This is a genomic window from Streptomyces sp. NPDC001530, assembly GCF_042894545.1.
Taxonomy (GTDB): Bacteria; Actinomycetota; Actinomycetes; order Streptomycetales; family Streptomycetaceae; genus Streptomyces.
In genome coordinates this window covers 171,069-216,845 of record NZ_JBIAVS010000021.1, presented here as the reverse complement: position 1 = coordinate 216,845, position 45,777 = coordinate 171,069, and the positions used below count along the sequence as shown (strand labels likewise).

General features: G+C 70.1%; 31 protein-coding genes (1 of these 31 cut by a window edge). 16 read left to right on the top strand and 15 right to left on the bottom strand.

Going from position 1 to position 45,777, the window contains the following annotated elements; all coding sequences use genetic code 11:
• The 3 genes from fxsT to ACFY0T_RS37240 form a co-directional block, all read left to right on the top strand.
• On the top strand, positions 1-2,043 hold a 2,043-nt coding region (gene fxsT, locus ACFY0T_RS37250; RefSeq protein WP_388881145.1), incomplete at its 5' end, for an FxSxx-COOH system tetratricopeptide repeat protein.
• A 131-nt stretch (positions 2,044-2,174) separates the two neighbouring features.
• Complete coding sequence (locus ACFY0T_RS37245) at positions 2,175-2,621, top strand: nuclear transport factor 2 family protein (protein WP_388881142.1); 447 nt, start codon at positions 2,175-2,177, stop codon at positions 2,619-2,621.
• Positions 2,622-2,689: 68 nt separating this feature from the next.
• Positions 2,690-3,322 (top strand): nuclear transport factor 2 family protein, encoded by a 633-nt coding sequence (locus ACFY0T_RS37240; protein WP_388881140.1) that lies wholly within the window; start codon positions 2,690-2,692, stop codon positions 3,320-3,322.
• 112 nt (positions 3,323-3,434) lie between these two features.
• Here the strand turns inward: ACFY0T_RS37240 and ACFY0T_RS37235 are convergent, their stop codons facing one another.
• The gene (locus ACFY0T_RS37235; protein ID WP_388881137.1) at positions 3,435-4,460 is read right to left on the bottom strand and encodes an aldo/keto reductase; all 1,026 of its coding nucleotides are present in this window, start codon (positions 4,458-4,460) and stop codon (positions 3,435-3,437) included.
• A 320-nt stretch (positions 4,461-4,780) separates the two neighbouring features.
• On the opposite strand from ACFY0T_RS37235, the gene ACFY0T_RS37230 reads away from it, so the two are divergent.
• Both ACFY0T_RS37230 and ACFY0T_RS37225 read left to right on the top strand, forming a co-directional pair.
• Positions 4,781-5,470 (top strand): NADPH-dependent F420 reductase, encoded by a 690-nt coding sequence (locus tag ACFY0T_RS37230; RefSeq protein WP_388881134.1) that lies wholly within the window; start codon positions 4,781-4,783, stop codon positions 5,468-5,470.
• A gap of 58 nt (positions 5,471-5,528) precedes the next feature.
• Positions 5,529-6,995 (top strand): MFS transporter, encoded by a 1,467-nt coding sequence (locus ACFY0T_RS37225; RefSeq protein WP_388881131.1) that lies wholly within the window; start codon positions 5,529-5,531, stop codon positions 6,993-6,995.
• 361 nt (positions 6,996-7,356) lie between these two features.
• On the opposite strand, the gene ACFY0T_RS37220 is transcribed toward ACFY0T_RS37225, so the two are convergent.
• The gene (locus ACFY0T_RS37220) at positions 7,357-7,818 is read right to left on the bottom strand and encodes a nuclear transport factor 2 family protein (RefSeq protein WP_388881128.1); all 462 of its coding nucleotides are present in this window, start codon (positions 7,816-7,818) and stop codon (positions 7,357-7,359) included.
• A 311-nt stretch (positions 7,819-8,129) separates the two neighbouring features.
• Between ACFY0T_RS37220 and ACFY0T_RS37215 the strand changes: the two genes are divergently transcribed.
• The 6 genes from ACFY0T_RS37215 to glgB all read left to right on the top strand — a co-directional run bounded on the left by ACFY0T_RS37215 (position 8,130) and on the right by glgB (position 17,314).
• The gene (locus ACFY0T_RS37215) at positions 8,130-8,969 is read left to right on the top strand and encodes a type 1 glutamine amidotransferase domain-containing protein (protein ID WP_388881126.1); all 840 of its coding nucleotides are present in this window, start codon (positions 8,130-8,132) and stop codon (positions 8,967-8,969) included.
• 41 nt (positions 8,970-9,010) lie between these two features.
• The gene (locus ACFY0T_RS37210; RefSeq protein ID WP_388881123.1) at positions 9,011-10,687 is read left to right on the top strand and encodes a thiamine pyrophosphate-binding protein; all 1,677 of its coding nucleotides are present in this window, start codon (positions 9,011-9,013) and stop codon (positions 10,685-10,687) included.
• Between the two features lie 2 nt (positions 10,688-10,689).
• Positions 10,690-11,307: a DJ-1/PfpI family protein gene (locus tag ACFY0T_RS37205; RefSeq protein WP_388881119.1), complete on the top strand. Its 618-nt coding sequence runs from the start codon at positions 10,690-10,692 to the stop codon at positions 11,305-11,307.
• Positions 11,304-13,334: a maltotransferase domain-containing protein gene (locus tag ACFY0T_RS37200; protein ID WP_388881116.1), complete on the top strand. Its 2,031-nt coding sequence runs from the start codon at positions 11,304-11,306 to the stop codon at positions 13,332-13,334. The genes ACFY0T_RS37205 and ACFY0T_RS37200 overlap by 4 nt, the downstream gene beginning before the upstream one ends.
• Positions 13,331-14,785, top strand: a complete 1,455-nt coding sequence (locus tag ACFY0T_RS37195) for a hypothetical protein (RefSeq protein ID WP_388881113.1) — start codon at positions 13,331-13,333, stop codon at positions 14,783-14,785. Before ACFY0T_RS37200 ends, ACFY0T_RS37195 begins: the two co-directional genes overlap by 4 nt.
• Before the next feature lie 246 nt (positions 14,786-15,031).
• Positions 15,032-17,314 carry a 1,4-alpha-glucan branching protein GlgB gene (gene glgB / locus ACFY0T_RS37190; protein WP_388881110.1) on the top strand — a complete coding sequence of 761 codons (2,283 nt, stop codon included), beginning with the start codon at positions 15,032-15,034 and terminating at the stop codon, positions 17,312-17,314.
• Positions 17,315-17,349: 35 nt separating this feature from the next.
• Here the strand turns inward: glgB and ACFY0T_RS37185 are convergent, their stop codons facing one another.
• Positions 17,350-18,705, bottom strand: a complete 1,356-nt coding sequence (locus ACFY0T_RS37185) for a helix-turn-helix domain-containing protein (RefSeq protein WP_388881107.1) — start codon at positions 18,703-18,705, stop codon at positions 17,350-17,352.
• Between the two features lie 436 nt (positions 18,706-19,141).
• Between ACFY0T_RS37185 and glgA the strand changes: the two genes are divergently transcribed.
• The gene (gene glgA / locus ACFY0T_RS37180) at positions 19,142-20,344 is read left to right on the top strand and encodes a glycogen synthase (protein WP_388881104.1); all 1,203 of its coding nucleotides are present in this window, start codon (positions 19,142-19,144) and stop codon (positions 20,342-20,344) included.
• A 17-nt stretch (positions 20,345-20,361) separates the two neighbouring features.
• Here the strand turns inward: glgA and ACFY0T_RS37175 are convergent, their stop codons facing one another.
• The 3 genes from ACFY0T_RS37175 to ACFY0T_RS37165 are packed head-to-tail and all read right to left on the bottom strand — an operon-like array spanning position 20,362 to position 24,508.
• A complete protein-coding gene (locus tag ACFY0T_RS37175; RefSeq protein WP_388881101.1) occupies positions 20,362-22,683 on the bottom strand; it encodes a dipeptide ABC transporter ATP-binding protein in 2,322 nt (773 codons plus the stop codon).
• On the bottom strand, positions 22,680-23,528 hold the full coding sequence (locus ACFY0T_RS37170) for an ABC transporter permease (RefSeq protein WP_388881098.1): 849 nt from the start codon (positions 23,526-23,528) through the stop codon (positions 22,680-22,682). Before ACFY0T_RS37170 ends, ACFY0T_RS37175 begins: the two co-directional genes overlap by 4 nt.
• Entirely contained in the window at positions 23,525-24,508 is a 984-nt protein-coding gene (locus ACFY0T_RS37165) for an ABC transporter permease (protein ID WP_388881095.1), read from the bottom strand. The genes ACFY0T_RS37170 and ACFY0T_RS37165 overlap by 4 nt, the downstream gene beginning before the upstream one ends.
• A gap of 167 nt (positions 24,509-24,675) precedes the next feature.
• On the opposite strand from ACFY0T_RS37165, the gene ACFY0T_RS37160 reads away from it, so the two are divergent.
• Positions 24,676-26,340, top strand: a complete 1,665-nt coding sequence (locus ACFY0T_RS37160) for an ABC transporter family substrate-binding protein (RefSeq protein ID WP_388881092.1) — start codon at positions 24,676-24,678, stop codon at positions 26,338-26,340.
• Between the two features lie 21 nt (positions 26,341-26,361).
• Here ACFY0T_RS37160 and glgX read toward each other — a convergent pair whose 3' ends face one another.
• The 7 genes from glgX to ACFY0T_RS37125 form a co-directional block, all read right to left on the bottom strand.
• On the bottom strand, positions 26,362-28,467 hold the full coding sequence (gene glgX, locus ACFY0T_RS37155; RefSeq protein WP_388881089.1) for a glycogen debranching protein GlgX: 2,106 nt from the start codon (positions 28,465-28,467) through the stop codon (positions 26,362-26,364).
• A gap of 148 nt (positions 28,468-28,615) precedes the next feature.
• Complete coding sequence (locus ACFY0T_RS37150; RefSeq protein ID WP_388881086.1) at positions 28,616-29,104, bottom strand: SDR family oxidoreductase; 489 nt, start codon at positions 29,102-29,104, stop codon at positions 28,616-28,618.
• Positions 29,105-29,130: 26 nt separating this feature from the next.
• Complete coding sequence (locus ACFY0T_RS37145; protein ID WP_388881083.1) at positions 29,131-30,471, bottom strand: sugar phosphate nucleotidyltransferase; 1,341 nt, start codon at positions 30,469-30,471, stop codon at positions 29,131-29,133.
• 257 nt (positions 30,472-30,728) lie between these two features.
• Positions 30,729-34,535, bottom strand: a complete 3,807-nt coding sequence (locus ACFY0T_RS37140) for a multifunctional oxoglutarate decarboxylase/oxoglutarate dehydrogenase thiamine pyrophosphate-binding subunit/dihydrolipoyllysine-residue succinyltransferase subunit (protein ID WP_388881080.1) — start codon at positions 34,533-34,535, stop codon at positions 30,729-30,731.
• A 291-nt stretch (positions 34,536-34,826) separates the two neighbouring features.
• On the bottom strand, positions 34,827-35,987 hold the full coding sequence (locus tag ACFY0T_RS37135; RefSeq protein WP_388881077.1) for an ATP-binding protein: 1,161 nt from the start codon (positions 35,985-35,987) through the stop codon (positions 34,827-34,829).
• Positions 35,988-36,027: 40 nt separating this feature from the next.
• On the bottom strand, positions 36,028-36,765 hold the full coding sequence (locus ACFY0T_RS37130; RefSeq protein ID WP_054236710.1) for a response regulator transcription factor: 738 nt from the start codon (positions 36,763-36,765) through the stop codon (positions 36,028-36,030).
• 113 nt (positions 36,766-36,878) lie between these two features.
• The gene (locus ACFY0T_RS37125; protein ID WP_388881074.1) at positions 36,879-37,556 is read right to left on the bottom strand and encodes a spermidine synthase; all 678 of its coding nucleotides are present in this window, start codon (positions 37,554-37,556) and stop codon (positions 36,879-36,881) included.
• A gap of 291 nt (positions 37,557-37,847) precedes the next feature.
• Here ACFY0T_RS37125 and ACFY0T_RS37120 point away from each other — a divergent pair, with 291 nt between their 5' ends.
• Positions 37,848-38,915 carry a rhomboid-like protein gene (locus ACFY0T_RS37120; protein WP_388881071.1) on the top strand — a complete coding sequence of 356 codons (1,068 nt, stop codon included), beginning with the start codon at positions 37,848-37,850 and terminating at the stop codon, positions 38,913-38,915.
• 33 nt (positions 38,916-38,948) lie between these two features.
• Here the strand turns inward: ACFY0T_RS37120 and ACFY0T_RS37115 are convergent, their stop codons facing one another.
• Positions 38,949-40,466: a sulfatase gene (locus tag ACFY0T_RS37115; RefSeq protein ID WP_388881067.1), complete on the bottom strand. Its 1,518-nt coding sequence runs from the start codon at positions 40,464-40,466 to the stop codon at positions 38,949-38,951.
• Positions 40,467-40,770: 304 nt separating this feature from the next.
• On the opposite strand from ACFY0T_RS37115, the gene ACFY0T_RS37110 reads away from it, so the two are divergent.
• Positions 40,771-43,788, top strand: a complete 3,018-nt coding sequence (locus ACFY0T_RS37110) for a SpoIIE family protein phosphatase (RefSeq protein WP_388881064.1) — start codon at positions 40,771-40,773, stop codon at positions 43,786-43,788.
• Positions 43,789-43,799: 11 nt separating this feature from the next.
• On the opposite strand, the gene ACFY0T_RS37105 is transcribed toward ACFY0T_RS37110, so the two are convergent.
• On the bottom strand, positions 43,800-44,705 hold the full coding sequence (locus tag ACFY0T_RS37105) for a hypothetical protein (RefSeq protein WP_388881061.1): 906 nt from the start codon (positions 44,703-44,705) through the stop codon (positions 43,800-43,802).
• Positions 44,706-44,993: 288 nt separating this feature from the next.
• On the opposite strand from ACFY0T_RS37105, the gene lon reads away from it, so the two are divergent.
• A protein-coding gene (gene lon, locus ACFY0T_RS37100; RefSeq protein WP_388881058.1) for an endopeptidase La crosses the window boundary here: on the top strand, positions 44,994-45,777 show its 5' end (the start). Its footprint extends 1,643 nt past the window's final position; 784 of the gene's 2,427 nt are visible here — the first part of the coding sequence; its start codon is at positions 44,994-44,996; its stop codon lies off the right edge, out of view.

The following is a 45,777-nucleotide window of genomic DNA, read 5'->3' as shown; positions in this document are numbered from 1 at the left end:
AAGCTGCTGGAAGTGCCGGTCTACGACCGCGACGAGTCGGTGGCCTTCATCCGCCGCCGGGCGCCCCGGCTCAGCGAGGCCGAGGCCGACCAGCTTGCCGAGGCCCTGGAGGACCTGCCGCTGCTGCTCGACCAGACGGTGGGGTGGCTGAATGACTCGGACCTCTCCGTCCGGGAGTACATCGCCCTCCTGGAGGGCGGCATCGACCAGGACGTCGTCAAGGTCTCCGCCGACTTTCCGCTTGCCTTCCAGACGGCGTGGTCAATACTGCTGAACAAGCTTCGCGACACCGTCCCGGAGTCCGTCGACCTGCTGCGCCTGTGCACCTTCTTCGCGCCCGGCTTCATCCCCGTACGCCTTCTGAAGGAGATGCCCCACGACGGATTGCCGCCCGCCCTGACAGAGCTGTTGAGGGACCCGCTGCTGTGGAACAAGGCGATCAACCAGCTCCGCCAGTACTCGGTCGTCCGCCTGGAGTTCTACGAGACGGCCACCGACGAGTCCGCGTCCTCCGGCGAGTCCCTCTACCTGCACCGCATGGTCCACCAGATCGTCCACAGAGACATGCCCGACGACGTCCGCCGCGAGTACGTCGACGTGGTCCGCCGGGCCCTCGCCGCGGCCGATCCAGGGCGTCCCACGGACACCAGGGAATGGCCCGGCTACGCGGAGATCGTTCCGCACCTGAAGTACGCGGACGTGCTGAAGAGCAAGGACCCGGCCGTGCAACGTCTGCTCTTCAACTGTCTTCGGTACATGTACTTCTCGGGCGAGTACGACGCGGGCATCAAGCTCGGCGGACGAGCGCTGGAGGCCTGGCGGACTCTGCTCGGCGAAAGCCACCCCCGTATCTGGGAGCTGACCCACCACTACGCCAACCTGCTGCGCGCAGTGGGCGATTACCAGCGCACCGAGGCCCTCACACGCGCGGCCGTCACGCACCTGCGGGCGGAACGCGGGCCCCAGGACCTGGGCCATCTGCGAGCGGTCGGCGGCCTCGCCGCCGATCTACGGGGCCTGGGCCGCTACGACGAGGCGCTGGCACTCTCCCAGCAACTGGTGGAGACATATCGCGGACTCCTCGGCGAACAGGACTCGCGGACCTTGAGCGCCCAGAACAACTGGGGAGTATCGCTCCGGCTGCTCGGCCGGTACCACGAGGCCCTGGACATCGACCGGCAGACGATGGAGGAACGCCGGATGCTGCTGCGGCAACGGCATCCGTGGACTCTGAGCTCGGAGCTCTCGTTCGCCACGGATCTGCGTCTCCTCGGCCGCTACACCGAGGCCGAGTCGATCCAGACGAAGAACGTGCGCGAGCACGGCCTGGTGATGGGAGCCAACAGCCCGCAGACGCTCCAGGCCCAGCACAGCCTGGCGGTGTGCCACTACCGCAGCGGCGACCGCGCCGCGGCGGGCGCGCTCCTCACCCGTGTGCTGGAACGCGGCGAGCGCGTGCTGGGCGAGACGCACCCGCTGGCACTGATCTTCGCGGGCAGCATGAGCTGCTTCGCGCGGGAGCACGGTGACATCGACCAGGCCCGGGAGCTCGGCGAGTCGGTGGTCGCCCGCTATGAAGTGATGCTTCCGGCCGGCCATCCGTTCGTCGCCGGTGTGCGCGCCAACCTTGCCCTGGTTCTGCGCAGTGTCGGCGAACGGGACCAGGCGCACGTGGTCATCGAACAGTCGCTGGCCGACATGACCGCCGCGGTGAGGGAGAACCATCCCTGGACGCTGGGTTGCGCCATCAACGCCGCCGCGCTGCGCAACCTCGTCGGCGATCCCGAGTCGGCCGCCGCGCTCAGCCAGGACGCGGTCACCCGGGCCACCGAGGTCCTCGGCCGCACGCATCCGCTGACGCTCTCGGCACGCATCGCCCTCGCCGCGGACCTGCGAGCCCTCCGGGACCGACAGCAGGCCGATGAGATCGAGCAGGGCGCGCTGACGGACCTCGCCGCGACGCTGGGCCCCCAGCACGTCCACACCATCTCGGCCCGCTCCCGCAACCGCCCCTACTGGGACTTCGAACCCCAGTCGACCTGAGAATTCGGCACCCGCGCGCTTTCGCGGACTCCCAGAAGTGTGGGGCAAGCACTTTCAAGTTGTCGCGGTACGGCTCGCTCCGGACGTTCACTGCTGAACGGCGGAACACCGCAGTGCCGAAGGGAGATGCTGTGCCGCACGACGATGAGCCGGCCAAGCGGAATGTGGCGCTGGTCGAGCGGATGTATGAGCTCTTCAACACCGGAGACCTGGGCCTTCTGAAGGAAGAAGTCTTCTCGGCGGACCTCGTGTGGACGCTGCCCGGACGCAATCCGGTCGGCGGGGTCAAACACGGGCCGGACGAGGTCATCGCCTTTTTCGGCGGCCTCGTGAACTCGGGAATCAAGGTGGACATCGTTCAGATCGATGCGTGGGGCGACGACACCGTGGTCGAGGTGCACCGCGGATACGGAGAGTCCCGGGGCGCCCGGCTGGACGCGCTGAACTGCACCCACTACCGCATTCGCGACGGGCGTATCGCGGAAGTCCAGGTCTATATGAGCGACCAGTACGCGGCCGACAACTTCTTCTGGGCCGCTTACGACCTGGCCCCCATTCCGGACAGGTGGGCCAAGTAACAGGTCCGGACAGGTGGGCCTATCAGCAGGCCCGCACCGATAGGTCGGAACGCAGACAGGAGAGACACATGCCCATCATCGAGCTGACCCTGGTCGAGGGATTCGCCGACAACGAGCAGAAGTCGGACGTCATCACCCGGCTCGCCGACGTAGTCGTCGATGTCTTCGGTGAGATCACCAAGCCGAACATCTTCTCCCTCATCCGGGAAGTGAAGCCCGGCTCCTGGTCCATCGGCGGCGTCGTCGCGGACGAAGAGATGGTGGCCGGTGGCAAGGCCATCTCCAACCAGCAGATAGCCAACCGCCTCGACGAGGCGCGCGTGATCGCCGCCTACGAGGCGCTGGCGAGCGGCGACCGTGCCGAGATCGACAAGTACTGGGATGCCGAGATGACGTGGCTGGTCCCGGGCGAGGCGCCGGTCTCGGGCCTCAAGCAGGGTCTCGACACCTTCCTCGCCTTCATGGGGGAGGTGGGCGCGCTCGCCGACAACTCCTTCGTCATGGAGCGTTCGCTCACCCTGGTCAAGGGCGACACCAGCGTCGACCTGACGCACAACACCGCCACGCGGGCCGGCGACTCGTCCCGCAAACTCGACATCGACGTGGTGCACGTCATGCGCTGGCGGGACGGCAAGATCGTCGAGGGCCGTGGATCCATCTTCGGTACCGGTACGACGGAGTACAACGAGTTCTTCGCCTGAGCGGTCCGGCCGCGCCCCGTCAGCGGGCGGCCGGACGGTGGGCCGGGAGGGAGACCTTCCGGCCCACCGCTGTGTGTGCGCACGGCCACGGCTGTCTGTGCTCCGCGGGTGCTCAACGGCTCCGCGGGACCACCCGGTGGCCCACCGTGCCGTAGACCCACTGGGCCGTCGATTCGATGAAGTCGAGCGGGAAGCCGCGGCTGAACCCGGTCGGCGCCTCCAGCCTGGCCAACTGCTCGGCGGAGAGCGAGACCCCGGTGGCACCCAGGTTGTCGGTGAGCTGGTCGACGGTACGGACGCCCACGATCGGATGCACGGCCCGGGAACGGGCCCGGGTCCAGGCGATCGCCACCTGGGAGGGCGTGGCGCCCACCTCGTCCGCCACGTCGGCCACCGCCTCCGCCACGGCACGATCGCGCGGACTGAGGTCCTGCGCGGACATCCGGGTCCGGCCCTGCGGCTGCCCGTTCGGCCGCGTGTACTTGCCGGAGAGGGCGCCGCTCGCCAGCGGGCCCCAGCCCGCGACCGACAGCCCCATCGCCTCGGCCATGGGCAGCGACTCGCGCTCGACATCGCGGTTGAGCAGGTTGTACGGCACCTGGATCGCCGAGAAGGGGGTCCAACCGTGCCGCTCCGCCAGCGTGTTGGCGCGCGCCACCACCCAGGCGGGGGTGTCGGAGATGCCGAGGTAGAGGACCTTGCCGGAGCGGACGACGTCGTCGAGGGCGCGCATCGTCTCCTCGATCGGCGTGTTCGGGTCCCAGATGTGCACCCAGTAGAGGTCGATGTAGTCGGTCCGCAGCCGGCGCAGACTGGTTTCCAGCGAGAGTTTCAGATTCTTCCGGTGATTTCCGGAGGCGTTGGGGTCGGACGCGTCGCGGTAGAGCGTGTACTTGGTGGACAGAACGAATCGGTCGCGGTCCTTCCCGAGTAACTCGCCGAGAATTTCCTCGCTCTCCCCCTCCCCGTAATTGACCGCGGTGTCGATGACATTTCCGCCGGCCTCCGCATAGGTTTCGACGATGCGTGCGTATTCCTTGTGCGCGGTGTCGTCGCGGTCCCGCCCGTGGAACGTCATCGCGCCGAGGAACAACTCGGACACTCGCAGCCCCGTCTGCCCCAGCAGCTGGTAGAGCATGTCTGTCCTCCTCTGTAGAACTCGGCCGCATGCTAGGCGGCTGAGCTGCCGCAACCCGCGTAGCGCCGCGCGAGGAGACCGCACTGCGTCAGGTCGCACGGTCCGCGTCAGGCCGCACCGTCCGATGGCCCGGACGGAGTACGCCGACGCGCGCCGCCCGCGACGGCCTCGCGGGCGGGCGTCCTCAGGAAGCACCGCCGACGACTTGACGCAGTTCCCGTCCGGCCGCCGTGACCGGCGATGACCTCGGATTTCCGGTGCTAGCAATAGGAGCGGGCGATATCGCCTTCGTATGCCGGACAACCGGAAGGATGCATAGCATGCGCATCGGCGTATTGGGCACGGGAATGGTCGGAAAGGCCATAGCTACTCGCCTGGTGGAAGTCGGACATGAAGTGCGTCTGGGATCGCGGACGTCGGACAACGAGAGCCTGCTGCAGTGGGTCGAGGAGAACGGTGAGGCGGCGAGCGGCGGTACGTTCGCGGACGCCGCCGCCTTCGGCTCCGTGGTCGTGAACGCCACGCGGGGCATCATCTCGCTCGACGTCCTGGAAGCCGCAGGTGACGAGAACCTGGACGGCAAGATCATTATGGACGTCGCCAACCCGCTGGTCATCACCAGCGAGGTGGAACCGCCCTCGCTCGGCATTCTCAACGACGACAGCCTCGGTGAGCGCATTCAGCGCCGCTTTCCGTCGGCGCGGGTGGTGAAGACGCTCAACACCATGAACTGCGACATCATGGTGAACCCGAAGCTGCTGTCCGGTCACCACAATGTCTTCCTGAGCGGCGACGACCAGTTGGCGAAGGACGAAGTCGCCGCGCTGCTGGGCCAGTTCGGCTGGGGCGAGGACACCATTTTCGACCTCGGCGACATCACGACGGCCCGTGGGCCCGAGATGTTCGTCGCTCTCTATTCCCGGATGTTCCTGAAGATCCGGCACCTGCACTTCAACATCTCGGTCGTCTGGGACCCGAACGTGGAGCCGTTGCTGCCCGAGGGGGTGTAACGGAAGGCGGCCCCGTCCCACCGGGCAGAGTTCAGAATTCGAGGAGCGTATGACAGCCGTGAAATCGGTAATCGACCGGCGCTGGGGTGTCTTCACCCTGCTGGCCATAGCGCAGTTCGTGGTAATCCTGGACATCAGCGTCGTCAACATCGCGCTACCGTCGATGCAAGCCCCGCTGGGGTTCACCCAGGACGGTCTCCAGTGGGTTGTCGACGCCTACATGCTGACATTCGGCGGCTTCCTGCTCCTGGGCGGGCGGGCGGCGGACCTGTTCGGCCGCAAGAGGATCTTCCTGCTCGGCCTGACCCTGTTCGGCCTCGCCTCCTTCGCCTGCGGAATGGCCGACACCAGCGGCCAACTGGTGGCGGCACGCGCGGCGCAGGGCCTGGGCGGTGCGCTGATGTCGCCCGCGGCCCTCTCCCTGGTCGTCGTGACCTTCCCGGAGGACCGGGAGCGCAACCGGGCGATGGGTCTGTGGGGCGCCGTCGCCGCCGCGGGTGGCGCGGCCGGCGTGGTGCTCGGCGGTGTGCTCACCGACGCCCTGGGCTGGGAGTGGGTCTTCTGGATCAACGTGCCCCTCACGCTGGGCGGCGCCCTGGTCGGCCTGCGCCTGCTCACCGAGGCCGAACGCAGCGGGAACGTACGTCACTTCGACGCGCTGGGCGCGATCAGCGTGACGGCCGGACTGTCCGCCCTGATCTACGGATTCGTCCGGATCGGGGAGCACGGCTGGGACGGGCGCGCCGGTATCGCGCTGGCCACCGCGGCGGTGCTGCTCGTCGCCTTCGTGTTCATCGAGCTCAATGTGCCCGAACCCGTGGTCGACTTCAGCATCTTCCGGGTGCGGGGGCTGACCGCCGCGAACGCCATCATGCTGATGTTCTCCGCGGGCGCCGTGGCGATGACCTTCTTCGTCACGATCTATGTGCAACGGGTGCTGAACTACGGTCCGATCGCCGCCGGTCTGTGCTTCCTGCCGATCGCGGTGGGGCAGGTGATCACCTCCCAGGTGGTCGTCGGCCGGCTCATGGGGCGGCTGCACATCTTCACCGTCCTGGTCATCGGACTCGGGCTGACCGCCGCCTCCTTCCTGTGGTTCGCGCAGTTGTCGACGGACGGGTCGTTCCTGAAGAGCATCCTCGGTCCGGGGCTCCTGCTCGCCGTCGGCAGCGGGTTCGCCTTCACGGCGCTCGTGGTGTCGTCCGTGTCGGGCGTCGAGCCGGAGCGTTCCGGCATCGCCGGCGGCATGATCAACATGTGCCAGCAGATCGGTGGCGCGCTGGGGCTGGCCATCCTCGCCTCGGTGGCGACCTGGCGGACGAACCGGATCGCGGACGGGCCGGTGGACGACTCCGCGCTCACCGCCGGATTCCGGCTGGGCTTCCTCGTGGCGGCCGGGCTGATCGTCCTGGGTGCGTTCGTCGGCTGGCTGGCGACGCGTACGCGTCCGGTGACGGCCGCGCAGAGCGCGCCCGCGCGTGAGGTGACGGTGGACGAGCCGCACGCCTCGGGGGCCACGTCGTAGGAAACGCGTGGTCACCTGACTGCCCCCGCCGTCCCGTCCTCCTGGCCGGCGGGGGCACTCCCTTGCCCGGGTGGGGGCTGGGGGGAGTTTTTCGCCCCCTCCGCCCCTGCCCGTCCCGTGCCAGCCTGTCGGCTGCGGGTGGCTGGGGGCTGGTCGCGCAGTTCCCCGCGCCCCTTCAGGGGCGCTGGGGACTGCGCAATCTTTTAGGGGGGTCTGGGGGGCGGAGCCCCCCAGGTACGGGACGGGCAGGGGCGGAGGGGGCGAAAACCCCGTAGGGCCCACCGGCGCATGCGTCCGCACCGGGCGGGACACCTTCGTGTCCGCCCGGTGCGGTGCGGTTCGGCTCGGTGGAGCCCGGGGGCTACTGGGCGTTCGCCCCCAGGGCGCTCACCACGTACTCCAGGGCGCCCATGGCCTTGGCCGTGCCGAGGCCGTCCATGTAGTCGCGCGCGTGGACGATCTGGCCGCCCCGGACGCGCAGGACGAGGATGCTCGGGACGAGGAAGGTCTGCCCGGTCGTGGAGATCGTGCCCTCGAAGAACCGCTCCGCGATGAGGAGTTCGGGATCCTTGCCCGCGTGGACGGCGACCTCGACGACCTTCTCCGTCCGCGCGGGGCTCTGCTCCCAGGCGGCCCGGTACCCGGCCCGGACCTCCTCGCGGCCGTGGTAGTCGGTGACACCGGGGAACAGGAACGGGAACTCGTGTACGGCGTCGACCGCGTACAGGTCGGCCACGGCGTCCGCGTCCGCCTCGACGATCGCTTGGTGGTAGGCCTCCAGGACCTGGCGGGGGCTCAGTTCCGCGCTCGGGGTGTCGGGCATGGCTGGGGATCCTTTCGGTCGGCACACAGTCGGGTTCATCCTTGGCCGGACGTGCCACCGGGAACGGGCTCCCGCACCACAGCGGGTGTACCTCGCCAAGTCGGCGCACACACAGACTGACCTCGGCACCGGCCTCCGGGGAACGCGCACGCGACGGCTCGGCACGAGGCAAATGGCCGATTTACGGAAGTGTTTCCGGCCACTTGCCGATATGGGGCCATCACCTTGCGCACTCCTGGCCCCTTCGAACTCGCGGAACGTAGACATGAGTTCGACGGTTCGCGGACCGAACCGAACGAGAGGACATCCCCATGAGCAAGCGAATCCTCGTCGTCCTGTCCGAATACGGGTACTGGGGCGAAGAGTTGATCGGCCCTCTGGAGACCTTCGACAAGGCCGGGTACCACATCAGCTTCGCCACGCCGACCGGAAAGCGTCCCGTGGCCCTGCCGCCGAGCATGGACCCCGACTACATCGACCCGCCCCTCGGCCGCTCGGTCACCACGCCCGAGATGGCCGACAAGGTCCGGGCGATCGACACCTCGGCCCGCCTCGACGACCCGCTCGACCTGTCGTCCTGGCTGCCCGACCGGCCCTACCGCAGCAAGCCGTACTTCCTCCGGGACTGGGAGGCGTACAACACCCGCCTGGAGCAGATCCGCGAGCAGATCGCGAGCCGCTACGACGCGCTGCTCATAGTCGGTGGCAGCGGCCCGATCGTGGACCTCGCCAACAACTGGCGGGTGCACGACCTGATCCTCGCCTTCTACGCGCTGGACCTGCCGATCGCCGCCGAGTGCTACGGGGTGACCGCGCTGGCCTTCGCCCGCGACCAGGAGGACCGCGTCTCCATCATCCGCGGCAAGCACGTCACCGGACACTGCATCGAGTACGACTACAAGGACGGCACCGGCTTCATGGGCACCGACTTCGTGATCGGCCCGCCGCCGTACCCGCTGGAGTACATCCTGCGCGACGCGACCGGCCCGGACGGTGCCTTCCACGGCAACTTCGGCAAGACGACGTCCGTCATCGTCGACTACCCGTTCATCACCGGCCGCTCGACCCCCGACTCCTACCTCACCGGCGAGAAGGTCGTCGAGGTGCTGGAGAACGGCCTGCGGCAGTGGGGCTTCAAGGCCACCAGCTGACGTATCGGGCACAGCAGTTCCGAACGAGAGGTGGACGCATCATGGTCAGCAGGCCCGCGCGGGTCGCGATCCTGGAACAGCTGCGGGCCGACGGGGTCCGGTACATGTTCGGCAACCCCGGCACGGTCGAGCAGGGTTTTCTCGACGAGTTGCGCAATTTCCCAGAGCTCGAATACGTCCTCGCGCTGCAGGAGGCCACCGCCGTGGGCATGGCGGACGGCTACGCGCGGGCCACCCGCACGCCCACCGTCTGCCAGCTGCACACCGGTGTCGGCCTCGGCAACGGCATCGGCATGCTCTACCAGGCCCTGCGCGGCCACGCCCCGCTGGTGGTGATCGCCGGTGAGGCGGGCCTGCGCTACGAGGCCATGGAAGCGCAGATGGCCGCCGACCTGGTCGGCATGGCGAAGCCGGTCACCAAGTGGGCCACCCGGGTGGTGGACCCCGAGTCCACGCTGCGGATCCTGCGCCGCGCGTTCAAGGTGGCGGCGACGCCCCCGTACGGCCCCGTCCTGGTGGTGCTGCCGGCCGACGTGATGGACCGGGACACCGCCGAGGCGGCCGTGCCGACGTCGTACCCCGTCACGCAGAGCACGCCCGACGCGGAGGCGCTCGACCGGGCGGCACGGCTCCTCGCCACCGCCGATCGCCCGCTCGTCATCGCCGGGGACGGCGTCCACTTCGCCCAAGCCGCGGAGGAGCTTGGGCGGCTGGCCGAGGTGTGGGGTGCCGAGGTGTGGGGCGCGGACTGGGCCGAGGTCAACCTTCCGGCCCAGCACCCGGCGTACGCGGGCCAGTTGGGCCATATGTTCGGCGAGTCCAGCCGGCGCGTCACCGGGGCGGCCGATGCCGTGCTCATCGTGGGCACGTACGCGCTGCCCGAGGTCTATCCGGTCCTCGACGGTGTCTTCGCCGAGGGCGCCCCGGTCGTCCACATCGACCTGGACACCGACGCCATCGCCAAGAACTTCCCCGTCGACCTGGGCCTCGTGGCCGACCCCCGACGGGCGCTCGCCGGACTCACCCGCGCACTCCAGGCGCGGATGAGCGAGGAGAGCCAGGTCCGCGCGGCCGAGTGGCTGCAGCGCAGGTCCGCCGAGCGGGCGGCGCAGATCGCGGCCGCCGGGCAGGTGGAGGAGTCGGAGCCGGCCCCCGACGCCCTGCCGACCACGGCCTTCCTGCGGGAGCTCGCGCGTCAACTCCCCGAGGACGCCGTGGTGTTCGACGAGGCGCTGACCGCTTCACCGGACGTCTCGCGGCATCTGCCGCCGAACCGTCCCGGCCACTGGTTCCAGACCCGCGGCGGCTCCCTGGGCGTGGGCATCCCCGGCGCGCTCGGCGTACAGCTCGCGTTCCCGGACCGTACGGTCGTGGGATTCACCGGCGACGGCGGGTCCATGTACACCATCCAGGCGCTGTGGACCGCGGCCCGCCACGGCATCGGCGCCAAGTTCGTCATCTGCAACAACAGCAGCTACAAGCTCCTCGAACTCAACATCGAGGAGTACTGGAAGACGCAGGACATCGCCGCCCACGAGCAGCCGGAGATCTTCGACCTGTCGACCCCCGCGATCGACTTCGTCGGCCTCGCCCGCTCACTCGGCGTACCGGCCGTGCGCGTCGAGAAGCCCGACCAGGCGGCCGCCGCGGTCGCCGAGGCGCTGAGCACCGAAGGTCCGTTCCTGATCGACCTGGTCACCGGTAGGGGGAGGGAATAGCCGTGCGGCTTTCCGGCCACAAGATCGCCGTCCTGATGGAGAGCGACTTCTACGAGCCCGAGATTCTCTACTACCAGTTCCGCTTCCCGGAGGAGGGCGCCGAGGTCCACTTCCTCTCCCGGCTCTGGGGGCAGGACACCATGACCTTCCAAGGACACGAGCACCGGATGCCCTTCGAAGTGTCCGAGTCCTTCGAGGACATCGACGAGTTCGCCCTCAAGGAGTTCTCCGCCGTGATCGTCCCCTCCGGGATGGTCTCCGACCGGCTCCGCTACACCGAGGACCCGGACAAGCTGCCGCCCGCGTCGGCGTTCCTGCGCCGCGCCTTCCAGGACCCGGCCATCGTCAAGGGCATCATCTGCCACGGCATGTGGCTGACCGCGCCGCTGCCCTCGCTGGTGCGCGGACGGCGCGCGGTCGTCCACAACAACCTGCTCGGCGATCTGCGCAACATGGGCGGCGAGTACGTCGACGAGGACGTCGTCGTCCACGACGACCTCGTCACCGCGCGCACCGGCCAGCACTGCCACCTGTTCGCCCGCACGATCATCGACCTCATCGCGAGCAAGGAGAGGCCGGCCGTCCCAGGACGCCGGGCACCGGTGAGGAGCGGCTCATGACCGCCGTCGTGCCGTCGCGGGCCCACCCGACGACGGAGGAGCGCATCCCCATCCGGGACATCCGCCCCCAGGTGCGCGGCGGCGAGGTGCCCGCCAAGGCGGTGCGCGGCGAGACCCTCACGATCAGCGCCACCGTCTTCCGCGAGGGCGCCGGAGAGGTCGGCGCCAATGTGGTCCTGTACGACCCGTCCGGCCGCCGGGGCCCCTGGACCCCGATGGCCCTCGTCGACGCCGACGCCGACCGCTGGGAGGCCACGGTCGTCGTCGGGCCGGGCCGTCCCGGTCTGTGGACGTTCACCGTCGAGGCCTGGGCCGACCCGGTCGCCACCTGGCGCCGCGACGCACACCTCAGGATTCCCGCCGGGGTCGATGTCGAGCTGACGCTCGCGGAGGGGGCCCTGCTGCACGACCGGGCCGCCCTCGGCATCCCGGACAAGGACCGCCGGGAGGCGGTGACGGCAGTGGCCGGGGCGCTCCGCGACGAAGCGAGCCCCTCCCCCCGCCGGCTCGAAGCGACCACCGGCCGTGCGGTGGTCGCCGCGCTGGAACGCCATCCACTGCGTGAACTGGTCACCGTCTCCCGGCCGTTGCCCCTGCTCGTCGAGCGGCGCCGCGCGCTCGTCGGCTCCTGGTACGAGATGTTCCCGCGCTCGGAGGGCGCGGTACTGCGGCCCGGTGAGCCGCCGGTGAGCGGCACCTTCGAGTCGGCCGCGCGGCGGCTGCCCGCCATCGCCGCGATGGGCTTCGACGTGGTGTACCTGCCACCGGTGCACCCCATCGGGCACACCCACCGCAAGGGCCCGGACAACACGCTCACCGCCGGGCCCCACGACGTGGGTTCCCCCTGGGCCATCGGCTCGGCGGACGGCGGGCACGACGCCGTGCACCCGGACCTCGGCACCCTGGACGACTTCCGCCGGTTCGTCACCAGGGCGGGGGAGCTGGGCCTGGAAATCGCCCTGGACTTCGCGCTCCAGTGCTCGCCCGACCATCCCTGGCTGACCGAGCACCCCGAGTGGTTCACCCAGCGCGCGGACGGCACCCTCGCCACCGCCGAGAACCCGCCGAAGAAGTACCAGGACATCCATCCCCTCTCCTTCGACACCGACTTCGAGGGGCTGGTCGAGGAGACCCTGCGGCTGCTGCGCCACTGGATGGACCTGGGCGTGCGCATCTTCCGCGTCGACAACCCGCACACCAAACCGGTCGCCTTCTGGGAACGGGTCATCGGCGACATCGGCCTCACCGACCCCGACGTGATCTTCCTGTCCGAGGCGTTCACCCGCCGGGCCATGGTGCACGCCCTCGCCCAGGCCGGCTTCCAGCAGTCGTACACCTACTTCACCTGGAAGAACGACAAGCGCGAGCTGACCGAGTACGCGAGCGAACTCGCCGTGAAGAGCGCCGACTTCCTGCGCCCCAACCTGTTCGTCAACACCCCGGACATCCTGCACGACTACCTCCAGCACGGCGGCCGGCCCGCCTTCGAGACACGGGCCGTGCTCGCCGCGACCCTCGCGCCCACCTGGGGGGTCTACGCCGGGTACGAGCTGTGCGAGAACGACGTCCTGGCGGCGGGCACCGAGGACTACCGCCACTCCGAGAAGTACGAGCTGCGGCCCCGCGACTGGTCGGCGGCCGAGGCCGAGGGCCGCACCATCGCCCCACTGATCACCCGCCTCAACCAGCTGCGCCGCGCCCACCCGGCCGTCCAGGAACTGCGCAACCTGCGCTTCCATCATGCCGACCACGACCACGTGCTCGCCTACTCCAAGCAGTTGGTACGTCCCGACGGGTCCGCCGACACCGTCCTCGCGGTCGTCAATCTGGACCCGCACCACACGAGCGAGGCGACGGTCTTCTTCGACCTGGCCGCGCTCGGCCTGCCCGAGGACGGCTCGCTGAAGGTGCGGGACGAACTCACGGGCGAGATCCACGCCTGGGGTCCCCAGACCTACGTACGACTGGAACCCGGGGTGGCGCCCGCGCACCTGCTGGTTCCGCTCGGCTCCGGGGAGGCGTCATGACTGTCAGCGTCAGCGCCGGCGTCGCCGTCGCGGAGCCCGTGCTCGAACCCCTGCTGCCGGTGCTGGCCCCCTGGCTGGAGACCCGGCGCTGGTTCAGCGCCGGGGGCGGCCCCCTGGACGACATCCGGCCGGTCGTGGTCTCGGTCGTCCACGACGACGCGCCCGTCCTGGTGCACGCCGTGCTCCGCACCCGGCACCGGGACGGCACCGAGCAGCTGTACCAGCTCTTCCTCGGCCTCTGCCCCGAGCTGCCGGCGCGGCTCGCGGGCGCGGCCATCGCCACCGTGCCCGAGGGGCGCCGGCAGGGCTGGACGGTGTACGAGGCGACGGAGGACCCCGCGCTGATGGGGGTGCTGCTGCGCTCGCTGGCCGCACGCGACCGGCGCGGCGGCCCGCGCCTGGAGCTCACGTCCGCGCATCCGCTGCCCGTCGGTCTGGTACCGCGGCTGCTGAGCGCCGACCAGAGCAACAGCGCGGTGGTGTACGGGGACCGGCTGCTGTTCAAGATCTACCGGCGCCCCGAGCCCGGACCGCACCTGGAGGTGGAGGCCCTGCGCGCCCTCACCGAGCGGCACTGCACCCGCACGCCAGAACTGCACGGGACGCTGTACACCGACGCCCCCGGCGGCGAGGGTCTGGTGCTGGGCCTCTTCGAGGAGTTCCTGCCCGTCGCGGCGGACGGCTGGGAGACCGCCGTACGGCAGGCGAGCGACAGCATCGACGGAACGGGCACCACGGTTCCCGCGACCGGCGGCTTCACCGCGCAGGCGCGTGCCCTCGGCGGCGCCGTCGCCGAGGTGCACACGCTGCTCGCCGACGCCTTCCCACGGATCCGGGTCACGCCCGAGGAAGTGGCCGAAGAGGCGCGGCTGATGAACCGCCGGCTCAAACTGGCCGCCGTCGAAGTGCCCGCCCTCGACCGCTACCGCGGCCGCATCGGCGCGCTCTACGACGACTACGCACGCCACGCCGGACGCGGCTGCCCCGTCTTCGCCCAACGCGTCCACGGCGACCTCCACCTGGGGCAGGCGCTGCCTACGCCGGACGGATGGCGCCTGATCGACTTCGAGGGTGAGCCGGACCGCTCCGCCGCCGAACGCGCCGGTCCCCAGTCCGTCCTGCGCGACGTCGCGGGCATGCTGCGCTCCTTCGACTACGCCGCGCGGACCGGGCTCGCCGCCGTGCGGAAACGGTCCGCCGGCCCGGCTCCCGGGCTCCGCCTGCGGCACCTCCGGCGCGCGGACGCCTGGACGGTCCGCAACCGCCGGGCGTTCATCGCCGGGTACGCCGAGGCCGGGGGCACCGATCCGCGCTGCCAACCCGTGCCCCTGCGGGCCTTCGAGGCGGACAAGGCGGTGTACGAGGCCGTGTACGAGTCCCGGCACCGCCCCGACTGGCTCGGCATCCCGCTGACGGCGGTGCATCGACTGGCGGGCGTACGGGGCGGCTGAGTGGTGCGCCCCGCCAGGGACGCGGGGAACGGCGCGACCAGCCCCCACCCACCCGCAGCCGAAGAACGACCCCGGGGTCTGGGGCGGAGCCCCAGGGACGATGGGGGTCCCCCCTGCTCGAGCGAAGCCGAGAGCTTGGGGGAGGGCAGGGGCGGAGGGGGCGAAAAGCCACCCCACCCGCACCGCCCCGTATAACCCCAGCCCCCAGCCCCAGCCCCCCACCCACACCCGAGAGGACCCCCACCCTTGCTGCAGACACGGCACGTCGACACGCTCGCCGCCGGGCCCGGGCCCGGACTCCCGGACCCCCGGCTGGCCGAAGCCGAGCTCGACCGGCTGGTCGCCGGCGCGCACCACGCCCCGCACGCGGTGCTCGGCGCCCACCGGGCGGAGGACGGCTCCGGAGTCGTCGTACGCGTGCTCCGTCCGCTCGCGCGCGCCGTCACCGTGGTGACGGACGAGGGCACCCGGGTCGAACTGGCCCACCAGGAGGCGGGGTTGTTCACCGGAGCGCTGCCGGTCGACGAGGTCCCCGGGTACCGCCTGCTCGTGACCTACGAGGAGCGGGAGGAGGTGCACGAGGACGGCTACCGGTTCCTGCCCACCCTCGGCGAACTCGACCTCCACCTGATCTCCGAGGGACGCCACGAGGAGCTGTGGCGGGTGCTCGGCGCACGCGTACTGACCCTCGACGGCGTCACGGGCACCGCCTTCGCCGTGTGGGCCCCGCACGCCCAAGGAGTGCGCGTCATCGGCGACTTCAACGGCTGGAACGGCGTCGCGCATCCCCTGCGCTCGCTCGGATCCAGCGGGATCTGGGAGCTGTTCGTGCCGGGGGTGGGCGCCGGCACCCGCTACAAGTACGAGATCCGCACCCGCGACGGCCGCCTCGTCCAGAAGGCCGACCCGCTGGCCCGCGCCGCCGAGTGCCCGCCTGCCACGGCGTCCGTCGTCCATACCTCGACGTACACGTGGACGGACGAGGAGTGGATGGCGAGCCGCGGCGGTCAGGACTGCCGGTCGACCCCGATGTCCGTGTACGAGGTGCACCTGCCGTCGTGGCGCCCCGGCCTCTCCTATCGGCAGCTCGCCGTGGAACTTCCCGATTATGTACGGGACTTGGGATTCACTCATGTCGAGTTCATGCCGGTGATGGAGCATCCTTTCGGTGGCTCCTGGGGATATCAGGTGTCCGGGTTCTATGCCCCCACCGCCCGATTGGGAGATCCCGACGACTTTCGGCATCTGGTGGATTCCCTGCACGCCGCCGGGATCGGTGTCATCGCCGACTGGGTTCCGGCGCATTTCCCCCGGGACGACTTCGCGCTCGCCCGCTTCGACGGGGAGAATCTCTACGAACCGGCCGACCCGCGGCGCGCCAACCATCCGGACTGGGGGACCCTCGAATTCGACTACGGCCGCAGAGAGGTTCGTAATTTCCTGGTGGCCAACGCGGTTCACTGGTGCACCGAGTTCCACATCGACGCGCTGCGCGTGGACGCGGTGGCCTCCATGCTCTACCTCGACTACTCGCGTCCGGAGGGGGGCTGGAGCCCGAACGAGCGAGGTGGGAGGGAGAACCTGGCCGCCGTCGCCTTCCTTCAGGAGCTGACCGACACCGTCCGCCGCAGGGTGCCGGGCGCCCTCACCATCGCCGAGGAGTCCACCGCATGGCCGGGTGTGACCCGGCCCACTTTCGAGGTCGGCCCGGATGGGTTCGGCGGACTCGGCTTCGACTTGAAGTGGAACCTCGGCTGGATGCACGACACGCTCGACTACTTTGAGCGCGACCCGGTGCATCGCGTCTATCACCACGACGACATGACGTTCGCCATGGTCTATGCCTATAGCGAGAAGTACCTGCTCCCTCTCTCCCATGACGAAGTCGTCCACGGCAAACGAGCCATGGTGGCCAAAATGCCAGGGGACTGGTGGCAGCGGCGGGCGAATCTGCGGGCCTGTCTGGCATTCATGTGGGCCCACCCCGGAAAGCAACTCCTCTTTATGGGACAGGAGTTCGGACAGGGCGCGGAGTTCGACCACGACGCGGGCCCGCAATGGTGGGTACTGGACGAGGGCTGGCCCGCGCACGAAGACCACCGGGGCATACGCTCCCTGGTCCGCGACCTCAACCGGATCTACACGGCGACCCCCGCCCTGTGGGAACTCGACACCTCACCGGCCGGCTTCGCCTGGATCGACGGCTCGCACGCCGAGGCCAACGTCCTGTCGTTCGTGCGCTACGACGCCGAAGGGCGCCCGCTGGTGGCCGTCTGCAACTTCTCGCCGGTCGTCCGCACCGGATACCGCGTCGGACTGCCGGCCGCGGGCGCCTGGCGGGAGGTCCTCAACAGCGACGCCGCCGCGTACGGCGGCAGCAACGTACGCAACGGCGGAGTGATCCGGCCGGAGCCGACGGCCTGGCACGGGCACGCGCAGAGCGCGGTGCTCACCCTGCCGCCGCTGGCGGTGTGCTGGCTCCGGCCCGCCTTCCCGGGAGAAGGCGGGGGAGCGGCTCGTGAGGAGTGACGTGAGAGATGTTCCGGACGTGGACGGGACCGCAGCTATCGCCGGTCGTCGGCGAGGGACACCTGAAGGTGGGGGGTGCGGGCCACACCGGCCGAGGAGAGTGCCATGTCGTAGGCCTTGAGGGCTTCCTTGACGTCTTCGCCGTGGCGCTGCCACAGGTCACCGATGTAGCGCCAGTTGAGGGTGCACTCCTGGGATGGGGGGAAGTGCTGCAGCTGGCGGGTTGCGGCCTTCAGGTACTGGAGCGCTCGTTCCGGTTCCTGTTTCAGGAAGTGGATTTCAGCGAGCGTCACTCGTGCGGCCACGGACTGGATCCGGGGCTCGGTGCCGAGCAGCCCCAGCGCGCGCTCCGCGTGCGCCACTGCCTCGTCCCAATGGCCGAGGGCCTTCTCGGCATCGGCGAGGGAGATCTCGCAACTGGCGAGTTCACCAGCGTTGCCGACCTCGGCCAGGGACTGCTGGGCGGATTCGAGCAGCTCCTTGGCGCGGTCGGGGTCGGGCAGGTCGCTCTGCAGCAGCAGGTAGCCAAAGTTCATCTTGAGCATGCCGACATGGCGCTGGTTGTCGCCCTCGGCCATCATGGCCAGGGCCCGTTCGACGAGGGCGAGTGCCTCGTTCAGCTTGCCCCGGGAGTTGGCGACGAGCCCCGCGTTCCAGTAGACGGCTCCTCGTGCGGCGTACGAGCCCTCCGCTTCGGCGGCCTGGAGGAGGCGCTCGCCGAGGAGATACGCCCGTGTGAGGTCGCCCCGCATGTGGTACGACTCCATGAGCGTGGAGCCCAACTGGATGTGATCCATCGTCACATCGAGGCCCAGCGAGTCCAGTTTGGCCAAGGCCTGCTCGCCGATCTCGATGCTGACCGTGATGTCACCGGAGTTCCGGTAGCAGCGACACAGGGCGACGGCGATCCGGCACCACTCGTCCGAGCCGGCGGCGAGCGCGGGGTCGTGGGTCAGGTCCTCAAGGATCGGGATCGCGGCCTCCAGGCGGCCCAGCTTCTCCAGCGCGGTGGCCTGCCCGACGAGTGCGCGGCGTGTCATCGAGGCGTCCAGGACCGAGCGGTGGGCCAGGACTTCGCTGAAGGTCTGGAGGGCTTCGCCGTTGGCGCCGTTGCGCAGTGCCATCTCGCCGAACGCCAGCTTGAGGTGCGTCTCGCCGAGCTCGTGCCCGTCCCGCCCTGTCCGGAGGTATTCCACGGAGCAGCCGAGTTTGTCGGCGATGGCGGAGAGCACCGCGTCCGACGGAGTGCGCTTCCCCGATTCGATCAGGGAGATATAGCTGATCGATATGTCTTGCGAGGCCAGGTCCTGCTGCTTCAGCCCGCTCCTCGTGCGGAGTGTCCTCATGCGTTCCCCAAGGCCTGTGGGGGTGTGCGCCTCGGTGTGGTTCACCTGGACTCCTTCCGGAGCTCATCACAGTCCAGATTACAAGGCCAAGTTACCAGCTTGACGATCTCCTGTCAAAAAGTCAACCGGGGCGTTCGGGCTTGAGGCGGCATAACTGACGCCGAGTTTAACTCGCCGGCCAGGAAGTTCGCCCTCAAGGCGGATGTCGATGTTCCGATTCCGGGGCAAGATCATCTTTTGCTAAAACAATACTTGACTGCGTGAGTAATATGAACTTGACTCATCGAGTCAATTCGCCGCGGAATTCGAAAGGTGAAGTAATGAAGGGACGGATCTTTCTGTTCGTCGCGGTCTTGGCTGTCATGATTGGGTTCCTCGCCGCGGGATTCACTCTGGCGTCATCGCCATCCGGGTCGAGCAGTCAGCCTGCATTCGTGACCCCGACTCCGTCTGAAAATGGCCCTGGGGGTTGCTGCTGACAATGACGACACGACCCCGCGTAGACATCCTCACCCGCGAATACCCGCCCGAAATCTACGGCGGAGCGGGTGTCCACGTCAGCGAACTGACCCGGAGCCTGCGCAGGCTCACGGACGTAAGGGTGCGATGCCTGGGGGGACCCAGGGCGGAGCGTGACGTCACGGCCTACCGGCCACCGGAGGAACTCGCCTACGCCGACGGGGCGTTGAAGTTCCTCGGTGCCGACCTGGCGATGGCGGATGACTGTGCCGGTACGGGAGTCGTGCACAGCCACACGTGGTACGCCAACATGGCCGGCCACCTCGCGGGAGTGCTCCACGGGGTGCCGCACGTCATGACGATGCACAGCCTGGAACCACTCCGCCCGTGGAAGGCCGAGCAGTTGGGAGGCGGCTATGCCCTGTCCTGCTGGATGGAGGGCACGGCCGTCCGGTCGGCCGACCGGGTCGTCGCGGTGTCTTCGGCGATGCGGGAGGACATCCTGCGGGTCTATCCGGAGGTCTCCCCGCAGCGGGTCCAGGTGATCCACAACGGCATCGACCCGGTGGTCTACCGAGCCGATCACGGTACCGACGTACTGCGTCGCTTCGGGATCGCCGAGGAGAAGCCGATCGTTCTGTTCGTGGGGCGGGTCACCCGCCAAAAGGGTCTGCCGCATCTGCTGCGCGCGGCGTTCGACCTGCGTCCGGACGCCCAGCTCGTGCTGTGCTGCGGTCAGCCGGACACACCGGAGATCGCCGCCGAAGTGGCGGGGCTCATCGAGGAACTGCGCCATGTGCGTGACGGAGTGTTCCGCATCGACGGGATGCTGGACACGACGTCCGTACGCCAACTGCTGACACACGCCGCCGTGTTCGTGTGCCCCTCGCTGTACGAACCGATGGGCATCGTGAACCTGGAGGCCATGGCGTGCGGTACGCCCGTCGTGGCGTCCGCCGTCGGTGGGATCCCGGAGGTCGTCGACGACGGGACGACCGGAACACTGGTCGCGTTCGAGGCACATTCCGATGCCTCGGGCGAGCCACGGGATCCGGAGAAGTTCGCGGCCGGTCTGGCCGCGGCGGTCAATGACCTGCTCGACGATCCCGTACGGGCCGCGGCCCTGGGAGCGGCGGGCCGTGACCGGGCGGTCGAGAACTTCTCGTGGGATCGTGCGGCCGAGCGGACGATGGAGGTCTACCGGGATGTGCTGTCCGCCCGGTGACTGAGTCCGCCCGGTGATCAGGACGCCGGATCGGTGAACTGATCGGCGAACCGGGGATGCCCCTTCGACGCCACACGGCGCCGGAGGGGCACTTCGTCGTCCAGGTACGGAAAATGGCACGCCGCCACATGCGGGTCGGCGGCGCCCTTGCCGACCGGCTCGGGCGTCTCCCGCTCGCACAGCATCCGCGCCTGCGGGGCCGCCGCCGCGTACACCGGGCAGCGCGTACGGAACCGGCAGCCGGTCGAGCGCCGTCCGGCGCGCGGCGGATCCCCGGGCAGGATGATCCGCTCCCGGGCGCGCTCCGCGCGGGGATCGGGCAGCGGAACCGCGGACAACAGGGCCTTGGTGTACGGGTGTCGTGGCCGGGTGAAGACCTCCGTGACGCCCCCGGACTCGACGGTACGGCCGCCGTACATCACCACCAGCCGGTCGGCGATCTGCCGGACGACCGCCAGATCGTGCGAGACGAAGAGGCAGGCCGGGCCGAGTTCCCGTTTGAGCCGGCGCAGCAGGTCGAGGATCCCCGCCTGTACGGAGACGTCGAGCGCGGAGACCGGCTCGTCCAGCAGGAGCAGCTCCGGCTGGACGGCCAGGGCGCGGGCGAAGGCGATGCGCTGCCGCTGGCCGCCGGAGAACTCGTGCGGGTAGCGCCCGGCGGCCGAGGGGTCGAGACCCACCTGACGGAGCAACTCCGGTATACGCGCGGCGATGTGCTCCTTGGCGGCCCGCTGGGCGCGCAGCGGCTCGGCGATGATGGCGTCCACCGTCATCCGGGGGTCCAAGCCGGCCATTGGATCTTGCAGCACGAGCTGTACGCGGCCCCGCAGATGCCGGACATCGGCCCGGCGCAGTGCGGCCGTGTCGTGGCCGAGTATCTCGATCCGGCCCGCCTGGGGTGTGGCGAGCGCGATCACCTCGGCGAGCGTCGTGGACTTCCCGGCGCCCGACTCGCCGACCAGACCGACCGTCTCGCCGCGCCGGATGTCGAGGTCCGCCCGCTCGACGGCGTGCAGCGCGTCCGCGTCCACGGAACGGCGCCCCCACAGGCGTACGGCCGCCCGACGGGGGAGCGGGTAGCTCTTCGCCAGCCGCGTGATCCGCAGCACCGGCTCCGCCCCGCCCTCCACACGCCCGTCCGGACCGGACGCCACAGACGCGGGAAACAGCTCGTCCACGGTGTGCCGCGCCACGGCGTCGCCCCGGAAACAGGCGACCAGGTGAGCGCCGCGGGGGTCGGGCCCTGACGTGTCGCCTTCGACCCCGCTCGCGGGCCCTGACGCGCCCCCCTCGACTCCCCCCACTTGCCTTGACGCATCCCCCTCCTCTCCGCCCGTCCGCTTCGAGACCTCCCGGGCGCCCGTGCCCCTCGCGGGCGAACCGTTCGCCACGGGCGCCTCGTTCACCTCCGTCAGCCGCGGCTCCGCGCGCTCGCAGTGTTCGTTTGCCAGGGGGCATCTCGGGGCGAAGGAGCAGCCGGGACCGGCGGCGCCGGGGGCGGGTGGGGTGCCCGGGACCGGGGTGAGCGGGGTGACGCCGTCGAGGCGGGGGACGGAGCCGATCAGGCCTCGTGTGTACGGCATCCGGGGGTGCGCGAACAGCTCGTCCACCGGGGCCGACTCCACGATGCGCCCGGCGTACATGACGGCGACCCGGTCGGCCGCCCCGGCGATGACCCCCAGGTCGTGGCTGACCAGGAGCAGTGCGGCGCCGGTCGCCTCGCGGGCGGTCGCCAGCGCGTTGAGGACCTGCGCCTGCACCGTGACGTCGAGCGCGCTGGTGGGCTCGTCGGCGACGATGACGTCGGGGCGGTTGGCGATGGCCATGGCGATCATGGCCCGCTGCCGCAGCCCCCCGGAGAGCTCGTGCGGGTACGCGCGCGCGGCCCGGCCCGGCTCGGGCACGCCGACGCTCTCCAGGAGTTCCACGGCGCGCAGCCGTGCCGACTCCCGTGTCGGACGGGGCCGTTGGTGAATGCGTACCGCCTCGCCGATCTGGTCGCCGATCCGCAGCACCGGGGTGAAGGCGGTCAGCGGATCCTGGAAGACCATGGCGATCCGGCGCCCGCGCTGTCGCGCGAGGTCCCGCACGGGCAGCCCCACCAGCTCGGTGCCGAGCAGCCGCACCGAGCCGCGGACCACCGCGCCGGGCGGCGGCAGACCCAGCACCGACAGCGCGGTGACGGACTTGCCCGCCCCCGACTCCCCGACGAGGCCGAGGACTTCGCCCGCGCGCAGGGTGAGGTCCACCCCGCGCACGACGGGCAGCGGCGCGGCCCGCCGACCGCCCTCGAAGGACACATGCAGATCCCGGACTTCGAGGATCGCGGTCCCGGTCATACACGCACCTCCGCTCGGACGGCCACCGGGTCGAGCGCGTCGCGCAGCGCCTCGCCCACGAGGTTCACCGAGAGGACGAAACAGAGCAGCAGACCGGTGGGGAAGAAGAACATCCATGGATAGGTGAGCGCCACATCCGTGCTGTCGGCGATCAGGGTTCCCAGGGACACGTCCGGCGGCTGCACCCCGAAGCCGAAGTACGACAGACCCGTCTCGCTGATCACCGCGGCCGCCACCGCGATCGTGGCGTGGGTGATCAGGAACGACGCCATGTGCGGGACGAGATGGCGCCGGATGATCAGGAAGGGCCCGACGCCCATGTGGCGCGCGGCGGTGACGTACGGCCGTTCCTTGAGGGAGAGCGTCATGGCCCGCACCGCCCGCGCCGTGATCATCCAGCCGAGGGCGGCGAGCAGTCCCACGTACGCCATCCAGCCCGCCCCGCGCAGCGACGGCGCGACGACCACCAGGACCAGGAAGCAGGGCAGCACCAGGAGCAGGTCGACCAGGAACATCAGGAGCCGGTCCGTCCAGCCGCCGAAGTACCCCGCGCAGGTGCCGACCGCGGCGGCGAGCCCCGTGCTGAACAGGGCCACGAAGAGCCCGACGAGCAGCGACTTCTGCAGACCGCGCACCGTCTGCGCGAAGACGTCCTGGCCGATCCGGTTGGTGCCGAACCAGTGCCGGGCGTCCGGCGCGGCGCGCAGCGCGGTGTAGTCCACGTCGCTGTGGCTCCACGGGGTGAGGTACGGGCCGGCGAAGGCCAGCAGGAAGAGGGCCACGATCAGCACCGCGCCGGTGACGGCGCGGGGTGAGCGGGCGAGCCCGCGCAGCTGCGACGTCACCCGCGCCGCACCCTCGGGTCGAGCACGACGAGCAGCACATCGGCGACCAGGCCGGCGAGCAGCACCGTCACGGCGGCGAACAGATTGACCGCTACCACGGAGTTGACGTCGCCCTTCTGCGCCGCGTCCATGAACCAGCTGCCCATGCCGGGCCAGCCGAAGATCTGCTCGGCGAAGACCGAGCCGGTGAACAGGGTCAGGAACCCGAAGGAGAAGAACGTGGTCATGGGGATGAGTGAGGTCCGCAGCCCGTGCCGCAGCAGCGCCCGTCCGGGGGTGAGCCCCTTGGCCTGCGCCGTGCGCAGATGGTCGGAGCCCAGCACATCGAGCGTGGCGGCGCGCTGGTAACGGCTGTAGGCGGCGATCGAGCCGAGCGCGACCGTGGCGGCTGGCAGCACCAAGTGGGCGGCCCTGTCCTGGAGTTGGCTGAGCAGTCCGCCGGAGCGGCCGGGGGTGCGCTCGCCGGTGTAGCGGATGACCGTATGGCCCACCGCGTGGTTGAGCTGGAGCGCGCCGTCCTTGAGCAGCAGCGCCAGCACGAAGGTGGGCACGGACAGGACGAGGAAGGAGAAGACGGTCAGCGCACGGTCCACGAGCCGGCGCCGGCGCACGGCGGCCCAGACCCCCGCGAGGACACCCAGTCCGGTGCCGACGAGCGTGCCGATGAGCAGCAGCCGCGCCGAGACCCCCACCCGGCGGCCGAACTCGGCGTTGACCGAGTCGCCGTCGATGGTGCGTCCAAGGTCGCCGTGGAGGGCCCGCCAGGACCAGTGCCCGAACCGGTCGAGCACGGGGGTGCGGTCGTCGAGGCCCAGCGAGGCGAGTTCGCGGTCCACCGAGGCCGTGGGCGGGGTGGGCCGGCGGTCGGCGAAGTAGGCGCGCGGGCTGAGGGCGGTGGAGCTGACGAGGTATGAGAGGAGAGTGGCGACGAGGAGCAGGAGTGCACTGTGGATGAGACGCTGAGACAGGCGGCCGATCATGTGACTCCTCCTCGTGGTCGGGGGGTCAGCGGTCCATCGGCGTGACACTCGGCAATGCTATGGTCTCAGCACGTGAATCGTAGATCAGTTCGCCTAGTTGACCGACCGTCAATCAAGGAGCTGGTGTGGGGCGTTTGCGGCGGACCTGGGGAGCGATTGGTCTGGCGGTGACGGCCGTGTTAGCGGGATGTACCTCGTCCGGTGGTGTGCACCCCGACGGCGGGACGCCCACGAAGGCCGTCGAGTACGGCACGCAGGACATCAACTCCCGTCCCCTGAACCAGTTGCGGCAAGGCGGCACCTTCACCCTCGCGACCCCGCAGTGGGCCACGCAGTACAACTTCAACCAGACCGACGGCGCCCTCGACCAGGTCGCGCAGATCGACAGCCTGGTGGAGCCCGTCCTCTTCCGCCTGGACGCGAAGGGTGTCCCGCACGCCAACCCGGACTACCTCGCTTCGGCCGCGGTCACCTCCACCGCCCCGCAGACCGTCACCTACCACCTGAACCCCAAGGCCCGCTGGTCGGACGGAAAGCCGCTCTCCGCCGCGGACTTCGCGGCCCAGTGGCGGGCGCTGGGCACCGGCGACGAGCGGTTTCACATCGCGGACCCGTCCGGATACGACCGGATCAAGGACGTACGCCAGGGCGCGGACGCGCACGAGGTGAAGGTCGTCTTCCGCACCCCGTACGCCGACTGGCAGCGGCTGTTCACCCCGCTCTTCCCGGCCCCTGCCATCGCGACTCCCGAGCGGTTCAACAGGGGTTGGATCAACCGGATCCCGATCAGCGCGGGCCCCTTCAAGATCGCGTCGATGGACCGCACGGCGCAGACCGTCACCGCCGTGCCCGACCCGCGTTGGTGGGGCACTCCGCCGCGCCTGGACAAGGTGATCTTCCGTACGCTGCTGCCCGACGCCGCCCAGCAGGCCTTCCTGAACGGCGAGATCGACGCGGTCAACGCGGCGACGGCCGAGGACTACGCCAAGCTCAAGGACGCCAAGGACAGCGAGATCAGGACCGGTTCGTCCTGGGACGACGTCCATGTCTCCCTCAACGGCGCGGGCGGCCCCCTGGCGGACATCGACGTCCGGCACGCGGTCCAACGGGCCGTCAACCGCGAGGCGTTGGCGAAGGTCGCCGCCGAAGGGCTGCCCATCGGCGTCCCGCTGCTCGGCAACCACATTTTCATGACCAACCAGCCCGGGTACGTCGACCACTCCTCGCCCTGGGGGACGTACGACCTGAAGGAGGCGCGCCGCATCCTGGACCGGGCGGGCTGGAAGAGCCGGGGCGCGGGCGAGCCGCGGGTCAAGGACGGCAAGGAACTGCGGCTGCGGTTCGTGCTGAGCACCGCGACCAACCGCCTCGGCCTCGACCTCGCCCAGCTCATCCAGCAGATGCTCGCCCAGGCGGGCATCGCCGTGGACATCACGAAGGTGCCGGCCAACGACTACGCCGCGAAATATCTGTTCCAGGGCAACTTCGACATGGTGATGTTCCGCTTCACCGGACTCACCTACCCCAGCTCCACGGTGTCGATCTACCAGCAGCCGAAGGGGGAGCAGGCCTTCCTCAACTACGGCCGGGTCTCCGACGCCAAGCTCGACGGCCTGCTCAAGAAGGCCGCCGGAACCCTCGACCGCACCCGCGCCACCGAACTCTACAACCAGGCCGACGCCGAGATCTGGCGCCTCGGCCATGACGTCGAGCTCTACCAGCGCCCCCAGGTGATAGCGGTGCGCAAGGGCCTCGCCAACTACGGGGTCCCGGGTCTCGGCGACCTCGACCTCGCCAAGGTCGGCTGGGAACGGCGGTCTTCCGGAGGCTGAGACCCGCCACGCCCCCCTCGCTCACCGGGCGTCGTCCTCCGGGTCGGGAAGGGCGACCAGGAGGACGACGCTGCGGCCGTGGGCGTGCAAGGAGTGGCCGTCGACCGGCTTCTCCCGCCTGGCCGGGAGGATGTCGTGCGGTCCGCGCTGTGCCGTGTCCAGGACGCGGTGCCACCGGTGACCACGGACGCGGGGCAGCTCGAAGTCCAGGCCCAGGTGGTACATGTTCAGGATCAGATGCAGATCGGGATCGCCGTCGAACCCGCCCAGCGTGCAGGCAAGCACACGGGCGTTGGTGTCCTCCCAGCCGGGCTGCTCCAGACGGGTGCCGTGCCAGGTGACGTCGGGCAGTCCCCGCGTGTTGAGGTGCCCGTTGAAGAACCGCGGTTCGCGGAAGGTGCGGTAGCGCCCGCGCAGCTGGATGAGACGGCGGGTGAAGTCCTTGGTCTCCTGCTCCTTCTCCGCCTGGTCCCAGTCCAGCCATGACGTCGGGTTGTCCTGGCAGTACGCGTTGTTGTTGCCGCCCTGGCTGTTGCGGAACTCGTCACCGGCCAGCAGCATCGGCACACCGCGGCTCAGCAGCAGCACGGACAGCAGGTTCTTGATCTGCCGCACCCGCAGCCGCTCGACATCGTGCTCCTCGCTCGGGCCCTCGACCCCGCAGTTCCAGCTGAAGTTCTCGTTCGCGCCGTCGGCCTCGGCCTCGCCGTTGGCGTAGTTGTGCTTCTGGTTGTACGACACCAGGTCGTTGAGGGTGAAGCCGTCGTGGCAGGTGATGAAGTTGACGCTGTTGGTGGGCAGTTCGTTCTGCGGTCCGAAGAGGTCCTCCGAGCCGCCGAGCCGCTTGGCGACCTCCCCGACGAGCCCGGCGTCGCCGCGTACGAAACGGCGTACGTCGTCCCGGAACGGGCCGTTCCACTGGGCCCAGCGCTTCCCCGGGAAGCGGCCCACCTGGTAGAGCCCGCCGCCGTCCCAGGGCTCCGCGATGATCTTCGTCTCGGCGAGCACCTTGGACAGCTCGATCGCCCACAGGACGGGCGGCACGGCCATCTCGTACCCCTTGTCGCCGCGCGAGAGCTCCGAGGCCAGGTCGAAGCGGAAGCCGTCGACGTGGTGCTCGGTGACCCAGTACTCCAGGCACTCGACGATGAACTTGGCGACGAAGGGGTGATTGGCGTTGACAGCGTTGCCACACCCCGTGAAGTCCATGTAGTGGCTGCGGTCCTGCGGCCACAGGTGGTAGTACGCCTCGTTGGCCTGGCCGCGGAAACTGATGGTCGGGCCGAACTCGTTGCCCTCGCTGGTGTGGTTGAAGACGACGTCGAGGATGACCTCGATGCCCGCCCGGTGGAAGGCCTTCACCATGTCCCTGAACTCACTGATGTGCGTGTTGAGATGGGGCGAGGTGCAGTAGCCGGTGTGCGGGGCGAAGAAGCCGTACGGGTCGTAGCCCCAGTAGTTGGGCAGCTTGGTGCCGTCCGGCCCGGTGCGCAGGATCTGTGTCTCGTCGAAGTCGAAGACGGGCAGCAACTCGACCGCGGTGATGCCGAGTTCCTTGAGGTACGGGATCTTCTCGATGACCCCGGAGAACGTGCCGGGGCTGTCCACCCGCGAGGTGGGCGACTCGGTCAGACCGCGCACATGCATCTCGTAGAGGACGGTGTCCGCCATCGGGAGCCGCAGCGGCCGGTCGCCCTCCCAGTCGTAGTCGTCGAGATCGACGACCAGACTGCGCATGGAGTGCGCGACGTTGTCCTCCAGACCGATGGCGTACGTCCGCTCCCAGCGGCTGTTGATGTTGGCGCGGGCGTACGGGTCGAGCAGCACCTTGCGGTGGTCGAAGCGGGCGCCCGACTTGCTCGTGTCACGAGGACCGTCCATGCGGTACGCGTAGACCTGTCCGGCGCCGATGCCCCTGACGTGGCAGTGCCAGAAGTGGAAGCTGCGGTGGGTCTCCGGGTGCAGCTGGATGGTCCGGGACGGTTCGGGGTCGTCGCAGCGGTCGAAGAGCAGCAGGTCGACACGTGTCGCGTGCTCGGAGAAAACGGAGAAGTTGACGCCGTCGGCGTCCACGGTGCTGCCCAGCGGCTGCGGACGTCCTGCGGTGATGTCCGGCGCCTCGGTCATGGTCTCTCCCGGGTCTCATGACAGGGACGGCGAGTCATCCCGTCACCCCTGGTCACTGCCTAGCTGATGTGCGGATGGTCGGTCCTGCCGGTCTCGCTGGTCTCTCCGGTCGTGGTCGTGGTCGTGCCGGTCGCCCGGCCGCGCTCGCTCACACGAGGGCGCGGTCCGGCGTGGGGTGTCGTGGGCCGAGCCCGGTGAACAGGGCCTGGACGCAGGCCTCGGCGACGTCCAGTGCGGTGCGCCGGCCGGGGCGTACGACGGTGTAGGGCAGCCCCGAGGCGCGTACGGCGTCCTCGCCGGCCCGGCCGAGGAGGACGAACCGCGGGCTCCCGGACGCGGCCCCGCCCAGCAGCGCGGCGAGCGTGTTGACCACCCCGGTCTCCGGGGCGCCCGCCGGGCTGTCGGGGCCCGGCTCCACCGCGTGCACGACCGCGGCGCAGCCGTGCAGGGGGGTGCGCAGGGTCTCGGGTTCCCCCATGTCACCGAGGAAGAACTGGGCGAGGGGCGGCAGATGGCGCCGGGCCCGCAGGGTGCTGCGGCCGATCACCCGGACCGTCTCGCCGCGTTCGATCAGCTGGCGCGTGACGATCCGGCCGACCCGGCCCGTTCCGCCGATGACCGCGATCGGACTGTTCACGGAGCTCTCCTGACGGGTGACGGGCTTCATATCCACTGCAAGATGTCGTCGGAGCTGGTGAGTTGGGTTCCGGCCGGCACACCGGACAGGGCGGGCACGCGCAGCCGCGGATAGACGCTGACCCCCGAGAGCCGGGTCCCCGGCCACAGATACGCGCCGTCCCCGACAGCTGTGTGCTGTTCGAGCCGGACCGGTGCCCGGCGGTCGGACTGCACCTGGGCCATCGGCCCGATGTACGAGTCGGTGATGCGCGCGTACGGGCCGATGAGGGCGCCGTCCCCGAGGACGGTCCGGTCGAGCCTGACGCCCTCGCCGACGTCGACGCCGTCGCCGATGTCCGTGTACTGGAGGTGGACGCCGGTGCCGATCTCCGCATGGCGGCCGATGCGCACCCCGGGGCCGAGGACGACGCTGCCCTCGGCGATCTTCTGGGCGAGGGTCGTGCCGGTCACGCTGTCCTTGGTCCGCAGGCTCGTCTCGTGGATCCAGTAGCGCGGATCCTCGCTGAGCGGGGCGCCCAGCGCGTGGTTCATGTACGGGTAGCGGCCGTTCAGGGCATCGCCGAGCGTGCCGAGGTAGTCGCCGATGCTGCCCAGGTCGCCCAGGCGCGCGATGGGTTCGACCGCCACCCGCTGGTCGTGCCCGACCAGCCAGGGCAGCAGATCGTGCCCCCAGTCGAGGCGCTGCTGGGCCAGGCGGATCAGCTCGGGGGTGCGCGCGGCGAGCCGCAGCCGGGCGCAGTCGATCAGATACATCCCCGCGTTGGTGGGCAGGGTGTGCGGTCCCCGAGGTGCGCCGGTGGGGGGGAACTCCTGGTGGATGCGGGCCAGTTGGGGCTTCTCCAGGAAGCCGGACACCAGTCCGTCCGATGTGGTCCGCATGACTCCGTACTTCCCCGCGATCTCCTCGGGTGTGCGGGAGACGGCGGCCACGGTGACCACCGCGTCGGCGGCCTCGTGGGCGGTGCGCAGCTGGTCGAGCGAGAAGTCGAACAGCGAGTCAACCGGCATGACAAGCGCGGACCCGGTGAGGTTCCACTGTTCGAGGTTGTGCAGCGTGGCTGCTCCGGAGCCGACGTTGTACTGGTCGAAACGGGCACGTGAGTAGTCGATCTCGACGCCGTACCGCTCGCCGTGGCCCAGCACGAGCTTGATCTGGCTGCGGTTCTCCGCTCCCTGAGCCACCACGTAGAAACAGCGAATGCCCTGGTCACGGCAGGTCTCGACGATCCACTCGATGAGCGGTCTGCCGGCGAACGGGATGAGTGCCTTGCTGCGGATGTAGTCGGCGGACTGCAGGGTGATGGGCTTGGCCCGTTCCCCCCGGCCGCCGGCCAGGATGATGCCGACTGTGCTGTCGTCCCCCATCGCTGTCCTGTCTCCTCGACCGACTTCCCGACAGGTCAAGTTCAACAGCAGCAGTCATCTTCAGTCAAGTAGATTGTAAAGTAGGGGAGTTATCTCCGGATACGCGGAGCTCCGTCGCTCCGGACGCGCCGAGCTTCGGATACACCGAGCTCCGGGGCTCCGGGTACGCAGAGCTCCGGATATGCCGAGGGGCCCGGCCCCGAGTCCACGTCCGTGGACTCGGGGCCGGGCCCCTGTCGTGCTGCGGTGCCGGAGGCCTAGGCCTCGAACACCTCACGCACCAGCTGCTCCTGCTCCGCCTGGTGCCGCTTCGCGGAACCCACGGCGGGGGACGAGGAGTGCGGCCGCGAGATGCGGCGCAGGCGCTCGCCGTGCGGAACGTCCGCGCCGACCGCCAGGTCCAGGTGGTCGATCAGGTTGAGGGCGATGAAGGGCCAGGCGCCCTGGTTCGCCGGCTCCTCCTGGGCCCACAGGTACTTCTCGGCGTTCGGGTACTTGTTGACCTCCGCCTGGAGCTCGGCACCCGGCAGCGGGTACAGGCGCTCGATGCGGATGATGGCCGTGTCCGTGACGCCGCGCTTCTTCCGCTCGGCCTCGAGGTCGTAGTACAGCTTGCCGGCGCAGAAGACGACCTTGCGGACCGCCGCGGCGTCGACGCTGTCGTCGCCGATGACGGGGCGGAAGCCGCCCGTGGTGAACTCCTCCGCCTTCGACGCGGCGGCCTTCAGACGCAGCATCGACTTCGGGGTGAAGACCACCAGCGGCTTGTGGTGCGGGTTGTGCACCTGCCACCGCAGGAGGTGGAAGTAGTTCGACGGGAGCGTCGGCTGGGCGACCGTCATGTTGTTCTGCGCGCACAGCTGGAGGAAGCGCTCGATACGGGCCGAGGAGTGGTCCGGGCCCTGGCCCTCGTAGCCGTGCGGGAGCAGCAGGGTGACGCCGGACGTCTGGCCCCACTTCTGCTCGGCGGCCGAGATGTACTCGTCGACGACCGTCTGCGCGCCGTTGACGAAGTCGCCGAACTGCGCCTCCCACATCACGAGGGCGTCCGGGCGGGCCAGCGAGTAGCCGTACTCGAAGCCCATGACCGCGTACTCGGAGAGCAGCGAGTCGTACACGTTCAGGCGGGCCTGCTCGTCCGACAGGTACTGGAGCGGGGTGTAGTCCTCGCCCGTGACCCGGTCGATCAGCACCGCGTGACGCTGGCCGAAGGTGCCGCGGCGGGAGTCCTGGCCCGACAGGCGGACCGGGGTGCCCTCGAGCAGCAGCGAGCCGACGGCGAGGGTCTCGCCCATGCCCCAGTCGATCGTGCCGTCCTCGATCATCGACGCCCGGCGCTGCAGCTGCGGCAGCAGGCGCGGGTGCACGGTGACGTGGTCGGGGATGTTGACCTGGGACTCGGCGATCCGCTTCACGATCTCCTGGGAGACCGCGGTCGTCACGGAGACCGGGAACTGGGCCTGCGCGTCCGGGACATGGGCCTCGGGCGCCTGCGAGACGGCCTCGCGGACCTCCGTGAAGACCTTCTCCAGCTGGCCCTGGAAGTCCTGCAGCGCCTGCTCGGCCTCTTCGAGGGTGATGTCGCCGCGACCGATCAGGGACTCGGTGTAGAGCTTGCGCACCGAGCGCTTCTTGTCGATCAGGTCGTACATCAGCGGCTGCGTGAACGCCGGGTTGTCGGACTCGTTGTGTCCGCGGCGGCGGTAGCAGATCAGGTCGATGACGACGTCCTTGTTGAACGCCTGGCGGAACTCGAAGGCCAGGCGAGCGACGCGGACGACGGCCTCGGGGTCGTCGCCGTTCACGTGGAAGATCGGCGCCTCGATCATGCGGGCCACGTCGGTGGCGTACATGGAGGAGCGCGACGACTCCGGGGCGGCGGTGAAGCCGACCTGGTTGTTGATGACGATGTGGACGGTGCCGCCGGTGCGGTAGCCGCGCAGCTGCGACATGTTCAGCGTCTCGGCGACCACACCCTGGCCGGCGAAGGCCGCGTCACCGTGCAGGGCGACCGGCAGGACCGTGAAGTCCGTGCCGCCCTTGTTGATGATGTCCTGCTTGGCGCGGGTGATGCCCTCGATGACCGGGTCGACCGTCTCCAGGTGGGACGGGTTGGCGGCCAGCGAGACCTTGATCTGCTCGCCGTCCAGGCCGGTGAAGGTGCCCTGGGCGCCCAGGTGGTACTTCACGTCGCCGGAGCCGTGCATCGACTTCGGGTCGAGGTTGCCCTCGAACTCGCGGAAGATCTGCGCGTACGACTTGCCGACGATGTTCGCGAGCACGTTCAGGCGGCCGCGGTGGGCCATGCCGATGACGACCTCGTCGAGACGGGACTCCGCCGCCGAGTCGATGACCGCGTCGAGCAGCGGGATGACCGACTCGCCGCCCTCGAGGGAGAAGCGCTTCTGGCCGACGTACTTCGTCTGCAGGAAGGTCTCGAAGGCCTCCGCCGCGTTCAGGCGGCGCAGGATGCGCAGCTGCTCCTCGCGCTCCGGCTTGGTGTGCGGGCGCTCGATGCGGTCCTGGATCCACTTGCGCTGCTTCGGGTCCTGGATGTGCATGAACTCGATGCCGGTGGTGCGGCAGTACGAGTCGCGCAGCACGCCGAGGATGTCGCGCAGCTTCATCAGGGACTTGCCGGAGAAGCCGCCGACCGCGAACTCGCGCTCCAGGTCCCACAGGGTGAGCCCGTGCTCGGTGATGTCCAGGTCGGGGTGCTTGCGCTGGCGGTACTCCAGCGGGTCGGTGTCGGCCATGACGTGGCCGCGGACCCGGTAGGAGTGGATCAGCTCGAAGACGCGGGCGGCCTTGGTGACGTCGTCGTCGTGGCTGGCGTCGATGTCCTTGAGCCAGCGGACCGGCTCGTACGGAATCCGCAGGGCCTCGAAGATCTCGTCGAAGAAGCCGTTCTCGCCGAGCAGCAGGTTCGCGACGATGCGCAGGAACTCGCCGGAGGCGGCGCCCTGGATCACCCGGTGGTCGTAGGTCGACGTGAGCGTCATGACCTTCGAGATGCCGAGCTTGTTCAGGGTGTCCTGGGAGGTGCCCTGGAACTCCGCCGGATAGTCCATCGAGCCGACGCCCATGATCACCGACTGGCCGGGCATCAGACGCGGGACCGAGTGGACGGTGCCGAGGCCGCCGGGGTTGGTCAGGGAGACCGTGACACCGGTGAAGTCGTCCATCGTCAGCTTGCCGTCACGGGCGCGGCGGACGATGTCCTCGTAGGCCTGCCAGAACTCGAAGAAGTTCAGCGTCTCGGCCTTCTTGATGCCCGCGACGACCAGCTGGCGGTCGCCGTTGGGCTTCACCAGGTCGATGGCGAGGCCGAAGTTGATGTGCGCGGGCTTGACCAGGGTCGGCTTGCCGTCCTTCTCCGCGAAGGAGTAGTTCATCGACGGCATGGCCTTGATGGCCTGCACCATCGCGTAGCCGATGAGGTGGGTGAAGGAGATCTTCCCGCCCCGGGCGCGCTTCAGGTGGTTGTTGATGACGATGCGGTTGTCGAAGAGCAGCTTCACCGGGACCGCGCGCACGGACGTGGCCGTGGGCAGCTCCAGGGACGCGTTCATGTTCTTCGCGACGGCGGCGGAGGGGCCGCGCAGCGTGACGAGCTCCGGGCCCTCGGGGGCCTCGGCCGCGACCGTGGGCGCGGCCTTCGGCTTGGCGGCGGCCGGGGCGGCCTTCGCGGGAGCCGGGGCGGCGGCAGCGGGCTTCGGGGCCGCGGGAGCGGCCGCCGGAGCGGGCGCGGCGGCGGCAGGAGCCGCCGGAGCCGGGGCTGCGGGCGCCGCGGGCGCGGCAGGGGCCGGAGCGGCCGGAGGCGCCGCGGTGGTCCCTGCGGCCCCCGCAGCCGCAGTACCCGCCGGAGCCGAGGCGGCAGCGGCGCCCGGCTTGTAGTCGGCGAAGAAGTCCCACCAGGCTCGGTCTACCGAATTCGGGTCCTGGAGGTACTGCTGATAGATCTCGTCGACGAGCCACTCATTGGGACCGAACGCAGCGGCGGGGTTCTTCCCGGCTTGGTCATCGGTCGAGATGCTCGAGTTACTGGGGGACTGTGGCGACACGGCGGCAACCGCCCTCTTCCGCTTCACAAGGTGATGGACAGCGGAAATAAAGGCTACGCCTCCATGGCCGAGAAGGTCAGGCCGGGCCCGTCCAACGTCGCGCAAGTCACATCGGATCACCTCGGAAACCGTGTTTCGGCTGTGGAAATGGCGGGAAACAAGCGGGGTTCCGGCCCGGAACGGGTACGTCGATGCGGGGTCGCGGTACGACTCACGCGGCCCTCTGCCTGATCACACGTGTCCGCCAGTGCGGACGCCGATGGATCTTGTGGCTCCGGTTCGAACTTTACGTCAACTTGGCAGAGAAGGAAGTCCCGGAAGGGTGACCTGAATCCGGCAACCCCGCTGGGATTCGGCCACACCGATCCGGCCGCCGTGCAGATCGACGGCCCAGCGCGCGATGGCCAGGCCCAGCCCCGTACCGCCGTCACTGCCCGGACCGTGCGGCGAGGGGACCCCGCCCCGGTTGAACCGCTCGAAGACCCGGTGCCACTCCGACTTCGGAATGCCGGGCCCCTCGTCCAGGACCTCCAGAGCCAGCGACTCCGGCCGGTCGCCCCGCCGCGCCCTCACCGTCACCCGTCCGTGCGGCGGGCTGTGCTTGACCGCGTTGTCGATGAGATTCGCCACGACCTGGTGGATCCGCTCCGGGTCCGCGTGCGCGGTCAGCTCCGGCGGGGACACGTCGAGGTGCAGATGGACGTCGGTGCGGGTGTGGCTGCCGGAGCCGGAGGCGATGCCCGCGCGCGCGGAGGCGACCATGTTGGCCTCCTTGAGCACGCCCGACAGATACGGCCACACCTCGAATCGGCGCTTGCGCAGGGGGACGACGCCGTTGTCCAGCCTGGACAGGTCGAGGAGCGTCTCCACGAGCCGTCCGAGCCGCTCCGTCTGCTTGAGCGCCGTACGCATCGTCTCGGGGTCGGCGGCCGAGACGCCGTCCACGACGTTCTCCAGGACCGCGCGCAGGCCCGCGATGGGGGTGCGCAGCTCGTGCGAGACATTCGCCACGAGTTCCTTGCGCTGGCGGTCCTGGGCCTCCAGCTCGTCGGCCATGAGATTGATCGTCTCGGCCAGGTCGCCCAGCTCGTCGCGGCGGCTGTCGCTCACCCGGCGCGTGTAGTCGCCGTGCGAGATGGACCGCGCGACCGCGTTCATCTCGTCCAGCGGGGCGGTGAGCGAATGCGCCACGAACTGCGTAATCAACAGTGTGGCGATCATCGAGAAGACCGTGATGAAGCGCAGCTCGGTCTCGGTGCGCACCGCGATCATCAGCAGACCGGTGGTGATGAAGACCGAGACGACGACCAGCGTGCCGAGCTTCGTCTTGATCGAGAAGGGCCGCACGCCGCCCCAGGGGCTCGCGCTCCTGTGCTCCCCGAAGCCGTGCTCGCCGGCCCCGGTCCCTCTCGGCCCGTGCTCGCCGTCCCCGTGCTCCCCGAGCCCGCTCATCACATCAGCCCCCTCACGAAGGTCACGACGAAGGCCCGGCTCAGGGAGTCGGGGTCTCCAGCGCATAGCCCACGCCGTGGACCGTACGGATCCGCTCGGCGCCGATCTTCCGGCGCAGCGCCTTGATGTGGCTGTCCACGGTCCGGGTGCCGGAGGCGTCCGCCCAGTCCCACACCTCGGCGAGCAGCTGCTCGCGCGAGAGGACGGCGCGCGGGGTGTTCGCGAGGCACACCAGCAGGTCGAACTCGGTGGGCGTCAGATGCACGTCCTCCGAGCGCACCCGCACCCGGCGCTGCGCGTGGTCGATCTCCAGCTCGCCGAGGCGCAGGATCCCGCTGCGCGGCGTCGAGGCGGCCACGACGGCCCGCTCGACCCGGCGCAGCAGGACGTGCACACGGGCGGCCAGCTCACGCATCGAGAACGGCTTCGTCATGTAGTCGTCGGCGCCGACGCCGAGCCCGACCAGCATGTCGGTCTCGTCGTCGCGCGCGGTGAGCATCAGCACCGGCACCGGGCGCTGGGCCTGCACCCGGCGGCAGACCTCCAGGCCGTCGAAGCCGGGCAGCATGATGTCGAGGATCAGCAGGTCGGGCTGCCAGGCCTCGGCGGTGTCGACGGCGGCCGGACCGTCGCCCGCGGTTTGCACCAGGAATCCCTCGGCACGCAGGCGGGCCGCGATGGCGTCGACGATCGTCGGGTCGTCCTCGACCACCAACACCCGGCGTTGCGCGCCGGGTGTCGCCGCCGTGCCGTTGTGGGAGGTGTGTGTCTGCTCCATCGCCCGCCCCTGAAGTGTGCTTTCCGGAATCCGTGGGGTGATCCCATGACTGCGCTTGACGCTTGAATGATCGGCGTCAGGGAAGCAGAGTACGGGCAGTCACCGTGCCTCGGCTATCCAGGTCTTACCGCGAGGTGCACGACGTCCGGAACGCCCCGGGCAACCGGGATCTCTTCGGTACGCACCCGTTGGAACCCGGCATTCCATAGGGATCCTTCAAATTCCGGAGAGGGCTGCGCGGACCACACCGCGAGCACCCCGCCGGGCCTCAACACCCTTGCGCAGCTTGCCAGTCCGGCCTGTGAGTAGAGCCCCTCATTGCCCTCGGTGACCGTCCAGTCGGGCCCGTTGTCGATGTCGAGACACAGTGCGTCGTACGTGGCGGAAATCTCATTGACGTACGCCACCAGATCGGCTTCGACGATTTCCGTACGCGGATCGGCGAGGGCCTCGGCGGAGAGCGCGGACAGGGGTCCGTCGAGATGCCATTCGATGATGGCCGGCTCGCGTTCGACGACCGTGATACGCCCCCACCGGGAGTCGGCGGCGGCATGCGCGAGTGAGAATCCGACGCCGAGGCCCCCGATCAGCACGCTCGGCCGCGGGCGCCCGTCCAGGGCGCCGTGGGCGGCGTCGACGAGCAACCGCTCCGAGCGGCCGTCGGAGGTGTCCATCAGGAAGCACCCGTTGGCGATGATCTGCAGCAGCGCGCCGTGTCGCCGCAGCACGACCTCGCCGTACGGGCCTTCTCGGCGATCGATGACCACAGGGGTGTCGTACGAGGCAGTCATGGCCCCCATCCTGGCAGTTTCACCAGGACGGGCGACCGGATTAACGGGGCCTCGCCCACCTCACGGGTCACCCGGGGGCCGTCCCCCACGGTCCGGGGTGGGATCAGGCACCCCGCGGTCACCAGGAGCTCCCGGTCAGAGCTCGCTCGATCACGACGCAGGGGACGGGGCTGCCGGCGGACGTCTGAGGTGTCTTGGAAGTTGCTGTGAATCGCCTCTCGCGTGGCGTCGGTCATAGACAGCGACGTGCGGGACACGAAGGGTGGTGCGTGACGGAAGGAGCGCCGCACCGTGGACCCGAGTGCGACCGCGCGGGCTGAGGCCTCGCTCACGGACCCGGAGACGGGTGCGCCACTGCTGGACGGACTGCCCCGGCAGCGCGGCGGTCCCGTCACGGCGCCGGACCGCCCGGGCACGGGGGCACCGGCTCCGGGTCCGACGCCCGAGCCGGGCACGACGACCCCGCGCCCGACGCCCGAACCAGGTACGGCGGCACCAGCCCCGGGCCCGATACCCCAACCGGCCACGGCTGCGGTACTGGCACCGGTCGCGGCACCCGAACCGGCCACGGCTGCGGTACTGGCACCGGTCGCGACACCCGAACCGGCCACGGCGCCGAATCCCGTCGCGACGGGGCGGAGTGCTGCGAGCGGCTCCGCCTCCCTGGGTGTCCTCGCTTTGCGGCGGCTTCGTACCCTCCACCCCTGGCGGCTGTTCCCCACCCCCCTCGGAACGCCCTTCACCTTCGGGTACGCGGCTGTCCTCGTCGTCACGTCGCTGATCACGGACTACGCGGACCCCTCCCTCGTACACGCCCTGCACCAGGGATCCAGCACGGACGTCGCGCACCTCGTACAGAACCCCGTGCTGGTACTGGTCGCGAGCGCGTTGTGGATCGTGGGCGGGGTCGCGTCGCCGTACGCGATCGGGTTCCTGCTCGTGCTGACCGCGCTGGAGCGGCGGATAGGCGGGCTGCGGACGGCCGGTGTCTTCCTGCTCGGCCATGTGGTCGCCACGCTGGCCACCGAGGTCCCGGTCGGGATTTCGGTGCTGGCGGGCCATCTGCCCGACAGCTCGCTGCACCGCCTCGACTACGGCATCAGCTTCGGCGTCGCCGCGAGTGTGGGTGCCCTCGCGGGACTGCTGACACCGTGGCTGCGCTGGCCGGTACTGGTCGCCTTCGGCACGATGTTCGTCGGCGACCTGATCGCCTTCACCGACCCGATGACCGACTGGGGGCACGTGATGTCCCTGGCGCTCGGAGTCTCGACATGGCCGCTGGTACGGCGCTGGCGGACGGCGCGGGGGTCCGTCCGTGATCACCGGACGGCGTCCGGCCTGGGGACCGCCGTCCCGTAACCGCTCGCGCCCCTCTTCGGTCGGACCGGCCGGTCAGGCGCGTCGGGCCTTCGTGAGGCGTCGTGCCAGTTCCGGGATGCCGAGTCGGCGCTCCTGCGTGGCGGTTGCCCCGTGGAGGCGGTTGGTGAGCTGGTACGGGTCGGTGCGCAGGTCGTAGTACTCGCGGAAGAGGACGGCGGTGTCATGGGCGCCGCCTGGCAGGCGGCCCTGCTCGTCGAGGCGCAGGTCGTAGTACTCCGTGTACTGCTCGGTCTTGCCGATGTACGACGCCCAGCTGTGGATCGGCTGCTTGTCCTGGCGGTTCCACCACCACTCGGCGAGCAGATGCTCACGGTCATGCGTGCCGAGCAGCGAGTGGCCGTCGTGCGGGGTGTCCGGCTCGATCCCGGCCGCGTCGAGCAGCGTGGGCGCGATGTCGATGTGCGCGGTGAGCCGGTCGTCGATCCTGGCCGTGCCGAGGCCGCCGGCCGGCCAGGACAGGTGGAACGGCACCTCCAGACTCGGCCGGTACGGCACCGACTTGCGCAGCCAGCCGTGGTCGCCCCAGAGGAGGCCGTGGTCGCTCGTGAACAGCACCAGCGTGTTGTCGAGCTGCCCCAGCGCGCGCAGCTTGTCGCGGAAGTCCCGCATCGCGTCGTCGACCGACAGCAGCGTACGCAGCTGCCGCGCCCGCAGGGCCTGTCCGTCGGCGAGCGAATGGTGCGCCGCGCCCGCGCGCAGGAACGGCGGCTTGTCGGCCTTGTCGCTCTCGAAGACGGACGGCCGCCCGTCCCACTCCGGGACCCGGGTCCCCGCGTACTTCTTCTCCGGGACGTTCAGCTCGTGTGCCGCGCGCGTGGCGACGTACGCGAACCAGGGGCGCTCGTCGCCCCGGGAGCGCTCCATGAAGGCGAGGGTCCGGTTCTTGATGACGGTGGTGTTGTAGTCGGGGATGTTCCGGACGGTCCCGTTGTCGTTGTAGTGGCCGTTGTAGTACCGGACCGGCTCCTGCAGCAGCCACTCGTCGAAGTGCGGCGGATTGACGCCCGTACGCCAGTAGTTGAGGTACTTCCCGAACATCCCCGTGCGGTAGCCGGCCTCGCGCAACTGCCGCTGCACGGTGGTGTTCTGGTCGAGGCGCTCCGGGTGGCGGGTGTCGAGGACGTCGTGGTGGTGGGCGTACCGGCCCGACATGATCGAGGCCCGGGAGGGCGCGCAGAGCGGAGTGGTGGCGTGCGCCCGCTCGAAGGTCACGCCGTGTTCGCCGAGCCAGTCGAGGGTCCCCGGGGTCGCCCACTCGGTTTCCTTGGGCTGGTCGTCGGTGACGACGACCAGGATGTTGGGCCGGTGGTCGGAGCGCCGGGCACGTGGTGATGCCTCGGGCGGGGTGGCGGGGGCCCGGCTGACGACGGGCGCGGCGGTGCGCGCCACCGGCGCCTTGCCGTCGGCTCCGTCCCCCTGCCCACCCGTCGCCGCCCGTACGGCCACCGCGCCGACCCCCGCCGCCACCACCGCCCCGGCCCCGGCGATCACCCCGCGTCGCCCAGGCCGCCCCCGCCGCTCCTCGCTCATTTCGTCCCCCATGTTCCTGTTCGCCCCCGTCGTACGGCCCCGCCGGCTGTGAATGAGCTTGCAGTGTGCGGGCGTTGCCTGTGAATGCCGTCGCGGTGGTGTCGCGGTGCCCTTGCGAAGCTGTGGCGTTCGCGGGGGAGAGGGCTCCGGGCGAGGTGCGGCGGAAGAGTACGGACCGTAGTTTTTGTGAATTGCGTCACCATGTGTCGCGGAGTGTTAGCGTGAAATTCCTGAAGGAATTCCCAGCCGACAAGCCGGACGTCGGTGAGCGACGGGAACGCCTTCGGGGAAGGAAGTGGTCCAGATGCCCGTCGCATCGGACGACATCGGCGGGCTTGTCGGTGCCTACGAGCGCTTTCTCGCTGGAGCCCGTGTCGGGCCGGAGGTCAGGGACTCGATTCTCGACTCGTGGAAGCGCTGCCGGTCCGCGGGCCTTGCGCCGAACCGGCTCCTGGTCCCCTACGCCGAGGACCTGGGCCTGGAGGACCGGTTCCTCAAGGCCGCCAACCCGGTGCTCGACCGCCTGACGTCGGCGCTCTCCGACGCGAACGTGACCGTCGTGCTCGCCGACGCCAAGGCCCGGGTGATCCAGCGGGGCGGCGCGGACCCGGCGCTGAACGCGCGTCTCGACGCGGTGCAGTTCGCCCCCGGATTCGGCTTCGCCGAACAGATCGCGGGCACCAACGGCATCGGCACCGCGCTGGCCGAGCGGCGTCCCTGCCTGGTCTTCGGCCGCGAACACTTCGCCGACTGCATGCAGCCCTTCGCCTGTGCCGGCGCGCCCGTGCGGGATCCCTTCAGCGGGCGCATCGAGGGCATCGTCGACCTCACCTGCCTGCGCCGCGACGCCGACCCCGCCATGCTGAACCTGGTCCGTGAGGCCGTCGGGGAGATCGAGACGCGGCTCCTGGAACAGGGCACGCAGCGGGAGCGGGCACTGCTCGCCGCCTACCGGCGGGCCCACCGCGCGAACCTGTCCGAGGAACGGCAGCCGCAGGCCGGTTCCCGCGACGGGGGAAACGGCCATCGCATCGACCGTGTCGACAGGGCCGTCCTGCGGGAGAAGGCCGAAGAACTCATCGCCTCACCGCACCGGAGGCTCGACCAGGTGACGCTGTCCGGAGGCCGCGTGGCCACGCTGCTGCGTCGTCGGGTCATCGGCGCGACGGGGGAGGTGGGCGTGGTCGTCGAGGCCCGCATCCTCGGCAGCCCGCGACTGCGACACATCGTGCAGCCCACGCCGACGTCGACGCCGACGGTCACGCCGACGACGACGGCCACGCAGACCACGCAGGTCACGCCGGACACACTGCCGGAACCCGCCGCGATCGCCACGGCGGCTGCGGCCTCCGCGGCGGCCGCTGTGCCCCTGGCCGGTGTGCCCACCGCGCCCGTCAAGGGCGCCACAGCCGAGGCGGCCACTGCCGTCCTGCCCGCCGCCGGTACGACCACCGTGGAGGCCGTCGCGGCTCCAATGCCGTCCAAGGACGGGACCGAGGCGGGAGCCGAGACCGAGGCCGAGACCGAGGCCGAGACCGAGACTGAGATCGAGACCGAGGCCGAGGCCGAGCGAGCCGGCGCCGACGGCTGGCTGCTCGTCGGCGAGCCCGGCGTCGGGCAGCTCGCCGTCCTGGCCCGTCGGCGGCTGGAGCTGCTGCACGACGCCGGCCTCAGCATCGGCACCACTCTGGACGTGACCCGCACGGCCGAGGAACTCGCGGAGGTCTCCGTTCCCCGGTTCGCCGACTTCGTCGCCGTGGATCTGCCGGACTGGGTCCTGCGCGGCGACGAGCCGGGGTCGGCCGGCGCCGGGACCGCCCTGCGCAGGGTCGCGCTCGGTGCTGTCCGTGAGGGACCGTACTGGTACGGAGTCGGGCACCCCGTCCGGTACATCCCGGCCACACCGCAGGCCCGCTGCCTGGAGAGCGGGCGGCCCGTGCTCGAGCCGGTGCTCGCCGAGGCCGGTGGCTGGATCGCCCAGGATCCGGCGGGCGCCGAGGGGGCCCTCGCGGCGGGGATCCACTCGCTGATCGCGGTGCCGCTGCGGGCCCGCGGGGTGACCCTCGGCGTGGTGAGCTTCTACCGCTCCGAGAAGCTGGCCCCGTTCGAGGACGACGACGTCTCCCTGACCCAGGAACTGGCAGGGCGTGCGGCGGTCTGCGTCGACAACGCCCGCCTGTTCACGCGCGAGCACAACACCGCCCTCGCCCTGCAGCGCAGCCTGCTGCCCCGCGGTCGGCCCGAGCAGAACGCCGTCGACGTCGCGTACCGCTATCTGCCCGCGCACGCGGGGGTGGGCGGCGACTGGTTCGACGTCATCCCCCTGTCGGGCGCCCGGGTGGCGCTGGTGGTCGGCGACGTGGTCGGCCACGGTCTGCACGCCGCCGCCACGATGGGCCGGCTGCGTACCGCCGTGCACAACTTCTGCTCCCTCGACCTGCCCCCCGAAGACCTCCTCACCCACCTCGACGACCTGGTCGGGCGGCTCTACCGGGGCGAGGGCTGGGCGGAGGACGACAACGCCGACCTCGACGCCGGGGCCGTCGGCGCCACCTGTCTGTACGCCGTCTACGACCCGGTGTCCAGGCGCTGCACCCTCACCCGTGCAGGGCACCCGCAGCCCGCGATCGTCCGCCCCGACGGCACCGCGGAGTTCGTCGATCTGCCCTTGGGACCGCCGCTCGGTGTCGGCGGCATGCCGTTCGAGACCGTCGAGACGGAGCTCCCGGAAGGCAGCCAGCTGGTGCTCTACACCGACGGTCTGATCGAGGACCGGCTCAGCGACATCGACGACGGGTTCGAACGGCTCCGCGGCGTCCTTGCCTCGGCCGGCCGACCGCCTGAGGAGACGTGCGAGGCGGTGCTCGACGCCCTGCTCCCGGACTGCCCGAGGGACGACGTCGCCCTGCTCGTCGCCCGTACGCGCGCCCTCGGCCCGGAGCGGGTCGCGCAGTGGGAGCTGCCCAGCGACCCGGCGGTCGTCACACGCGCCCGCGCCGCGGTCACCCGGCAACTGTCCGCATGGGACTTGGACGAGCTGGCCTTCACCACCGAGTTGGTCGCCAGCGAACTGGTCACCAACGCCATCCGGCACGCGACCGGGCCCGTCCAGCTGCGGCTGCTCCGTGACCGGGCGCTGATCTGCGAGGTGTCCGACGGCAGCAGCACCTCGCCCCGGCTGCGCCGAGCCAGGACCGAGGACGAGGGCGGACGCGGGCTCTTCCTCGTCGCCCAGCTGACAGACCGCTGGGGCACCCGCTACACCAGCACCGGAAAGATCATCTGGACCGAACAGCCGCTGCCTCGAACTGATCCGGCCTGACCTGCCCTACCTCAACCCCTGTTCGATGAGCTGGAGTTGAGACGGGTGCAGGGCACGGGGCGGCCCGTGCTCGCGTCGAGGAGCATGCGGTCGCCGACCGGCCGGTCCAGCTTCACCGTCACGTTCTCGAAGCGCAGGTCCGAGGTGCACGGCCCGTCGGAGCCGCCGCGGATCGAGGCGGAGAAGACCACGCTCCCGCCGGTCTCCAGCGCGTCGACGGCGGGGCCGTCGTCGCACGATCCGTGCTCGGCCCGCACGGTGACGCTCCGGCCGTCCGCCGCCACCGTGGCCGGCCCCGCGAGCGGCCACAGCCCGTCCTCGCCCGCCGGTACGGACGTGACCGGCGACCGGGGCGCCTTCGAGGGGACGACCGCGACGCGCTTGAGCGGGGTGTCGTACCCCTTGACGGTGAAATGCCAGGCGGGAACCGTTGCCGGACCCCGGCTGGTCAACAGGGTCATGGTGCTGAGCCGGGCCCCCGTCACGGTGAGGGAGGGGCCGGGGTTCGCGCCCCGGGCGAGCGTCTCGTACGCCGCCCGCGCCGAGGTGACCGGGAGGGCGAGCGAGTCACCGCCCCGCCACCGGACCTCTCCGCCCTTCTTCGGCGCGTCGGGAAGAGATCCGCGCAGCTCGAAGTTCTGGGTCAGGTACGCGTGCTTGTCGTCCTCGTCGTGAAACGCCCCCTCGGGCAACTGAACCGTGTCGCCCAGGGGGTGGAACCCCTTCTGCCACACCCGCGCCGCCTCCGATCCCTCCCAGGCCTCGGCGACCTGACGAGCGCGCTTAGGGTCGGCGGAATGGCCTCGGTCGCGGACCTCGCCGCCCCCTCCGGACGCCGATTCGCTGCCGCATCCGGTGACTCCGGCGACTCCCACGGCGGACAGGCCGAGAATCGCGAGCAGTGTGACGGACCGCATGATGCCCCCCAAGGCAGTAACAGACGGTGGAGCGAGGCAGTAACAGACGGTGGGGTGAGCACCGACCGCCGCAGTGTGACGCCAACTGTGACGCCCGGGTGGGGCAAGACGTTCATCCCTCCCGGGGTCATCCCCGGGGTCCGCCCCCTCCTGCCCGGCGGACGCGGTAGCCGCCAAGTGACCGTCACGAGTCGATCGCTCAGAGCGAACGCCCCCCGGGGAACATCCAGAGGCTCACATGCATTGAGTCGGTGTAGCTCAACTTGCTTGCTTGTCGAGAGGAAGATCATGGCTGCCGACTCCAGGACGTCCACACCGCTCACTCTGCCCGTGCTGCCGCTCGACGACGAGGTCGTGCTGCCCGGAATGGTGGTGCCGCTGGACCTGAACGACACCGATGTGCGCGCGGCGGTGGAGGCCGCCCAGGCCGCCGCCCGTTCGACGCCGGGCAAGCCGCAGGTGCTGCTGGTGCCCCGCATCGACGGGACGTACGCGGGCACGGGTGTGCTCGGCACCGTCGAGCAGGTCGGCCGCCTGGCCGACGGCGACCCGGGCGCGCTGATCCGCGGGCGTGGGCGTGTGAAGGTCGGCGCGGGGACGACCGGTCCCGGTGCCGCCCTGTGGGTGGAGGGCACCCGGGTCGACGAGACCCTGCCGGACCCGCTGCCCGGCCGGGTCGCCGACCTGGTCAAGGAGTACAAGGCCCTGGCCACCAGCTGGCTGCGCAAGCGTGGCGCCTGGCAGGTCGTGGACCGCGTGGCGCAGATCGATGACGTTTCCGCCCTTGCCGACAATTCCGGTTACTCCCCGTTCCTGTCCATCGAACAGAAGGTGGAGCTGCTGGAGACCGCCGACCCGGTGGCCCGCCTGAAGCTCGCCACCGAGCAGCTCCGCGAGCACCTCGCCGAGCAGGATGTCGCCGAGTCCATCGCCAAGGACGTACAGGAAGGCGTGGACAAGCAGCAGCGCGAGTTCCTGCTGCGACGCCAGCTCGAAGCCGTGCGCAAGGAGTTGCGCGAGCTCAACGGCGAGTCCTCGGACGCCGAGGAGTCCGACGACTACCGGGCCCGCG

Excerpts from the sequence above, each read along its gene's own strand:
- ACFY0T_RS37240 (WP_388881140.1), top strand. The coding sequence starts at position 2,690 with ATGCCCATCATCGAGCTGACCCTGGTCGAGGGATTCGCCGACAACGAG.
- ACFY0T_RS37235 (WP_388881137.1), bottom strand. The coding sequence starts at position 4,460 with ATGCTCTACCAGCTGCTGGGGCAGACGGGGCTGCGAGTGTCCGAGTTG.
- ACFY0T_RS37230 (WP_388881134.1), top strand. The coding sequence starts at position 4,781 with ATGCGCATCGGCGTATTGGGCACGGGAATGGTCGGAAAGGCCATAGCT.
- ACFY0T_RS37220 (WP_388881128.1), bottom strand. The coding sequence starts at position 7,818 with ATGCCCGACACCCCGAGCGCGGAACTGAGCCCCCGCCAGGTCCTGGAG.
- ACFY0T_RS37215 (WP_388881126.1), top strand. The coding sequence starts at position 8,130 with ATGAGCAAGCGAATCCTCGTCGTCCTGTCCGAATACGGGTACTGGGGC.
- ACFY0T_RS37210 (WP_388881123.1), top strand. The coding sequence starts at position 9,011 with ATGGTCAGCAGGCCCGCGCGGGTCGCGATCCTGGAACAGCTGCGGGCC.
- ACFY0T_RS37200 (WP_388881116.1), top strand. The coding sequence starts at position 11,304 with ATGACCGCCGTCGTGCCGTCGCGGGCCCACCCGACGACGGAGGAGCGC.
- ACFY0T_RS37195 (WP_388881113.1), top strand. The coding sequence starts at position 13,331 with ATGACTGTCAGCGTCAGCGCCGGCGTCGCCGTCGCGGAGCCCGTGCTC.
- glgA (WP_388881104.1), top strand. The coding sequence starts at position 19,142 with ATGACGACACGACCCCGCGTAGACATCCTCACCCGCGAATACCCGCCC.
- ACFY0T_RS37175 (WP_388881101.1), bottom strand. The coding sequence starts at position 22,683 with ATGACCGGGACCGCGATCCTCGAAGTCCGGGATCTGCATGTGTCCTTC.
- ACFY0T_RS37165 (WP_388881095.1), bottom strand. The coding sequence starts at position 24,508 with ATGATCGGCCGCCTGTCTCAGCGTCTCATCCACAGTGCACTCCTGCTC.
- glgX (WP_388881089.1), bottom strand. The coding sequence starts at position 28,467 with ATGACCGAGGCGCCGGACATCACCGCAGGACGTCCGCAGCCGCTGGGC.
- ACFY0T_RS37145 (WP_388881083.1), bottom strand. The coding sequence starts at position 30,471 with ATGGGGGACGACAGCACAGTCGGCATCATCCTGGCCGGCGGCCGGGGG.
- ACFY0T_RS37135 (WP_388881077.1), bottom strand. The coding sequence starts at position 35,987 with ATGAGCGGGCTCGGGGAGCACGGGGACGGCGAGCACGGGCCGAGAGGG.
- ACFY0T_RS37130 (WP_054236710.1), bottom strand. The coding sequence starts at position 36,765 with ATGGAGCAGACACACACCTCCCACAACGGCACGGCGGCGACACCCGGC.
- ACFY0T_RS37125 (WP_388881074.1), bottom strand. The coding sequence starts at position 37,556 with ATGACTGCCTCGTACGACACCCCTGTGGTCATCGATCGCCGAGAAGGC.
- ACFY0T_RS37115 (WP_388881067.1), bottom strand. The coding sequence starts at position 40,466 with ATGAGCGAGGAGCGGCGGGGGCGGCCTGGGCGACGCGGGGTGATCGCC.
- ACFY0T_RS37110 (WP_388881064.1), top strand. The coding sequence starts at position 40,771 with ATGCCCGTCGCATCGGACGACATCGGCGGGCTTGTCGGTGCCTACGAG.
- ACFY0T_RS37105 (WP_388881061.1), bottom strand. The coding sequence starts at position 44,705 with ATGCGGTCCGTCACACTGCTCGCGATTCTCGGCCTGTCCGCCGTGGGA.